General features: G+C 40.0%; 43 protein-coding genes (1 of these 43 running past the window's edge). 20 read left to right on the top strand and 23 right to left on the bottom strand.

Annotated features, from left to right (window positions below; genetic code table 11):
• Window positions 1-553, bottom strand: partial view of a FecR family protein gene (locus tag KFO40_RS14425; protein ID WP_004298329.1) — the 5' portion only. 440 nt of this gene lie to the left of the window's left edge; only the first 553 of its 993 coding nucleotides appear in the window; the start codon lies at window positions 551-553; its stop codon lies off the left edge, out of view.
• Between the two features lie 101 nt (window positions 554-654).
• On the bottom strand, window positions 655-1,251 hold the full coding sequence (locus KFO40_RS14420) for an RNA polymerase sigma-70 factor (RefSeq protein WP_004298328.1): 597 nt from the start codon (window positions 1,249-1,251) through the stop codon (window positions 655-657).
• A gap of 405 nt (window positions 1,252-1,656) precedes the next feature.
• On the opposite strand from KFO40_RS14420, the gene KFO40_RS14415 reads away from it, so the two are divergent.
• From KFO40_RS14415 to KFO40_RS14375, 9 genes are all read left to right on the top strand, one after another.
• Window positions 1,657-3,381 (top strand): hypothetical protein, encoded by a 1,725-nt coding sequence (locus KFO40_RS14415; RefSeq protein ID WP_138294005.1) that lies wholly within the window; start codon window positions 1,657-1,659, stop codon window positions 3,379-3,381.
• Between the two features lie 57 nt (window positions 3,382-3,438).
• Window positions 3,439-6,939 (top strand): TonB-dependent receptor, encoded by a 3,501-nt coding sequence (locus KFO40_RS14410; protein WP_211146503.1) that lies wholly within the window; start codon window positions 3,439-3,441, stop codon window positions 6,937-6,939.
• 20 nt (window positions 6,940-6,959) lie between these two features.
• On the top strand, window positions 6,960-8,792 hold the full coding sequence (locus KFO40_RS14405) for a RagB/SusD family nutrient uptake outer membrane protein (RefSeq protein ID WP_008776094.1): 1,833 nt from the start codon (window positions 6,960-6,962) through the stop codon (window positions 8,790-8,792).
• Between the two features lie 26 nt (window positions 8,793-8,818).
• Complete coding sequence (locus KFO40_RS14400; protein ID WP_004307466.1) at window positions 8,819-9,904, top strand: family 43 glycosylhydrolase; 1,086 nt, start codon at window positions 8,819-8,821, stop codon at window positions 9,902-9,904.
• A gap of 3 nt (window positions 9,905-9,907) precedes the next feature.
• Complete coding sequence (locus tag KFO40_RS14395) at window positions 9,908-10,984, top strand: metallophosphoesterase (RefSeq protein WP_008023982.1); 1,077 nt, start codon at window positions 9,908-9,910, stop codon at window positions 10,982-10,984.
• A gap of 39 nt (window positions 10,985-11,023) precedes the next feature.
• Entirely contained in the window at window positions 11,024-12,832 is a 1,809-nt protein-coding gene (locus tag KFO40_RS14390; RefSeq protein WP_211146502.1) for a glycoside hydrolase family 2 protein, read from the top strand.
• A gap of 282 nt (window positions 12,833-13,114) precedes the next feature.
• Window positions 13,115-14,317, top strand: coding sequence for a glycoside hydrolase family 88 protein (locus KFO40_RS14385; protein WP_004308000.1), 1,203 nt, complete (start codon window positions 13,115-13,117; stop codon window positions 14,315-14,317).
• A 151-nt stretch (window positions 14,318-14,468) separates the two neighbouring features.
• On the top strand, window positions 14,469-16,019 hold the full coding sequence (locus KFO40_RS14380) for a sulfatase (protein WP_004298319.1): 1,551 nt from the start codon (window positions 14,469-14,471) through the stop codon (window positions 16,017-16,019).
• 113 nt (window positions 16,020-16,132) lie between these two features.
• Window positions 16,133-18,994: a chondroitinase family polysaccharide lyase gene (locus tag KFO40_RS14375; protein ID WP_211146501.1), complete on the top strand. Its 2,862-nt coding sequence runs from the start codon at window positions 16,133-16,135 to the stop codon at window positions 18,992-18,994.
• Between the two features lie 139 nt (window positions 18,995-19,133).
• On the opposite strand, the gene cysS is transcribed toward KFO40_RS14375, so the two are convergent.
• From cysS to KFO40_RS14350, 5 genes are all read right to left on the bottom strand, one after another.
• Window positions 19,134-20,615, bottom strand: coding sequence for a cysteine--tRNA ligase (gene cysS / locus KFO40_RS14370; protein WP_211146500.1), 1,482 nt, complete (start codon window positions 20,613-20,615; stop codon window positions 19,134-19,136).
• A 230-nt stretch (window positions 20,616-20,845) separates the two neighbouring features.
• Window positions 20,846-21,658: a Cof-type HAD-IIB family hydrolase gene (locus tag KFO40_RS14365; RefSeq protein WP_004315541.1), complete on the bottom strand. Its 813-nt coding sequence runs from the start codon at window positions 21,656-21,658 to the stop codon at window positions 20,846-20,848.
• 332 nt (window positions 21,659-21,990) lie between these two features.
• A complete protein-coding gene (locus KFO40_RS14360; protein WP_008023999.1) occupies window positions 21,991-23,988 on the bottom strand; it encodes a PL29 family lyase N-terminal domain-containing protein in 1,998 nt (665 codons plus the stop codon).
• A 21-nt stretch (window positions 23,989-24,009) separates the two neighbouring features.
• A complete protein-coding gene (locus tag KFO40_RS14355) occupies window positions 24,010-26,616 on the bottom strand; it encodes a DUF4955 domain-containing protein (protein WP_055235782.1) in 2,607 nt (868 codons plus the stop codon).
• A 145-nt stretch (window positions 26,617-26,761) separates the two neighbouring features.
• Entirely contained in the window at window positions 26,762-29,602 is a 2,841-nt protein-coding gene (locus KFO40_RS14350) for a DEAD/DEAH box helicase (protein ID WP_008024003.1), read from the bottom strand.
• Window positions 29,603-29,655: 53 nt separating this feature from the next.
• Between KFO40_RS14350 and mnmA the strand changes: the two genes are divergently transcribed.
• Window positions 29,656-30,795, top strand: coding sequence for a tRNA 2-thiouridine(34) synthase MnmA (mnmA, locus tag KFO40_RS14345; RefSeq protein ID WP_118407452.1), 1,140 nt, complete (start codon window positions 29,656-29,658; stop codon window positions 30,793-30,795).
• A gap of 240 nt (window positions 30,796-31,035) precedes the next feature.
• On the opposite strand, the gene KFO40_RS14340 is transcribed toward mnmA, so the two are convergent.
• On the bottom strand, window positions 31,036-32,562 hold the full coding sequence (locus KFO40_RS14340; protein WP_117683796.1) for a GH3 auxin-responsive promoter family protein: 1,527 nt from the start codon (window positions 32,560-32,562) through the stop codon (window positions 31,036-31,038).
• A gap of 137 nt (window positions 32,563-32,699) precedes the next feature.
• Between KFO40_RS14340 and KFO40_RS14335 the strand changes: the two genes are divergently transcribed.
• Window positions 32,700-33,710 (top strand): ATP-dependent 6-phosphofructokinase, encoded by a 1,011-nt coding sequence (locus tag KFO40_RS14335; RefSeq protein WP_008024010.1) that lies wholly within the window; start codon window positions 32,700-32,702, stop codon window positions 33,708-33,710.
• Here KFO40_RS14335 and rnc read toward each other — a convergent pair.
• Genes rnc through KFO40_RS14320 form a run of 3 tightly spaced genes read right to left on the bottom strand, consistent with a single transcriptional unit; the run spans window position 33,652 to window position 36,199 of the window.
• A complete protein-coding gene (gene rnc, locus KFO40_RS14330) occupies window positions 33,652-34,719 on the bottom strand; it encodes a ribonuclease III (protein ID WP_211146499.1) in 1,068 nt (355 codons plus the stop codon). The two genes, KFO40_RS14335 and rnc, sit on opposite strands and share 59 nt — an antisense overlap.
• A complete protein-coding gene (fabF, locus tag KFO40_RS14325) occupies window positions 34,685-35,947 on the bottom strand; it encodes a beta-ketoacyl-ACP synthase II (RefSeq protein WP_008024013.1) in 1,263 nt (420 codons plus the stop codon). The genes rnc and fabF overlap by 35 nt, the downstream gene beginning before the upstream one ends.
• A gap of 15 nt (window positions 35,948-35,962) precedes the next feature.
• Window positions 35,963-36,199, bottom strand: a complete 237-nt coding sequence (locus tag KFO40_RS14320; protein WP_002558672.1) for an acyl carrier protein — start codon at window positions 36,197-36,199, stop codon at window positions 35,963-35,965.
• Window positions 36,200-36,297: 98 nt separating this feature from the next.
• Between KFO40_RS14320 and purN the strand changes: the two genes are divergently transcribed.
• Complete coding sequence (gene purN, locus KFO40_RS14315; RefSeq protein ID WP_055235781.1) at window positions 36,298-36,924, top strand: phosphoribosylglycinamide formyltransferase; 627 nt, start codon at window positions 36,298-36,300, stop codon at window positions 36,922-36,924.
• Between the two features lie 84 nt (window positions 36,925-37,008).
• Here purN and pdxB read toward each other — a convergent pair whose 3' ends face one another.
• Window positions 37,009-38,049 carry a 4-phosphoerythronate dehydrogenase PdxB gene (pdxB, locus tag KFO40_RS14310; RefSeq protein WP_055235780.1) on the bottom strand — a complete coding sequence of 347 codons (1,041 nt, stop codon included), beginning with the start codon at window positions 38,047-38,049 and terminating at the stop codon, window positions 37,009-37,011.
• A 117-nt stretch (window positions 38,050-38,166) separates the two neighbouring features.
• Between pdxB and KFO40_RS14305 the strand changes: the two genes are divergently transcribed.
• Genes KFO40_RS14305 through KFO40_RS14295 form a run of 3 tightly spaced genes read left to right on the top strand, consistent with a single transcriptional unit; the run spans window position 38,167 to window position 40,943 of the window.
• Window positions 38,167-38,772, top strand: coding sequence for a DUF4254 domain-containing protein (locus KFO40_RS14305; RefSeq protein ID WP_008024018.1), 606 nt, complete (start codon window positions 38,167-38,169; stop codon window positions 38,770-38,772).
• A gap of 3 nt (window positions 38,773-38,775) precedes the next feature.
• Window positions 38,776-39,807 (top strand): glycosyltransferase family 9 protein, encoded by a 1,032-nt coding sequence (locus KFO40_RS14300; protein WP_055235779.1) that lies wholly within the window; start codon window positions 38,776-38,778, stop codon window positions 39,805-39,807.
• 59 nt (window positions 39,808-39,866) lie between these two features.
• Window positions 39,867-40,943 carry a glycosyltransferase family 4 protein gene (locus KFO40_RS14295; protein ID WP_055235778.1) on the top strand — a complete coding sequence of 359 codons (1,077 nt, stop codon included), beginning with the start codon at window positions 39,867-39,869 and terminating at the stop codon, window positions 40,941-40,943.
• Here KFO40_RS14295 and KFO40_RS14290 read toward each other — a convergent pair.
• The gene (locus tag KFO40_RS14290; RefSeq protein WP_055235777.1) at window positions 40,926-41,984 is read right to left on the bottom strand and encodes a glycosyltransferase family 9 protein; all 1,059 of its coding nucleotides are present in this window, start codon (window positions 41,982-41,984) and stop codon (window positions 40,926-40,928) included. The genes KFO40_RS14295 and KFO40_RS14290 overlap by 18 nt on opposite strands.
• 231 nt (window positions 41,985-42,215) lie before the next feature.
• On the opposite strand from KFO40_RS14290, the gene KFO40_RS14285 reads away from it, so the two are divergent.
• Window positions 42,216-43,127, top strand: a complete 912-nt coding sequence (locus tag KFO40_RS14285; RefSeq protein ID WP_049701601.1) for a lipopolysaccharide kinase InaA family protein — start codon at window positions 42,216-42,218, stop codon at window positions 43,125-43,127.
• Here KFO40_RS14285 and KFO40_RS14280 read toward each other — a convergent pair whose 3' ends face one another.
• From KFO40_RS14280 to KFO40_RS14250, 7 genes are all read right to left on the bottom strand, one after another.
• Complete coding sequence (locus KFO40_RS14280) at window positions 43,128-43,940, bottom strand: FkbM family methyltransferase (RefSeq protein ID WP_138343107.1); 813 nt, start codon at window positions 43,938-43,940, stop codon at window positions 43,128-43,130. It lies immediately after the preceding gene.
• Window positions 43,937-45,070 (bottom strand): glycosyltransferase family 4 protein, encoded by a 1,134-nt coding sequence (locus tag KFO40_RS14275; protein ID WP_151936321.1) that lies wholly within the window; start codon window positions 45,068-45,070, stop codon window positions 43,937-43,939. Before KFO40_RS14275 ends, KFO40_RS14280 begins: the two co-directional genes overlap by 4 nt.
• Before the next feature lie 29 nt (window positions 45,071-45,099).
• Window positions 45,100-45,912: a phosphorylcholine transferase LicD gene (locus tag KFO40_RS14270; RefSeq protein ID WP_004315562.1), complete on the bottom strand. Its 813-nt coding sequence runs from the start codon at window positions 45,910-45,912 to the stop codon at window positions 45,100-45,102.
• A gap of 16 nt (window positions 45,913-45,928) precedes the next feature.
• Window positions 45,929-46,660, bottom strand: a complete 732-nt coding sequence (locus KFO40_RS14265) for an NTP transferase domain-containing protein (protein ID WP_151936322.1) — start codon at window positions 46,658-46,660, stop codon at window positions 45,929-45,931.
• Complete coding sequence (locus KFO40_RS14260; RefSeq protein ID WP_004315564.1) at window positions 46,657-47,706, bottom strand: pyridoxal phosphate-dependent aminotransferase; 1,050 nt, start codon at window positions 47,704-47,706, stop codon at window positions 46,657-46,659. The genes KFO40_RS14265 and KFO40_RS14260 overlap by 4 nt, the downstream gene beginning before the upstream one ends.
• A 1-nt stretch (window position 47,707) precedes the next feature.
• Window positions 47,708-48,517, bottom strand: a complete 810-nt coding sequence (locus tag KFO40_RS14255) for a glycosyltransferase family 2 protein (protein ID WP_149953124.1) — start codon at window positions 48,515-48,517, stop codon at window positions 47,708-47,710.
• 420 nt (window positions 48,518-48,937) lie between these two features.
• On the bottom strand, window positions 48,938-49,927 hold the full coding sequence (locus tag KFO40_RS14250; RefSeq protein ID WP_149953127.1) for a glycosyltransferase family 2 protein: 990 nt from the start codon (window positions 49,925-49,927) through the stop codon (window positions 48,938-48,940).
• A gap of 291 nt (window positions 49,928-50,218) precedes the next feature.
• Here KFO40_RS14250 and KFO40_RS14245 point away from each other — a divergent pair, with 291 nt between their 5' ends.
• The gene (locus tag KFO40_RS14245; RefSeq protein WP_149953130.1) at window positions 50,219-51,223 is read left to right on the top strand and encodes a glycosyltransferase; all 1,005 of its coding nucleotides are present in this window, start codon (window positions 50,219-50,221) and stop codon (window positions 51,221-51,223) included.
• Between the two features lie 17 nt (window positions 51,224-51,240).
• Here KFO40_RS14245 and KFO40_RS14240 read toward each other — a convergent pair whose 3' ends face one another.
• On the bottom strand, window positions 51,241-52,158 hold the full coding sequence (locus tag KFO40_RS14240; protein WP_004315569.1) for a glycosyltransferase family 2 protein: 918 nt from the start codon (window positions 52,156-52,158) through the stop codon (window positions 51,241-51,243).
• Between the two features lie 276 nt (window positions 52,159-52,434).
• On the opposite strand from KFO40_RS14240, the gene KFO40_RS14235 reads away from it, so the two are divergent.
• Genes KFO40_RS14235 through KFO40_RS14225 form a run of 3 tightly spaced genes read left to right on the top strand, consistent with a single transcriptional unit; the run spans window position 52,435 to window position 55,373 of the window.
• Window positions 52,435-53,415 (top strand): glycosyltransferase family 2 protein, encoded by a 981-nt coding sequence (locus tag KFO40_RS14235; RefSeq protein WP_008016446.1) that lies wholly within the window; start codon window positions 52,435-52,437, stop codon window positions 53,413-53,415.
• An 11-nt stretch (window positions 53,416-53,426) separates the two neighbouring features.
• Complete coding sequence (locus KFO40_RS14230; RefSeq protein WP_008016447.1) at window positions 53,427-54,401, top strand: glycosyltransferase family 2 protein; 975 nt, start codon at window positions 53,427-53,429, stop codon at window positions 54,399-54,401.
• A gap of 60 nt (window positions 54,402-54,461) precedes the next feature.
• On the top strand, window positions 54,462-55,373 hold the full coding sequence (locus KFO40_RS14225; protein WP_004315574.1) for an alpha-1,2-fucosyltransferase: 912 nt from the start codon (window positions 54,462-54,464) through the stop codon (window positions 55,371-55,373).
• 20 nt (window positions 55,374-55,393) lie between these two features.
• Here KFO40_RS14225 and KFO40_RS14220 read toward each other — a convergent pair whose 3' ends face one another.
• Together KFO40_RS14220 and KFO40_RS14215 are read right to left on the bottom strand one after the other, a co-directional pair.
• A complete protein-coding gene (locus KFO40_RS14220) occupies window positions 55,394-56,185 on the bottom strand; it encodes a family 6 glucosyltransferase (RefSeq protein ID WP_004315576.1) in 792 nt (263 codons plus the stop codon).
• A gap of 151 nt (window positions 56,186-56,336) precedes the next feature.
• On the bottom strand, window positions 56,337-57,335 hold the full coding sequence (locus tag KFO40_RS14215; RefSeq protein ID WP_008770442.1) for a glycosyltransferase: 999 nt from the start codon (window positions 57,333-57,335) through the stop codon (window positions 56,337-56,339).
• Between the last annotated feature and the right edge of the window lie 336 nt (window positions 57,336-57,671).

The raw sequence follows: 57,671 nt of genomic DNA, 5'->3' as shown, positions 1-57,671 counted from the left end.
GTGCAGAGTCTGTTTGTACAACAAATGGATGCTCTCCATGCGCTACCTCAAAATACCCTTCGCCTTCCAGTCGGACATTGCGATTCTTCCGACTAAAACTCTCGGAGTAAGAAAGCTTGGAATCTGCGTTTAACCACACTATAGAACCGTCAGGAAGCTTCATTTTTAATTTCGATTTTCTTGGAGCGTATACTTCGGAAATCAAAGAATCATCAGGTGTTGTAAAATTATAAATTATAAAAGGAGTGGTAAACAGTAATATAATGATTGCCGCTGCGTAACCTGCATACTTCACAAATAAGGCTCTTCTCATCTTTCCTGCCGGAGCACTCTTATGTTTGCGGATTCGTTTCGCAAATCTGTTATAGGCTTGTTCTTCGTGTACAGATACATTTTTATAGTCGGCAGACAGAAGCCAGATTCGTTTCTGCTGTTCAAAATATTTCTGATTCTCCGGATCGGAGTATATCCATTCGTTCAACTTATGCAAGTCCTCTTTGGTGATACTTCCCGAGAGGAAATCATATATCAGTCTGTCAAATTCTTCTTTCATACCATCTTAAACTTAATATCTATTGAAAATCATATACCTGCGCTATCATCAGGACAGTTTGTCAATAGAAGAAGTATAGTGAATTACTTTGCTTTTTAATATTAATTAAATATATTCGTAATAAACATTACAATCAGGGCAAGATAAGATTTTGCTGCTTCTTTCAGCTTATCCAGTGCACTTCGCATGTGATATTTCACTGTATGAATAGTGATTCCCATGATTTCGGCAATTTCTTCTTGTCTTTTGTTCTCAAAACGACTCAATAAAAATACCTTCCGGGTTTCCGGAGATAAGCCGTCAATCGTCTTCTGGATAATAGAATGTAGCTCTTTACCCTCTAAATGCTCAACCGGATTTTCGCCCAAGGACCATAAATCGCTGTAAATGACCAGGTCTTCTGACGAGCAGGCCGTTTCCCTTCTCACATATTCAAGCTGAAGATAATTGATACACTTATTGGCTACACTTCTGAAAAGGTAGTTCTTCAATGAGGTGTTAATTGTTATTTTAGAGCGGTTTTCCCATAGACTATACACCAAATCTTCTACTATAGATTCTGATAGATAAGAGTCTGTCAAATACCCTCTCGCTATCCGGCAAAGATCTGTATAGTAAGTTTTATAGATGTATCGGAATGCCTCCTCTTTACCCGATTTCAGGGCCTCGATAATCTCTGTTTCCAGGTTTTTTTCCATTATGTCTTTCAGAAATCGTATATTTGATTTATTAGTTAATATATTAAGGTGAATACTCACAGGTTCTGTTTCTCCGATGGATAATTCGGGGGCAAGGTATTGAAAAAATGTAAGATGACCAAACTCACTAATAAAAAGATGAGTTGAAGGGCTGAACGAATAAAAAAATCATTTCTCACTATACTTTTTATTAATCTGGCTGTCATATTAATGAATAGGCCAATAAAGCATATTTTAACCTGAATCTCTATGAATGGTAAAAAGAAGGATTGTAAAAGAGCATAGCGCGACACTCTTTTTTAAGTTATAAGGTATACAAACAGCTGTTTTAGTTTAGTCATGCAGGATAAAGATTGTTTTCAGGAATAACAGAAAATAAGCTATTTCTTATTTAAATAATATTGTATGAAGAAACTACATTTTCTATTAAGCACATTCCTTGTGTTTATATTCACGTCATGCGGAGAAGATGAACTGAAAGGTGTTGTCTTATCCGAAGATCCGGGGTACGTAAAAGAACCATTGGTAGCCATACAGGCAGAAGATGGCACAGGGAACTGGATAAATGGTCTTATTGACCAGAACAGTAGGGTCATAGCCTTAGATTTTCGCATTTTGGACGACCAAAGTGCGGTGAATGTGAAACTCAAACTGGCGGATGAATGGGCAAAGCCCATTGATCCGCTCACTACTGATGCTGTACTGGACTTGAGCAGCGGTATCACCCGTATTAAAGTGAATGATGGAGCAGATGATATCGAATATACCATTTTCAGCACTTCTACTCAGCTACTTCGAGGCGTAACGGCTACTTGTAACACAGAGCAGGTTAGTGCTAACTTTATTAATGGCATCGCTTCGTTACGTTTCAAACAAAACACTGTATTTGCAAACGTAGTGTTGATGCCGACTTTGGCAGATAACGCAGAAATCATCTCTACGGATCCCTCCAGTCAAAAAGATGAAAATGGGAACCTGATTGTTGACCTAAATAGCACACTTACTATTACTGTAAAAGACAATACGAACAACATGACTAAAAAATATCAGTTGAGTGCTGTAAATGGAATTATTGACGCAGGGGTAAACTGGAAAAATATTACTGCTGATTTAAAGAGTCAACACAGTAGTATTCGTATTCCTGATTTCATGATTGTCTATGAAAATAAAAACTTGCATGGAAGGAGCGGTAATACGGGATGGTTGATAACTATTCCTGCCGGTAGAATAAATATGAAGGTTAGCTGGGATATGAATAAAGACAATGTAACATGGGCTGAACCCACTGCTCAACATCGTACAACAGCTATCATGAATGATAATATGGATTATTCATTGTTTGTTCCGGGATTGTCCGGGCAATTCTGGGTACCGATATTTTATAGCCTCGGGTGGAATGATAGTGGGCTGCTATCCGCACCGCGTCTCGGATATAACCTATCTACTTCTTTGAAGTATTGTCCGGGAACTCTGGGAATTACAGCTGATGGAAAAGCGGAGATTTCGTATGCAGAAGTGATAGATAATAACTTGTATAAGTTTACCAGCGGCGGAGCCGGCAAACAAGCTGCCAATGGGGTACAGTGGTCCCCAACCAGTGCTGTCAGTGGATATTCCTATCCGTTGCAAAAAGGGCAGATCATGATTGCCGGAGAAAATGCAGAACTTTACAAGACATTTGCCACTAATGAAGGAAGAAATACTTCGACCCGTAACAGAGGAATGGATGGAGCATTGTCGGGAAGTAATTCATGGGCTGCTAATCCGGTAAGCATCTGGACTTTTGATGGTAAACCTGTAGGACGTCGGGCTGTCGGTATCACGGAAGAAGGAGACTTGGTCATTTTTGTAAGTAATCGTTTTACGAATTCTTATAACTCGGTAAAAGCAGCTTGGAATGTCTTTAGTGATGGCTCTTCTTTACGGGAAGTTGCTGTGGCATTGCAGGAAGTGGGTTGTACGGATGCCATTGTGTTTGGTGAGAACTATCATAGTCCTGTTGTTATTCGGGATGATAGTAGAGGGGTGCCTTTAGGAAAGGTAGCCGGTAGATACGACTGGGAAACGAACGGCAATGTTAAAAATGCGGATAATGAGGCTAGTTCGCAATCCTGGATAATGTTTAAATAAGAATATTGTAAAACAATGAGTTAGTAACAAAAGATATACACATAAAAACTTAAATCAATGAGTAAAATCATCAAATGCATGTTCTTCGTGCTATTAGCTGCAGTTCTTCCACTGTCGGTTCATGCACAACAGGTGACCTTACATTTGCAGGACGTAACGGTGCGCAAAGCGTTCCGGGAGTTGGAGGTCAAAGGAAATGTATCCTTAGTATATGAGAAAAATGATGTGGACCTGACCCGTAAGGTAACTGTAAAGGTAGATAATCAACCGATAAGCAAGGCACTGGATCAGATTCTGAAAGGGCAGGAGTTGATTTATAAAATAAAAGATAATCATATTATTATCACCCGGCCTGTCGTTCAGAAATCGGATAAGAAACGGCGTATCAATGGTGTCATCAGCGATGTCAATGATGAATTGTTAATTGGAGTATCGGTATTAATTCCCGGTACTAATATTGGCACGGTGAGTAATATGGAAGGGAAATTTGAACTGGAAATACCGGAGGACGCTAAGAAATTGCAAGTGTCTTATATCGGTTTTGACACGCAGGAAATTTCATTGTCGCCTGGCAAGACGACATTCAACATTGTAATGGGAGAGAATGTGAAAATGCTTTCAGAAGTAGTAGTGGTTGGTTATGGCACACAAAAGAAGGTGAACCTGACCGGTTCGGTTGCTACGGTAAATTTGGAAAAGGAATCACTTTCCCGTCCTTTGGTCAGTGCTTCGCAGGCGTTGAGCGGTATGACAGCCGGTTTGCAGGTGATGCAAAGCTCCGGGACTCCATATAATGAAGGCTTTTCTTTCAATATTCGGGGAGTAGGTACCCTGAACAGTTCTTCACCACTCGTGTTGGTGGATGGGATGGAACAAAGTCTGAATAATGTTGATCCCAATGATATTGCTTCTATTTCTATCTTGAAAGATGCGGCTTCGTGTGCTATCTATGGTAACCGGGGGGCAAATGGGGTTATTCTGGTTACTACCAAAACCGGACAAACAGGAAAGGTCAGCGTATCTTACAATGCTACTTTTTCACTGAATCAACCTACCAAACTGATAAAAACAGTATCTAACTACGCCAAGTATATGGAATTGATGAACGAAGCTGCTACTAATATAGGAGAATCTGCTCCTTTCAGCGACATTACCATCAATCAATGGCGTGAAGCTGAAAAAGATCCGAATGGCATTTCTGCCTCCGGCTATCCTAATTATGTAGCTTATCCCAATACGGATTGGTACGATGAGATATATAGTAATGACTGGATGATGAAACATTCGCTTTCCGTCACTGGACAGGAGGGACGTACCGGATATAATCTTTCTATATCTTATACCGACAATCCGGGATTAATCAAAGATACCGGATACCAACGCTATTTTCTGCGTGCCAATGTTTATTCGGATATTACTAAGTGGTTACGTATCGGTACTCGTGTATGGGGGTATCACACCGACCAGAAGAAAAGCGATACCGGTTCACTCACCAATATCAATACCCAAAAAATGATACCGGGCGTATATCCATATTATGATGGAAAATATGGTGCGCCGGAAGCGAACGAGGAAGATCCGCAATCTCACAATCCTCTGTGGGACATGGCGCAATCGGAAGGGCATATCAAGAACACGCAGTTCTTCACTACTTTCTATGCCAACGTGAAGTTTCTGAAACACTTCTCATACGATGTTAATCTGAACTATAAGGATTATCGTTATGAATCGATGTCCGTAAATACGGATTATGGGAAATATAGTTTTAGTACAGATCAGTGGATAGCTGCCCCCAAAGATCCTGCCGATTTGTATACCCGTATGGCGTATGTCCGTGAGAACCACTGGAAATTAACGCACTTGCTCAATTATAACCAGACTTTTTATAAGCATGATATTGGTATGTTATTGGGCTTTGAAGAAGAACGTTTTGTCAAACGGACTACCGACACTGCCAAACTTGGATTAATAGATTCGTCTGTGGGTGATTCAAGTTCTGCTACTACTCCTTCTTCCATAGGTGGTACAGGTGAGGAATTTACATCCCGTTCTTACTTCGGTCGTATTAACTATGCTTTCGACAGCCGTTATTTATTCGAGGTTAATATGCGTTATGACGGTTCCTCCCGTTTTGCTCCGGATAATCGCTGGGGGCTTTTTCCATCTTTCTCTGCCGGGTGGAGAATCAGTGAAGAGAGATTTATGAAAGGACTTCCTATCGACAATCTGAAATTACGTGCTTCGTGGGGTAAGTTAGGGAACAATGCGATTGGTAACTATGAATGGCAGGCTGTGTACAACTCGGCAAAGTACGCGTTTGGAGGTAGCCTTAATAATGGTTTGGCAATTACTTCTATTTCCAACAACCTGTTGGAGTGGGAAAGTACTGCCATTACGAATATTGGTATCGACTTTGCAACTTTAAGAAACCGTCTGACGTTTGAGGCTGAATTTTATAATAAAGTAACGGATGGAATCTTATATCGCCCTGATATGTATATGTCTCTCGGGACAGCCAGTGGCCCTCGTCAGAACATTGCGGAAGTGACTAACCGCGGTATTGAAATGACCCTGAATTGGCAAGACCGTATCGGTAAAGTAGAATATCGTGTATCCGGTAACTTTGCCTATAACCAGAACAAGGTCAGTAAATACAAAGGAGAGTTGCAGCGTGGCTGGGTGACAGATGAAAACGGGAACCGTATTTATCAAACCAATATCGGTGATGTCTCTACCGGAGGATCTACCCGTGTAATAGAAGGTAAAATGATTAATGAATACTATATGTTGCAACCATATAAAGGTAATGGAAACGGCTTTAACGCAGATGGAACAGTCAATATCAACGGTGGTCCGAGAGACGGAATGATCCGCACAGTAGACGACATGAAATGGCTGAATGCCATGGTAGGGGCAGGGTATAAGTTTTATCCGCGTCAGAACGTCAGTAAGAGTGGCATTTGGTATGGTGATTACATCTATGCAGACTTAAATGGCGACGGTGTATATGGTAATGACGCTGATAATGAGTTTCAGGGATGTTCCAATGTGCCCAAGTATAACTTCGGTCTGCAGGCAAGCGCTAATTGGAAAGGCTTCGATTTCTCCATGAACTGGTCCGGTGCGGCAGGTTTCAAGATTTACTACTATCGTTTGGCATTGAACAGCAGTGCTACCATCAAAGGATATGCTATCGGGGAAGCAATAGCAAACGATCACTATTTCTTTGATCCCAAAAATCCCAATGATCCGCGCACGAACTTGAGTTCAAAGAATCCTCGTTTGACAAATAACTCCGGTAACGACCAAAGTGGTATGACACAGTCATCAGTACATTTGCAAAAAGGGGATTATATTAAACTGAAGAACCTGACTATCGGATATACATTGCCTGCTGTCCTGTCGAAAAAAGTATATGCACAGAATATCCGTTTCTTTGCTTCCGGTGAAAATTTATTTACCATTACCGGGTATGAAGGAATGGACCCGGAAATGCGTACCGCAGTGGGATATTCTACTATGAGACAATATGCATTCGGTGTAAATATCACTTTCTAAACTTACTCTAAAACGATTTTATGATGAAAAACAAAATAAAAATATTTCGGAAATTAGTAAGATGTGCATCTATTGCCTTGCTGTCTTTCTCTATGGCTGGATGCGGTGCGGACTTTTTAGATACTACTCCTACCAATAACATAAGCGGTAGTAGTATCTGGACGAAAGCAACTTTGGCCGAACAGGCTGTTATCGGCGTATATAATGTCTTTCTGGATCAATATTGTCCTAACTCCGGCATTTTGGATTCGCACCGGATTCCATGGGATGCTTATTCTTCTGTGATGGATACAGACAAGAACTGGATTAAGCGAATGCCTAATTGTACAGGAGCAGCTACTCCCTCAAGTGGCCTGTTCAGTGATATTTATAAACGTTTTTATACTTTTATCTATCGTGCTAATGATGTGATAGATAATATTGGTCAGGTTCCTGATATGTCGACCGGAGAGAAGCAACGGGCTATCGCCGAATGTAAATTCTTGCGTGCATTTGCTTATATGCGCTTGAATATCTTGTATAAAGGAGTGCCGTTATATATGAATGCAATCACGAGTCCTGAAAACGGTAACAAAGCCCGTTCTTCAGAAGCGGATGTTTGGGCGGCTATACTCCAGGATCTGACAGATTGTGTGAATGAACCCAATCTACCGGGTAAATATAATTCGGGTGACTCTAACTATGGACGGGTAACCAAAGGAGCTGCTTATGCATTACGCGGACAAGTATATATGTGGCAGAAGAATTGGGAGGCGGCGGTTGATGATTTTAATTCTGTGGCTGACTGTGGCTTCGGGTTATATACTAAGGCCGGTGCTACCAGTTATAAGCAGTTGTTGAAAATAGCAAATGAACAATGTGAAGAAATGATATTCTCTGTGCAATGCATCAAGCAATATGGCTACTCCAATACAAGGAACATCACTTACGGCAACCGTTGTACAGCAGGTTCTATGTGGAATAACTATTTGCCTAATCCGCATTTTGTAGAATCTTTTGAGACGGCGACCGGAGAAAAGTTTAATTGGGATAACTACTTGCCGGGCTATAGTGCGATGAAAGAAAAAGAACGTGTGGTGTTTTTTCTACGCGATGGACTGTCTGCGGCGGAAAAGGAACGTATGGCTGCCTATGGGGCAGATATGAACAAATATCTGGATAGTGGCAATGAAGCACGTATCAAAAAAGCTTACGAGAGCCGTGATCCACGTCTGCAAATGGCTGTCATTACCCCTTACGCACAATACAATGGTGCTTCTTCTGGAATAGCTCATACTTATACATTGCGTTGGCCTTATCGTGGCTCCGACAGTGCAGAGCCTTTTGATATCCGTACTGATACAAACGATAAGTTTTACTATCTATGGAGAAAGTTTGTACCTGAAGGTCTGGAACAGACAGAACGTGATACTTATGGATTGGATATTCCATTAATACGCTATGCGGAAGTATTGCTCCTGAAAGCAGAAGCGCTAAATGAATGGGGAAGTACCCATGAAAGCGAAGCAATCAGATGTGTTAATGAAGTAAGACGTCGTGCAGGGCATGTCGAATTGAATAATGCAACTTATCCTGCTACGAAAGTTAACGGGCAGAGTGATTTGCGTGAACGTATCCGGAATGAGTATTACTGGGAAATCGGTGGCGAAGATTCCATGTATTTCCATGAATTGCGTTGGGGAACGTGGAAAGATAAGAAGTTTGATAATAATCGTAACGGTCTGATGCAGATGTGGGGTGAAACGACTTATACCTGGTACTGGTTGGGAGATCAGTGCTGGAGCTGGCCTATTCCTGCTAAAGAAATGGAAATGAACTCGAATTTGGAACAGAATGAAGGTTGGATAAATTAATCTTAGTTTTAACTAATAAAGTATATATGAAAAAATTATCTTTTTTAATTGCAACAGCATTGTGTATCATGGCATGTTCCGGTGGCTCTGACGAACAACCGGATGGGCCGGGTAACGGTAATGGAAATGGGGGTGGGGGGAGTACACCTAACCCTGTTTCATTCTCCAATCCTATAGTCGGCAAACAGTTGCCTGATCCGACAATAATTCATGCGGCAGACGGGAACTTTTATTTGTATGTTACCCAACAGGATAATATCTATATTCCGATTTACAAATCTACTAATATGACACAGTGGACTTATGCTGGGGCAGCCTTTCTGCAAAAACCGAACTGGCAGCCGGACACTCGCTTATGGGCTCCGGACATTAACTATATCAATGGCAAATATGTGCTCTATTATACTCTCGGGCACTGGGACTTGCCTAAGAATAGTTGTATCGGGGTGGCGGTCAGCGACTCTCCTGTAGGACCTTTTACGGATCACGGAAAACTTCTTGACTACAATTCTGGTACTATGCAGTGCATCGACCCTTGTTATTTTGAAGATAATGGTAAGAAGTATCTTTTCTGGGGAAGTTATAATAGTACTTCTAAAGGCTATGAAGGAGGTATCCGTTATGTAGAGTTAAGTGCTGACGGTCTATCCATTAAAGGGGCTGTTTCCGAAAAGATAGCGGGTCCTTCAATAGAAGGCATCATGGTTCATAAACGCGGGAATTATTATTATCTATTTGGCTCTACGGGTAGTTGTTGTGAAGAGGAAAGAAGTACGTACCGTGTAGTGGTGGGGCGTTCTAAAAATATCGAAGGTCCTTATGTGGGTAAAAACGGTACTGTGATGAAAGAAAATAGTAGTTATAATGAAGTAATTCTACAGGGTAATAACCTGTTTGCCGGAACCGGACACAATTCCGAAATTATCACGGATGACGAGGGTAATGACTGGTTCTTCTATCATGCCTGGCAGAAAGCGAAAATAGATAATGGTCGTCAATTGATGTGTGACCGCATACAATGGAGCAGTGATGGCTGGCCTTATATTACTAATGGCACACCGGCATCCGTATCTCGTGCACCTGTATTTAAAAACGAAGAAGAAAAAGAGTAATCTATGAAACTATTCAACTATTTATTGGCCGGGATATTGTGTGCTTCTGTCACTTGTCTCCCGGCGCAGCATCGGGCTGATCCCCAGAAATTGGTCAATCCGGAATCCTTTTCTATGATTTTGCTCGGTGATCCACAGGGATATACCAAGTATGATATTAACCAGCCGCTTTTTGATCTTTGTACCGCATGGATTGCGGACAATATAGAGTCGCTTAAAATTAAAGCTGTCCTTTGTACAGGCGATTTGGTGGAGCAGAATGATAATAATGTATTAAACCGTAAGATGCTGAACCAGACCAGTCGTGAAATGTGGGAGGCAGCATCGCAGGCTTTGAAAAGACTGGATAACAAAGTACCTTATATTATTGCCGCAGGCAATCATGATTATGGATACAAAGCCGCAGAAAACGGTCGTACTTATTTTCCTGATTATATTCCTTTTGAACGAAATTCTACCTGGCGGAATATCTGTGTCAGTGAATTTCCTAATCGTGAAGGCAGGGCGTCTTTAGAGAATTCGGCTTTTGAGTTTGATGAGCCGGGATGGGGAAAGATTTTGGTTATAGCAGTAGAGTTTGTGCCTCGTGATGAAGTTCTGCAATGGGCGAAAGATTTGGTAAACAAGCCGGAATACAAGAATCATAAGGTGATTTTTATCACTCATTCTTATCTTGATATAGGTAATAAGCGCGTTACGAAAGATGGGTATAAGATTTCTCCACAAAACTCGGGGCAGGCTATTTGGGAGAAACTTATTTATCCTTCTTCCAATATCCGTCTCGTACTTTGCGGACATGTGGGAAGAGGCACCGGTGAATATGAGAATAATGTGGCTTATCGGGTGGATAAGAACAGTGCCGGGAAAGATGTATCACAAATGACGTTTAATGTACAATATGTAGGAGGTGGTCCGGAAGGGAACGGAGGGGATGGTTGGCTTCGCATTCTGGAATTTATGCCGGATGGTAAAACGATCAAAGTACGTACTTATTCTCCCTTGTTTGGGATTTCAAAATTGACCAGGCATCTGGCACATCGTACGGCACCTTACGATCAGTTTGATATTATATTGGAATAACTTGACCTAGTAAAAATACTCTTAATAGAAATAATGTAGATGAGAAAAGTTGTATGTTCTTTAGTGATACTTATTAATAGTGTTTATCTATTTGCACAGTGGAAACCGGTTGGCGGTCGAATTATGACGGAATGGGCGGCGAAAATAGATGTTGAAAACGTGTTGCCCGAATATCCCCGCCCAATTATGGAACGTGCTGACTGGATAAATCTGAACGGATTGTGGAATTATGCTATTTCTCCGGTAGGTCAAGCTATGCCACAAAGTTATGATGGTCGGATTTTAGTTCCTTTTGCTGTAGAATCAAGCTTGTCCGGAGTGGGGAAAAGTCTTGGGGAGAAGAATGAACTTTGGTATCAGCGTCAATTCTCGGTTCCCTCCAAATGGAAAGGACATAGGATCTTATTGCATTTTGGGGCTGTTGACTGGAAAGCGGATGTTTGGGTAAATAAGGTAAAGGTGGGACAACATACAGGAGGATTTACTCCTTTTTCTTTTGATATCACGCCTGCCTTGCTGAATGGGGAAAATGAATTGATCGTGAAAGTGTGGGACCCGACTGATAAAGGTCCTCAGCCTAGAGGAAAACAGGTTAGTAAGCCGGGAGGTATCTGGTATACTCCTGTCAGTGGTATTTGGCAAACAGTTTGGCTAGAACCCGTGCCAATCCGGTCGATTGTCAATATCAAAACGACTCCTGATATTGACAGGAATAAGTTGACAGTAGAGGTTATGACAGATCATCAGATGCTTTCAGATAAATTGGAGGTGAAGGTATTAGAAGGAAAGCAGTTGGTGGCTGTAGGAAGTTCCGTAAATGGTATTCCGGTTGAAATTGCTATGCCGTCTGATGTAAAGTGGTGGTCACCGGATTCTCCGTTTTTATATGATATGGAAATTTGTCTGTATTCAGAAAATAAGTTGATCGATAAGGTTAAGAGCTATACTGCCATGCGTAAATATTCAACGAAACGCGATAAAAATGGAATTGTACGTCTACAATTGAATAATAAGGACTTGTTTCAATTTGGTCTTTTAGATCAGGGCTGGTGGCCGGATGGCTTGTATACGGCACCTTCGGATGAGGCTTTAGTATATGATATTCAAAAGACAAAAGATTTTGGATATAATATGATTCGCAAACATATAAAAGTAGAGCCTGCCCGTTGGTATACGTATTGTGATCGTTTAGGGGTTATTGTGTGGCAGGACATGCCGAGTGGCAATAAGAATCCCGAGTGGCAGAATCGGAAGTATTTTGAGGGAACAGAATTTAAACGGTCTGCTGAATCAGAGGCTATTTATCGTAAAGAATGGAAAGAAATTATCGACTGCCTTTACTCTTATCCTTGTATTGGCACATGGGTACCTTTCAATGAGGCTTGGGGGCAGTTTAAAACCCCTGAAATAGCAGAATGGACAAAGCAATATGATCCTTCCCGTTTAGTGAATCCTGCTAGTGGAGGTAATCATTATACCTGTGGTGATATGCTCGATTTGCATAATTATCCCGGTCCGGAGATGTATTTATATGACGCACAGCGTGCAACTGTACTCGGAGAGTATGGAGGAATTGGTTTAGTGCTGAAGGAGCATCTTTGGGAGCCGAATCGTAATTGGGGGTATGTTCAGTTTAGTACTTCCAAAGAAGCTACTGATGAGTATCTGAAGTATGCTAATATGCTGAAGGATATGATTGCACGTGGATTCTCGGCTGCTGTTTATACACAGACTACAGATGTTGAGATCGAAGTGAACGGATTGATGACATACGACCGCAAAGTAATAAAACTGGATGAACAGAAATTGAAGAGGGCAAATACGGAAATTTGTGAAAGTTTAAAGTAAGAAGCCGGATTAGCTATTTGGCTGAACAAAAAACTCATCTGTAGCCATTCGAATTATAGATATAGTTTGCAATATTATATAATTGAGAAAACAGAATTCAGATACTTTCTTTGTATCTGGACTCTGTTTTTTTTGAATATATAATTCTATCCATTCCTTCATTTTTCAGTGAAATGTACCAAAATTGTCCTTCATTTGGATTATTTAGGTCGGTCAATTCTATTTAAATGCACTACTTTTGCCATCAGGAAAATTAATCACTTAACAAATAATCCCTGTATTATGAAAACAATTCTTAGCGCATTAGGACTTTCCCTATTGATCTTTACGAGTTGCGGTGGACAAAAAAAGGTTGAAGTAGACTTTATTCAGGACAACATCGACAACGCTGTGGCACAGAACACAATCCAGACGGACATTATCGAGAAGTCCGGTAAAATCTTGAATCCGAGAACAATCAACGAAGATGGGAGTATCTCTTACATACCGATGGAAGACTGGTGCTCCGGATTCTTTCCCGGTAGTATATGGTTGACTTATAACCTGACGGGTGATAAGAAATGGTTGCCGCTGGCTGAGAAATACACAGAAGCTCTTGATTCTGTGAAATATCTGAAATGGCATCATGATGTAGGTTTCATGATTGGTTGCAGTTATCTGAACGGCTATCGCATGGCAGATAAGAAAGAGTACAAAGACGTCATTATAGAAGCTGCCAAATCATTGTCCACTCGTTTTCGTCCGAATGCAGGCGTTATCCAGTCATGGGATGCCGATAAAGGTTGGCAGGGAACACGGGGATGGAAATGTCCGGTGATTATTGATAATATGATGAATCTCGAACTCTTATTTGAAGCAACAGCTCTTTCCGGAGATTCTACTTTCTACAATATTGCAGTGAAACATGCTGATACAACAATGGCTCACCACTTCCGTCCGGACAACAGCTGCTACCATGTGGTAGATTACGATCCGGAGACAGGAGAAGTGCGTAAGAGACAAACTGCACAGGGATATGCGGATGAATCTTCTTGGGCCCGTGGACAAGCTTGGGCACTCTACGGATACACTACTTGCTATCGTTACACGAAAGACAAGAAATATCTCGACCAGGCACAAAAAGTCTATAACTTCATCTTTAATAATAAGAACCTGCCGGAAGACCTCGTACCATACTGGGATTATGATGCTCCGAATATTCCGAACGAACCGCGTGATGCTTCTGCAGCAGCTTGTACAGCCTCTGCCCTTTACGAACTGGATGGCTATCTGCCGGGCAACCACTACAAAGAAACGGCTGATAAGATAATGGAAAGTTTGGGCTCACCTGCTTATCGCGCAGAAGTTGGAACAAATGGAAACTTTATCCTGATGCATTCGGTTGGCAGTATTCCTCACGGTCAGGAAATTGACGTTCCTCTGAACTATGCTGACTATTATTTCTTGGAAGGACTGATGCGTAAAAGAGATTTGGAAAAGAAATAAGAAATAGACAATGAACGGTAAACAGTGAACGGTGAATGCTTAGCGGATTCTGACGGAACATGTTTACCGTTTATCATTCGCTACTTATTATCTATAACTTTCTATTGACCGTTTGTCATTTACCTGTTTTAATTATTTATCATAAACTATCATGAATAAACCTATAAACCTTCTTGTAGGAGGCTTGACGCTGTTTGCCGCACAAGGTTGCAAGGCTCCGAAGCAAGCGTCCCAACAAGCGGAGCATCCTAATATAATCTATGTATTTCCCGATCAATACCGTAACCAGGCGATGGGCTTCTGGAGGCAGGACGGATTCCGGGATAAAGTAAACTTTGAAGGAGACCCCGTGCATACTCCTAATCTGGATGCCTTTGCACGTGAATCTATGGTCTTGTCGTCTGCACAGAGTAACTGTCCGTTGAGCAGCCCTCATCGTGGAATGTTACTGACCGGTATGTATCCGAACAAAAGCGGTGTACCATTGAATTGCAATTCTACACGTCCGATCAGTTCCTTACGCGAGGATGCGGAATGTATCGGCGATGTGTTCAGCAAAGCAGGTTATGACTGTGCTTATTTTGGTAAACTTCACGCTGACTTCCCGACTCCGAACGATCCCGAACATCCGGGACAGTATGTGGAAGAAAAACGTCCGGCATGGGATGCCTATACACCGAAAGAACGCCGGCACGGCTTTAACTACTGGTATTCTTACGGAACATTTGACGAACACAAGAACCCGCATTATTGGGATACGGATGGTAAGAGACACGATCCGAAGGAATGGTCACCTTTACACGAATCAGGCAAAGTCATTTCTTATCTGAAAAATGACGGTAACGTACGTGATACCAAGAAACCTTTCTTCATAATGGTGGGCATGAATCCTCCTCACAGCCCGTATCGCTCCTTGAATGACTGTGAAGAGCAGGATTTTAATCTTTATAAAGATCAGCCTCTGGATAGTCTGTTGATTCGTCCGAATGTCGATTTGAAGATGAAGAAAGCGGAGTCTGCACGTTATTATTTCGCTTCCGTTACCGGAGTAGACCGTGCTTTCGGACAGATTTTGACGACATTGAAAGAATTGGGATTGGATAAGAATACAGTCGTAATCTTTGCTTCCGATCATGGTGAGACGATGTGTAGCCAGCGCACTGATGATCCGAAGAATTCCCCTTATTCTGAATCCATGAATATTCCGTTCCTGGTTCGTTTTCCCGGTAAGATTCAGCCGAGGGTAGATGATTTATTGCTCTCCGCTCCTGATATTATGCCTACGGTGCTTGGCTTGTGCGGACTGGGTGATTCTATTCCGGCGGAAGTGCAGGGACGTAATTTCGCTCCTCTTTTCTTCGATGAAAAGGCTGAAATTGTTCGTCCTACAGGTGCACTGTATATTCAGAATGTAGATGGTGATAAAGATGAAAATGGATTGGTGCAGACTTACTTCCCTTCTTCAAGAGGTATCAAGACGGCTCAATATACATTGGCGTTATATATCGACCGTGATACGAAGCAATTGAAGAAAAGCCTCTTATTCGATGATGTAAAAGATCCATATCAACTGCATAACCTGCCTTTGGAAGAAAATAAGGAGATTGTGGCACAACTTTGCGGTGAAATGGGAGCTATGTTGAAGGAAATTAATGATCCTTGGTATACGGAAAAGATTCTGTCGGATCGGATTCCTTATTAGCGATTAGTAATTTATAAAACGCTGATTAACTCAAATAAGTGCCAATTTTAGGAGTAAATCTCTGCGACAATAATAGGTGTTAATCCGCATCCGCGTTTAAATTGAAAATAGTAATGAAAAACAGTTGTTTTATAGTATTATTCCTTTTGGGAATCATTCCTTCAGCTTTCGCTCAACTCATCGGATTTGAAGAAGAAGTGCCCGAAGCATTTACAGTTTCCGGAAAGGGAGAAGTGAAAATCTCTTCTCTTTTTTACAAGGAGGGTGAAAGTAGTCTGGAATGGGACTTTCAGCCTGGTTCTACGCTGGACATTCAAATTGCTCCTTTATCGTTGAATGCGAGAAATGAGAAGCAATTCGGCATTACCTTGTGGATTTATAATGAGAAACCGCAGCAGGATTCTATTCGTTTTGAGTTTCTGAATAAGGCAGGAGAAGTCTCTTATTGGTTCTCTTATCGTTTACAGGCAGCAGGCTGGCGGGCTTGCTGGATCTCTTTTGAGTATATGCAGGGCGACAAGAAAGATAAGAAGATCGTAGCCTATCGGCTGGTTGCCCCGCAACGGAAGGGACGTATCTTTCTTGACCGTCTGATTTTTCCGGAAAAGAAAATGAATCTTCGTACCACTCCCGACCAACAGTTGCCTACCAATAATGGGCTGTCTAATCGTGACCTGTGGCATTGGTGTCTCGTGTGGAAATGGGAACAACAGTCGTATGATATTCCTCTGCCTTCTAAATTGACAAGCGAACAAAAGAAGGAGCTGAAGACTATCGAACAACGTTTGACTGACTTTCTGGAAGTGAAAAAGGCTCCGCAAGGACCGATTAATGCTGCCTATAAAACATTTGAGAAAGCGGCTATCAGTCCATCCATCGCTGGGACGGGATTTATAGGAACTCCTATTGTTGCTCCTGATGAACAGGACAAGAAGAAAGGAGAAATGTCATGGAACGATATTGAAACGATGCTTTCCGGCTTTGCCTATGATGCTTATTATAACCAGAACGAAACATCAAAGAAAAACTACTTTACCGTATTCGACTATGCTATCGATCAGGGATTTGCATACGGTAGCGGTATGGGTACCAATCATCATTATGGTTATCAGGTACGTAAGATATATACAACTGCCTGGCTGATGCGTGATGCTATCTATAAACATCCTCATCGGGATGCTTATCTCTCCACATTGCGTTTTTGGGCGGCTCTGCAAGAAACTCGTCAGCCATGTTCTCCAACACGTGATGAATTGTTGGATTCCTGGCATACGTTATTGATGGCGAAATTTATTTCCGCTATGATGTTTCCCGATGCAAGGGAACAGGCGCAAGCTTTGAGCGGCTTGTCACGTTGGCTATCTTCTTCTTTGCGTTATACTCCGGGAACGATCGGTGGTATAAAGGTAGACGGTACGACTTTCCATCATGGCGGTTTCTATCCGGGATATACCACTGGAGTACTTGCGACTGTAGGAGAATATATTGCATTTACCAATGGTACAAGTTTTGAACTGACCGAAGATGCGCGCAAACACATGAAATCAGCCTTTATTGCTATGCGCAATTATTGCAATTTCTATGAATGGGGCATCGGAATCAGTGGCCGTCATCCTTTTGGAGGGAAGATGGGAAGCGATGATATCGAAGCATTTGCCAATATCGCTTTATCCGGCGATTTGTCCGGTCAGGGAAATACGTTTGATCGTGGTCTGGCTGCCGACTATTTACGTCTGATACGCAATAGTGATACTCCGAATGCGCGTTTCTTCAAGAAGGAAGGTATTCAACCGGCACAGGCTCCACAGGGATTCTTCGTTTACAACTATGGTTCGGCAGGCATTTTCCGTCGTGCGGACTGGATGGTGACATTGAAAGGGTATACCACTGACGTATGGGGCTCTGAAATTTATACGAAAGATAACCGTTACGGACGTTATCAGAGTTATGGCTCCGTGCAGATTATGGGGAAAGGAAATCCCGTGTCACGTGCCGGAAGCGGTTTTGTGCAGGAGGGATGGGACTGGAACCGTTTGCCGGGCACAACTACCATTCATTTGCCTTTCAACTTGCTTGATAGCCCATTGAAAGGAACGACTATGGCACGCTCCAAAGAGAATTTCTCCGGAAGCAGTTCTTTAGATGGTAAAAATGGAATGTTCGCTATGAAATTGGCAGAACGGGATTATGAGAACTTCACACCAGACTTTGTGGCCCGTAAATCCGTTTTCTGTTTTGATAACCGGATGGTTTGCCTGGGAACAGGTATTGCGAACTCCAATGCGGATTATCCTACGGAAACGACTCTTTTCCAGACAAAATATAATGGTAAGGAGCCCAAAGTAGGAGAGGATAACTATTGGCTTCATGATGGTTATGACAATTATTATCATGTAGTGGACGGAACCGTTCGCGCACAGGTGGCAGAACAGGAATCACGGCATGAAAAGACGCGTGAAATAACCAAAGGAAAATTTTCTTCTGCCTGGATAGAACATGGCAAGGCGCCGAAAGAGGGGACTTATGAATATATGGTATTGATACAGCCTTCTGCTTCCGATCTCGACGAACTGCGCAAAACTCCTGCATACGAGGTGTTGCAACGCGATCAGACTGCTCACGTTGTTTATGATAAAAAGACAGGTATCACGGCGTATGCTGCTTTTGAAGCTTATCAGCCTGCCGCTGATAAAGTGTTCGTGGCTATTCCTGCGGAAACAATGGTGATGTATGCAAAGGAATCTGATAAGGGTATCCGTTTAAGCGTCTGTGATCCGAATCTGAATATAGAAGAGAAGACGTATACAACGAAAGAGCCCAGTCGTCCTATTACTAAGGAGATACGGCTTAAAGGACATTGGAGATTGACAAGCCCGATGGAAAATGTCCGGTTGGAACAGCAGGGAGACCAGACCGTACTGACGGTAACCTGTCAGCATGGACAGCCGGTTGAAATGCTCATGGAAAATAAATAATTAGTGAATAAGATAAGAGAAAACAAGAATTTAAAGAGAGGTATTAGTTATCATGTTTCTATGAAAAAAGAGAAGACCGGTTCGTGGTGAGCCGGTCTTCTTTGTATTTGCACGGTGCGTTGAGCACTTTCTTTTCTTATTACTTATTCAGCCTCCATTCGAAACCGTCTTTAGTATCTTTGATTTCAAATCCGAGTGCTGTCAGTGTGTTGCGGATTTCATCGGAAGTAGCCCAGTCTTTGTTGGCTTTCGCTTTCATACGTTGTTCCAGTAGCATATCTACTACCTTACCGTAGGCTGCTTCACGGCCATCAGAAGAACCTTTTTCTTCTTTCAATCCCATGATGTCGAAGCTGAACAGATGGAATGTTTCTTTCAACTCTTTCAGGTCTTCGGCGGATATGGTGGCATTGCCGGCAATGATATTGTTAATAATGCGGGCACCTTCGAAAAGCTGTGCGATGACAATCGGTGTATTCAAGTCGTCATTCATTGCTTCATAGCACTTAGCGCGCAGTTCTTTCACGTTGATTCCCTCTGAAGTTGCCGGTGCGGGAGTAATCTTATCCAATGCGTCAATGGCTTCCATCAGACGTTGCAGCCCTTTTTCGGATGCTTGCAGTGCTTCATTGCTAAAGTCTACCGTGCTGCGGTAATGAGCTTGCAGGATGAAGAAACGGATTGTCATTGGTGTGTAGGCTTGTGCCAGCAGCTTATGAGTACCGTTGAAGAATTCGTCCAAAGTGATGAAGTTGCCGAGTGATTTACCCATCTTGGTTCCGTTGATGGTAATCATGTTGTTGTGCATCCAGTAGTGAACCATGTCATCACCTTGTGAGGCTACCGATTGTGCGATTTCACATTCGTGGTGAGGGAAAATCAAGTCCATTCCTCCTCCGTGAATATCGAAGTGTTCGCCTAGGTATTTGCGTCCCATAGCGGTACATTCGGCGTGCCATCCGGGGAAACCGTCGCTCCATGGAGACGGCCAGCGCATGATATGTTCAGGTTGTGCCTTTTTCCAAAGGGCGAAGTCGGCGGGATTGCGTTTTTCGCTTTGTCCGTCGAGGTCACGGGTGGTATTCAATACGTCGTCCAAATTACGTCCGGAAAGTTTTCCGTAATGGTGATCTTTGTTGTATTTGGCTACATCGAAATAAACGGAGCCTTCGCTTTCATAGGCGTATCCGGCATCCAAAATCTTCTGTACCAGTTGGATTTGTTCAATGATATGTCCTGAAGCATGTGGTTCGATGCTCGGAGAAAGTACATTCAGTGCTTCCATTGCTTTATGATAGCGGTTCAGGAAATATTGAACAACCTCCATTGGTTCCAACTCTTCCAGACGTGCTTTCTTGGCAATCTTGTCTTCTCCGTCATCGGCATCATGTTCCAGATGACCTACATCGGTAATATTTCGTACGTAGCGTACTTTATATCCTAGGTGGGTGAGATAGCGGAATAACACATCGAAGGTTATAGACGGGCGGGCGTGTCCTAAATGGGCATCTCCGTAAACAGTCGGTCCGCACACATACATGCCTACATGAGGTGCATGAAGCGGTACGAACAACTTTTTCTTTCTATCTAAGGTGTTGTAAATGGTAAGTTGATGTTCCATAACATTTTATATTTGTTTTATTGGAACTGCAAAGTTAGTATAAAATCTGAATATGCGCTCTATCTTTGATGAGTTGATTTTAGCTCTTGAGCTGTTTTACTGGTAATATTATTAGTTTCCCGGTATGAAACTAAAAGTTTCACACCGGGGAACCAATGGTTTCATTACGGGAAACCAAAGGTTTCTCACCGAGAAACTAAAATTTTGTCGGCATGAAAGTAAATGTTTGGTTATTGTTGACTGCAAAACTTATCAATAGCTTCTGCTACACCGTCTTCTTCGTTGCTTAGAGTGATGTAATTTGCTGCTTTTTTTACAGGTTCTTGTGCATTTCCCATAGCAATTCCCAGTCCTGCAAACTTAATCATGGATAAGTCATTATAGCCATCTCCCATTGCTATGACTTCTTCTCGTGCTACTCCTATTTCTTTCAATAAGACAGCAAGAGAAAGAGCTTTGTCAATTCCTTGCGGAACTAATTCGAGGAAATAGGGTTCTGAACGGAAAACGTTAATATGTCCTTGTAGCCGGAGACTAAGTTCTGCTTCAAGCGGAATGAGTTTATCTGCGTCTCCCACGATGAGGCATTTGGCTACAGGAAGCGTGATCTCTGTGAGGAAGTCGTTTGTTTCCCGTACTGCCATTTTATTGAGAAAGGCCTCTTTCTGTACGTATGGGTCTTGAGAGTTTTCTGTTATTATATCTGCTCCGTCATAGGTTAATATACTTAGTTGGTGGGTACGGGCACATTCATAGAGCATCGGAACAACTTCATTAGGTAACACATTTTCATATACCATCTCTTTTGTTTCCCAATTGATAATTTCACCTCCGTTATAGGAGAGGATGAAACCTCCGAATTCATTCATCCGTAATTCGTTGGCTAATGGTACAATACCATAAGTAGGTCGTCCGGAAGCTAATACGAGTCGTATTCCTTGCTCTTGTATACGTATTAGAGTTTCCCTGTTGCGGGGAGTGATTTCTTTTTTAGAATTGGTGAGTGTGCCGTCAAGGTCGAGCACGATAAGTTTGTATTTCATGTAGCGTTGTTTTGGGTGCAAAGATAGATTAAAAAAGTTTTTCCGCAAGGTGGTGGGGGAAAAGATGTGGCTTTAGCTAAGCCAGCCATCGTTTGTTCAACTTGGCAGATGTTTTTGTAAAGTATTGAATATTAATAAAGGAGCTTCAGATCTGAGTCGTCGTGCTGTCATGCATCAGATGCAGGGACTTTCTTTTTGAACCAGACTCGTATTTTTCGGATGTAGTAGCTTCTCCTGTTTCTGATTTCTTGATTGATGATATGACATTTAGATAAATAAAAGCCGCATAACGAAAGTTATGCGGCTTTTATTATTAAACTGGTAAAAGAGTTTTATTCAATTGTTGCTCCATAACCAGCTACATCGCTAGCTAATGTAAATATACCATTTACATAATCATATTGAGTAATAGGAGCTGTTGCGTGCTTGGTTATGTTATTACCGCTTGTTGGTTCTTTAACTAAAGAACTTGTATGATAATAATTCCAATTTTTGGTTAAGCCATATACGATATTGTCGGTTACATCTATTTGAGGTGTGCAACTTTCTAAGAAAGAATAATAGTAGGAACCGAATTCTGCTTCCGGACTTACGTCAAAGATATTCTTGCTTATAGTCAATGATGTTCCTTTTTGATATCTGAAGAATATATTGCTACCTATCATGTTGACAAAAGTATTATTTATAATTTCGGCAGAAAGTACACCATCTGATAAAGGTATATTACCAGTAGCCCAGTTTAATATTTGCACGCCTTCTTGAGGTGTCTGGCTATACACTATATTGTTCTTGAAGTTGAAAGTTTTATAATCTCCTAAATTGAAGCCTTTATATATATTTATCAAGGCAATTTTGATAGCATTAACTTCAATACGAGTGTCTTGAACAGAGATGTTGTCTATACCAAAGTAAGTCTTTTGTGCTGCATCGTAATAAATTGGTTTCAAGACATTCGCAATCAGACAGTTGTCAATGCAGATGTCAGTAAAGTCTCCCTTGCTGATAACGCCTGCATTATTTATAAAATAACCAGCATTGCTACCTCCATTGAGATCACTTAAATCTATTTTTATATTCTTAAAAAGTAGCTTTCCTTTGCATGATTTCCAGCAATTAATAGGACGAAGTGTTACTTGCTCGTCATCATATCGACCGATGATAATAACATCATTGCTGATTGATTTTACTCCGGTTGTGGTAAAATTGTGTGCTGTACCTGTGAGGAACAGTATAACAGGTTTACTCATTGTAGCACTAAAGTAAGTGTCAAGTGCCACATCGGCATCTGTTGCATCCAATATTTGTATGTCAGCATCTGAATAAATTTGGTTGTTGATGGTGATGCCGCCGATAGTAATGTCTTTACCATGATCAAAATCGGCTTTATAATCCGTACGATTCTTAATACTAACCTGAATCTTTGCAATCATAGCATACTTTCCACTTGTTGCCAATATCGCAATATCAGTACTGTTATCAGCTGTTGCACGAGTCATCATCTTTGCGCTTGATGCAGGGGCAGTAACAATCAATACATTTTCTTTTCCAGCTTCCTTAGAGAATTTAGCACTCCATCCTTCTGGAGCAGTAATCATTGTATTTTTTACTCCTCTCATGGTCATGGTAAATTCTTTCGTTTCACCTGCAGAAAACTCTTGTATTTGTTCTAAATCTTCAGCCGCAAAACTACATTCAAAGTCGCTGATGATAGGGATACGTATGGTTGGAGCATCCTCACCCGCAAGTACTAAGACCAGTTCGTTGTTTTCTACTGTTACACTCTTGAAGTTTTTGTCTTCTGCCGGAGCGGAACCGTCACCAGTTGCGCTGACTTTGTCAGTAGTTCCTTCTTTGTATATATATTCATAGTTTTTTCCTTCATCATAGCTAACCTGCCAGTAGCCTTCACTATCTACATTAAATGTAGGAGTCTTGCCACTCTCTCCATTAGCTTTCACAGGTTGTCCGTTTACAGTCAGACGCTCCGGAGTTTCATTTTTGTTGTAAAGAACAGTCCAGTAGCCTTCTGAATCGATACCGATAATAGGGCATAACAGGTTATTATCGTTTTTCATATATAGATTTACTGTTTTTCCATTGCTCAAAGTGAGTGTGTAGGAATCAGACTTTTCCTCTATATTAGTAATAAATGTTCCTTCATTATAAAGTTCGCGAAGAGCTTCTGTGTTACTATTTATATCACGTACTTGTGTCTCGAGTGCGGTAACGCGCTTTTTCAGTGCGTCTACATCATCTTCCAAATCGTCAATGTTGGTACATGCTACCAGGCATACAGCCAATAACATGAACATACTCCATACTTTTTTCATGATTATATTGTTTTAAAGTTATTATTTTAAAGAGGATAGCCAGGAAGGAACATATCCCAAACGTTTACGTAATTGAGCCTCATAGAGTGAATATGGTTCCACAGCAGTTCCGTTACTTTCGAGTCGCTTCATTTGAGTAGCATCAAAATCTAAAGGACTTCCGTGGAAACCGACAATGATAGGAGGCATAAATTTCCACCAAAAGCCGTTACTATCCCACCAGGTAAATTTACCTTCTGTATCGATGTCCTGATCTGTTTGTACATTTGTTGCATAGAAATTCCATATTGTCAGATTCTCCATGTGATTTGGCATTTGAGCAGAGTCTCCTCCTTGTCTCCAATGCATGAAACCGCCAGTACAGCAGTCAATTAATGTTGCACGTGGCTGTGTGGCATGTGATTCAAAGCAAGAATCATCTCCCCATTTCACATTCCATATTACAGCACCCATGCTTTGCTTTGAAACACCGCAAGCGTGATATTGACCAACGTTTGTTTTATATTCCATCAATGTGCTTTCACCTTCTCCTTTTCTAAGTGTGTAGCCATTGCTGCTTTCAGTTACTTTTCCAATAAAGATACGGGAAGAAGCTTGCGAGCGGATAGAAGCATGTCCACGATTACCACCAATAGTGATGTCATAAGCAGAACAATTGGCAGAACTTGTGATTGACATGGCTTCACTAACACTTTCAAAATTAACCCGGCGCATCCATGAATTGGTCAGACGTACAAAATCGATAAGCTTAAAACCACCGTCATCTATGTCAGAGCCGTGATGAATAAACTTCTCTTTGGCATGTCCTTTAAATGTAAGGTCTTCTACGCCAACATTGGCATAATTGGCGAATTTATGTACATTCCATCCCCAATCTTTATTAATAGCATGCATGATGGGTTCTTTAAAGGTAATACTGTTACCACTAATCTTTTCAATCTGATGGTATTCGAATATTTGAATACCATTTGTTTTGATATTGGGAGTAATGCCTTGTTGTACCTTAATATCTTGCCATTGATAAGGCGATAGTTCGGAATTAATAACATCATTATCCGTGTTTCCCAACTTGGGGGTTCCCAGTACGAGACATACCCAACTGCCCGCACTTACTCCTGTTAAACTGGCCGTTATGGTTTTGCTGCCTATGGGAGCGTCTTCAGTGATAGCACCAATTGATTCTCCTAATCCTGTATTATGTTTGAACTCCATCATAACAGGAGCATTCCACATTTCCTCAGTAGGTTTGGGAGAATTATTTGCAGCAGTCATTTCGAGTGTTGTTTTGTTTCTTCCGGCTCCTTTTAAAACAATATCACTCATCGATATACGAATCCTGCGATCCTTAGAATCCTCATCTTGTAGAATATAATTCCCTTCTGGGAAGTAGATAATAGCTTTAGCGTTTTCCTTAATATATCGATCTGTCATATTATTGAGATCTTCTTGCTTTGTTTCTCTTGCTATTTTTTCCAGTACCTTCATGAAAGCTGCTCTGTCAGATTTGCCGTCGTTGGGGATAGCCCCATATTGGGGATCTGTAACATCGTATACTTTATATCCTTGTGCTATTAATGTTTCTATTTCAGGAGGAGCTATTTCACCATGTTTATATCCGGCGTATGAAAAGTCCAATAATACATTTTGTTGATCTGCGTTTACAAATTGTTGCCAGGCTTTTGCTCCGGTTTCATTGGAAAGTTGTTTCACTTCAATAGAAACAATACGGATATAATTCTTTGATGAAGTAAGTACAATCTTAATTGTTTCTTCTACGTCTTTTACAACAGTTGCTTGTGGTGTGATAGTTAATAAGTTCTCGGATAAAAGAACATCCCATCCTTTAGGAGCTTGTATTGCAGCTTGTTGCACGTCATTCTGTTCTACTTTATACTCTTTATGGCTTTCATTGGGGGCAAAAACTTGCACAGCTTGTTCACTTTCAGCGTCATTGAGACCATAAATGATCAGTCCGAAGCTGTCGTCTACTGGGAAAGTATATGTTTTTTCACCATCAGCCAGGGTGAATGAGAAAGTATGGTTTGCTTCATTATATTCTACCTTGCTGAATATGCTGGTTCCTCCCTGACTTCCACCTTCGGCCTTAGTTCCTAAGCTTGTATATGTTTGTCCATTATCGTAGCTCACTTGCCAATATCCACTGGAAGATACGCTGATTAATGGAGTTGCCACCACATTGCCTTCTCCATCACGGGGCCAGGCTGATATTTTCTCTCCATCGGCTCCTGGCAGATATTTGAAATCTGTATCATTACTTGTTTTATATATCCAGTAGCCTTCTTCGTCTACGGAAAATTCAGGGACAGACGCTTGTACTGCTTCACTCTCCATGACTTTAATGCTTGTTCCGTCACTAAGTTCCAGCAAATATCCTAAGCCATCTTTAGTCGGAGTAATTCCGATAATGATTTTGTTTTTTTGCATAAGGGCTTGCAGACTGGCAAATGAAGTATTCAGTCCTTCCGTTGCTTTTTCCAAAGCAGCGACACGGTCTTTCAGAGAATTGATGTCTGCTTCCAGGTCGTCTGTTTTTTGGCATGATTGCATGATTGCCAACATGCTGCAAATACCAAATAGTAATAGGTAGGTAATGCTCCTGTTTTTCATACATTTATTATTTCGGGTTATTTATAATTTTCACAGTGACAAAGATAACCGGATAAAATAAGAGTATATGGATAAAAAAATTCAGGAATACGATGAAATAATACATTTTACACACCTCTGTGATAGATTGAGGCTTTATGTATTATTAGAGCAGGTCTACCCATTGCTCATTGCTTAATATAGGCAATGACTCACTGTCGGCAACAAATGTTTCCGCCAGTTTTCGTTTCTCATCTTGCAGATGCAGAATCTTTTCCTCAATGCTGTTTTGTGTAATGAAGCGATAGGCAATCACCTGCTTATCCTGACCGATACGATGGGCACGGGCGATGGCTTGCGATTCGGCGGCAGGATTCCACCAGGGATCTATGATAAATACATAGTCGGCTTGTGTAAGATTGAGTCCCACACCCCCTGCTTTTAGTGAAATAAGGAATGCCTGAACATCTTTTTGCTCGGTGAAATGGGCGATTTCGGAAGGCCGGTTGTTGGTTGCTCCTGTTAATAGGGCATATTTCCAGCCTCGTTCTCGGAAAGCTTCAGCCAAGACCTCCAGATGTTTGACGAATGAAGAGAAAATTAGGACTTTGTGTCCTTCGCTTTGTAATGTATCGAATGTTTCGATTATCTGTGCGGTTTTTCCGGATGTTCCGGTATAATCAGGAAGAATGAGTTGCGGATGACAAGAGAGTTGTCGTAAACGCAAAATGCCATTTAGTACACTAAATGAATGGAGCCTGTTCGTACTTTGAGGGTGCTGGAGAAGTATGTTTCGCAGGCTGTTTTTCTCCTGTTCGTAACACGTGTTCTGCTCTTCAGTCATGTCGCAGTAGATTGTTTCTTCCGTAAGTTCAGGAAGTTCCGGAGCTACCTCTTTCTTGCTTCTGCGGAGGATGAATGGGGCAGTCAGTTGTTGCAACTGCACTCGTACGCGTTCGTTTCCCTGGCGAATCGGCATTATGAACTGCTTTTGGAAAGCACTTTCCGTGCCCAGTAAGTCCGGTTGTATAAAATGAAATTGAGCCCACAGGTCCTTTAATGAGTTTTCGATAGGAGTACCTGTTAGTGCGAGTCGGTGTTTGCTTTGCAGTTGAATTGCCGACCGGAAGGTGAGCGATTCGCTATTCTTGATATTCTGGCTTTCATCGAGCACGACATATTCGAAACGGTAGGAAGAGAGTATATCAATGTTATTTCTCATCATGCCATACGTAGTAAAGATCAAGTGAAAATGACCGAAGAATTTTTCCGGACGTTTCTTGTCTATAGCCACGGTGTTGTTGTATTCCATCATTGAGAGCCCTGTAAAGCGCTTGGCTTCCCGTCGCCAGTTGTGAAGTAGCGATGTGGGGACTACAATTAGGGTAGCGGGTTGTTTGGGAGCGGATGGCTTATATATGTACTGTAGCAGGGTAAGAGTCTGAAGAGTCTTCCCGAGTCCCATGTCATCTGCCAGGCATCCGCCAAATCCTTGTTTATGGAGGTGTACCATCCACGAGAATCCTTTCTGCTGATAGGGGCGTAACGTTGCTTTAAGCGTTCTTGGTACGGCAACGTTATGTATTTGCTGCTTCGCGGGGAATTTTTTCACTCCATCCTCACCCAAAGCTGTCTGTACGGCACCTATAAATGCATGTTTCAACCGAATTCCTTTTTCTGTTTGTACTCCCATCTCCAGTAAGTTCGCATATTTGCTGAACCACTCTTCAGGCAGGAGAATCATACGCCCGTCAGGTAGCAGATATTCCCGCTTTTCTTCGAGGATATGTTTGCGGAAACGTGAAAAAGGAATGCGCAGATTACCGATAACAACAGTGATGTGCAGTTCGAACCAGTCAACCTCATCGTCGCAGCTTTGCTCGATGCGTATCTCATCCAGACAATATAATGCATTCCCTACATTACTGGTAAGGTGAAAGGATTGCTGCAACATCTCCCGATGATTGTTGATCCATTCGACAATTGTCTTTTCCGGAGCTTTGGCGGATAGTTGGAAGTGTGTGGCATTGAGTTGTTGCAGACCGGCATTCGTTAAGAGTTGGACTGCTTGTTCTTCCACTGTAATATTACGCGGGAAAAAGCCGATTTCACCGGATGTTTTCCGATAAATGATTTTCTTCATTTCATTAGCACTATCTGGTGCAAATGTCTGGTCTCCATAGCGGAAGACAAGTTGCAATGCTTGTCCGTTGTATGTGGCATCTTCGAATGAGAGAACAGCTTCACAGGCACATTCTTCTTCAGTAATATTCAAACCGTGAGTCTCGATATCGTGATAACGTGCAATTGGAATAACGATGTTGTCTATGTATTTCTCAATCTGCAAAGCGTCTACGCTAATCGATCTTTTCTTTGTGAAAGGTAAGATACGTGCGCTTTCAATGTGCGGAAAGAAATATAACTCCATTCCCAATAATAGAGTGGCCGGCGAGGAGGTCAGTACAACTACCGGTTTTAACTCACTCAAAGAGAACGGTTGCCCTTCATAATAACACTGCAACTGATAACGGAACGTTTTACTGTCAACATGAAACGTTACGCGAATTTCTACGTCGTGAGGGTTGATATGATAAATATGATGGGCGTATAAGATTTTGCTACCGGCTTGTTTCTGATAAAAAGGCAGTCCATTTTCCCGTATCAACGCCAGCATCTCCAACAGCTTCTTTTCGATAAACGGGCGAATGTTATTTTTAATTCGTTCCGGATCTTCGGATAGCTTATGTAGAAAGCGTGATACTGTTTTTTCACGGGAGTAGAGGCCCATCAGATACTTTTCTGTATAGTATGAAGCGATATCGATAGCTTGTCTTTCCGCTTCGCTCATTATGCTCATAGCTTCCGGAGAGGCGTGAAACGCTTGCTCCACTAATTGCAAAGTGCCATCGTTCAGCCTTTCCGCAATATACGGAATCAGCAATATGCCGAGTATCGGATGCTCTGTGAAAACGATTATAACTTGTCCGTTAGTTGGTCTCTCTTTCATTCTCTTTTAGGCTTTAACTGACAAAGATACGGGAAAATACTTAATTTTGCAGCATGATAGAGGAAAACAAACGCGTATTGCTTGGAATGAGTGGCGGTACAGATAGCTCTGTTGCTGCTATGCGATTGCTGGAAGCCGGTTATGAAGTAATCGGGGTAACCTTCCGTTTTTATGAATTGAATGGTTCGACAGAATACTTGGAAGATGCCCGTAATTTGGCAGAACGTTTAGGAATACGGCATATAACATACGATGCCCGTGAAATATTTGCCCAGCAGATTATTGAATATTTTGTGCAGGAATACCTGGCAGGACGTACTCCGGTTCCCTGTACCTTGTGCAATAATTATCTGAAATGGCCTTTACTTGCTAAGATTGCCGATGAAATGGGAATTTTTTATATTGCTACCGGACACTATGCGCAGAATATACAACTAAATGAAACCTTTTATATAACATACGCCGCCGATTCGGATAAGGATCAAACCTTCTTCTTATGGGGATTGAAGCAGGATATTCTTAATAGGATGCTGTTGCCGATGGGCGATATTACGAAAGCTGAAGCCCGTGCCTGGGCTGCTGAACATGGTTTTCGAAAGGTGGCAACCAAAAAGGATAGTATTGGTGTCTGTTTTTGCCCGATGGATTATCGGACCTTTTTAAAAGACTGGTTGGTCAGAAATGGTCAGATGTTGGTCAGTAATAGTGAGGCATCAATCAACAATAGTCAGACATCGGGCAGCGATAAACAGACTTGGTCTGACAGAATCAGAAGAGGAAGATTTGTCGATGAAAAGGGGAATTTTATTGCCTGGCATGAGGGCTATCCCTTTTATACTATTGGGCAGAGACGCGGTTTGGGCATTCATCTGAATCGTCCTGTATTTGTGAAAGAGATTGATCCTGAAAATAATGAAGTAATGTTGGCTTCTCTTTCATCGTTGGAAAAAACAGAAATGTGGTTGAAAGATTGGAATCTTGTAAATCAGGAGCGTACTTTAGGACGCTCTGACATAATTGTGAAGATACGCTATCGCAAGCAGGAAAACCATGGTACGATTACCGTCACATCGGATCATTTACTGCACGTGCAGCTCCATGAACCATTAACAGCCATTGCTCCCGGACAGGCTGCTGCATTCTATGGAGACGGATTACTACTAGGAGGAGGAATCATAGTTAACGCCCGGTAATCTTATATATTGGGAAGATGAACGCTCTGACGCAAGTTTTTTAAAACAAAACTTAGCTTGCTAATCGACATAACTAAGGCACGGATTACACGAATAAACAAGGAAAGAGAATAAACTTATCCATGTAATTCGTGTAATCCGTGCCTGAAAGAAATCGGAGAGTTGTTTTGACGCTCTCTCCTTATACAAGTAACCTCTGTAATGGAAAAAAACTTGTAGTGGTTATGTTTTGGTTTTTGGTTATTCTTCCGGATGAGCGCTATTATTCAGCACCAGCATTGCTTCTATATATTCGCGTGTATTGCTTAATCTGGGTACTTTGTGTTGTCCTCCCAGTTTTCCTTTCTGTGCCAGCCAGTCATGGAACAATCCCTGACGGGCTACGATCACTTCCAATGGTTGCAAAGCGATATCTTTCCATCGTTTGGCTTCATAGTCAGAGTTAACCTCTTTCAGCGTAGCGTCAAGTATCGAAGCGAACTTTTCTACGGAATCCGGCATTTTGGCAAATTCTATTAGCCACTGGTGCCTGCATTTTGCGTTCTCATCCATAAACACCGGTGCTGCAGAATATTCGCAAATTTGTGCTCCGGTCTCGGCGCAAGCCTTTGCCAATCCTTTTTCAGCATTATCGACAATCAGCTCTTCACCAAATGCGTTGATGAAATGCTTCGTTCTTCCCGTGATGACAAACTTATAGGGATTCTTGCTGGTAAACTTCACTGTATCACCAATCATATATCTCCACAAACCACAGGAAGTAGAAATAACCATTGCATAGTTCTTGTTGAGCTCGACTTCTTCAAGACAATAAGCCCGTGGATTTTCTTTTCCCACTTCCTCCAATGGAACAAATTCGTAGAAAATTCCATAGTCGATCATTAATAACATGGCAGGATCGGAAAGGTCGTTCTGGGTTCCGAAATATCCTTCCGAAGCATTGTAGGTCTCTACATAATGCATTTTAGGTGTTGTAATCACCTGTTTATATTGCTCACGATACGGTGTGAAAGCCACTCCACCGTGGAAGAAGACTTCCAGATTGGGCCATACTTCTTCTAGTGCCTGCTTTCCTGTCTTTTCAAGAACACGTTTGATAAGTACCAACATCCACGACGGTACACCGGACAGACTTGTCACATTTACCGGAATAGTGCTGTTGGCGATTGCTTCTATCTTGGTTTCCCATTCGCTCATCAACGCAATTTTCTTGCTTGGTACACGAATGAAATTGATAAGCGGATTTACGTTTTGAATCAGAATAGCGGATAAATCTCCTACTAAACTATGATTGGAATTGAGGTTCGGGCTATGGCTTCCTCCTAGAATCAGTCCCTTGCCGGAGAAGAAATGGCTATCCGGATTGATGCGGAAATAAAGAGCTGCCGCGTCTTTTCCTCCTCTGTAATGAATATCTTCCAGCGCTTCCTTGCTGACGGGAAGGAATTTACTTTTATCATTAGTCGTTCCGGAGGATTTTGCAAACCAGCGTATCTCCGATGGCCAAAGCAGATTCTGTTCCCCAGCTCGCAAACGTTCTACATAAGGCTTAATTTCTTCGTATGTCTGGATAGGAACACGTTTACGGAAATCTTCATAGTTACGGATAGAGGAATAATCGTACTTTCTTCCCCATTCTGTTTGAGCGGCCTGGCGTGTTAAGCGGCTTAACACACGATGCTGTATCTCACTAGCCTGACTAGCATATAGGTCTATCTGTTTTAAACGGGAATCGAAAGTCTTACTAATAATTTTTGTAATATTCATTTCTGCTTTAACATAATAATGTTTAGTCGTGCAAAAGTAACTTATTTATCTTTTTTTTCTATCTTTACGACGGAAATAATCGTTAAAAATAGACGACTTTCATATAAATCCCGAGTTTTAGACTAAAAAATGCGACAATGAGAATTGGAATCTTAACATCCGGCGGGGACTGTCCCGGTATTAATGCCACGATTCGTGGCGTGTGCAAAACTGCCATCAATTATTACGGGATGGAAGTAGTAGGTATTCACAGCGGTTTTCAGGGCTTGCTGACTAAAGATGTCGAATCTATTACAGACAAGTCGCTCTCCGGTTTGCTCAATCTGGGTGGAACGATGTTAGGAACATCTCGTGAGAAGCCTTTCAAAAAAGGAGGCGTTGTCTCTGATGTTGACAAACCGTCTTTAATCCTTCAGAATATCCGGGAAATGGAACTCGACTGTGTCGTTTGTATCGGCGGAAATGGAACACAGAAGACTGCGGCGAAGTTTGCTGCGATGGGAGTGAATATCGTATCTGTTCCTAAAACCATTGATAATGATATTTGGGGTACAGATATTTCTTTCGGTTTCGACTCGGCAGTAAGTATTGCTACCGATGCCATCGACCGCCTGCATTCCACCGCAAGTTCTCACAAAAGGGTGATGGTGATTGAAGTGATGGGGCACAAAGCGGGTTGGATTGCTTTGTATTCCGGTATGGCAGGAGGGGGGGATGTGATTCTTGTCCCCGAAATTGCTTATGACATTAAAAATATTGGTAATACGATTCTAGAAAGACTGAAAAAGGGCAAGCCTTATTCTATTGTAGTGGTAGCAGAAGGTATTAGGACAGACGGGCGTAAACGGGCTGCTGAATATATTGCGCAGGAGATTGAATATGAAACTGGTATAGAAACTCGCGAAACAGTTCTAGGGTATATTCAGCGTGGTGGTTCGCCTACTCCTTTCGACCGCAATCTTTCTACCCGTATGGGCGGCCACGCGACAGAATTGATCGCCAAGGGTGAATTCGGGCGTATGGTAGCTTTAAAAGGGGACGATATTGCATCTATCCCTCTTGAAGAAGTTGCAGGAAAACTGAAATTAGTTACTGAAGATCACGATTTGGTGATTCAGGGGCGTCGCATGGGGATTTGCTTTGGCTAGTCTCCTCGGCTTCCATAGTAGGTTGTACCGTAGAAATTTCATTATCGGAGGTGTTTTCTTCTAAAACATTCTCCGGTTTTGTCTCGGGAATTACATTCAGTTCGGCTTCAAGTTCATTCTCAAATTCATTCTCAAGTTCAGTTGCCAATTCAGTTTCAGAGTTAGTTGCAAGTTCAACCTCCGGTTCTGTTGTAGTTGTTGAATGTTGTGCTTTGATCTCTTCGACAGTTGACATAAATACGGGTTCCTTTACTTTCTTTATAGCCATTTGGGCAGCATTCTGTTGAGACTCTTTCTTGGAATATCCCGTACCTGTTCCTGCCGGAAGTCCTTCAATGCGTACTTCGGTTTGGAAGACAGGGTTGCTGTCGTGATCGAGAAATTGCTCGATTAACTCAAAGGAAACCTCCATCTTATTTTTTTGGCTCCACTCAATAAGTTTGGATTTGAAGTTAACCTCTTTTCGGGATATTTTATCCAGGTCGATATAACGGTTGATGATCCGTTGCTCCATAAACTGTTTGCAGCGTTCATACCCCTGATCCAGATAAATAGCTCCGATAAATGCCTCAAAAGCATTTCCGTACATATAACTGTTGTGAGAAGAAGAGCGGGTGGAATACTTTATGAGTTTATCCAAGCCGATTTCAACGGCCAACTTATTCAAAGTCTCCCGTTGTACGATTTTAGAACGTGTGTTGGTCAGGAAACCTTCTCGTTTCCCTTCAAAACGTTTATAGACAATATCTCCTACGATGGCGTCGAGGATGGCGTCACCTAAAAACTCCAGCCGTTCATTGTTGAGGGGACGTCCCTTGTCGGAGCGGACAGAAGTTGATTTGTGCAGGAGAGCCTGCTCATAAAGTTGGATATTGCGCGGGTAGAACCCGAGTATCCGGTAAAAACAAAGATAAGACTCTCTATCCTTGCGGAACAAGAGCCTTATCTTATCTATTTCGTTACGTAACACGATATTACTCTGCGTATTTCTTGAAGATAACGCACGCATTGTGACCACCAAATCCAAATGTATTGGACAAGGCAACATTAACTTCGCGTTTCTGTGCTTTATTGAACGTGAAATTAAGGTTATAGTCGATATTCTCGTCGTTGTCACCTTCTTCGTGGTTGATAGTCGGAGGAACAATGCCGTTCTTGATAGCAAGGATACTTGCAATAGATTCTACCGCACCGGCAGCTCCCAGCAAGTGACCTGTCATTGATTTTGTTGAACTGATGTTCAACTCGAACGCATGATCACCGAATACTTCCTTGATTGCTTTTGCTTCTGAAATATCACCAACCGGAGTAGATGTACCGTGTACATTGATATAATCTACTTCTTTCGGATCCATTTCCGCATCTTCCAGTGCATTTTTCATCACCAATTTCGCTCCCAGACCTTCTGGATGAGAAGCTGTCAGGTGATGTGCATCTGCAGACATACCTACACCGGCAACTTCTGCATAGATTTTTGCACCGCGAGCTTTAGCGTGTTCCAGTTCTTCCAGGATCAGGCAACCGCCACCTTCGCCCATAACGAAACCATCACGGCTTGCGCTAAACGGACGTGAAGCTTTAGAAGCTTCGTCGTTGCGTGTTGACAGTGCGTGCATAGCGTTGAAACCGCCCACACCTGCCGGGAAGATAGCTGCTTCCGAACCACCGGATACAATTACGTTTGCTTTACCCAGACGAATCAGGTTGAAGGCATCTGCAATAGCGTTGGTTGAAGTAGCACATGCTGAACAAGTCGCGTAGTTAGGACCATGGAAACCATACATGATAGAAATCTGTCCGGCTGCAATATCCGAAATCATCTTTGGAATGAAGAACGGATTAAACTTCGGACCCATTTCCTGACGAGTGTAGTAGTTGCCTACCTCTTCTTCAAATGTATGTATACCACCAATACCGGCGCCGAAAATAACACCGATTTTGTTCAAGTCTTCTTTCTCGACATCAAGACCGGAATCACTCACCGCTTCTTTGGCAACAGCGATGGCATATTGAGTATACAGGTCCATCTTTCTTGCTTCTTTACGGTCTATGTATTTCGTTGCATCGAAGTCTTTCACTTCGCATGCGAATTGGGTCTTGAATAACGACGCATCAAAATGAGTAATAGGCCCTGCTCCACTAACCCCGTTCACAAGGTTTTCCCAAAATTCGGGAACGCTGTTGCCAACGGGAGTAATGGCGCCAAGGCCTGTTACTACCACTCTTTTTAATTCCATATTGATGAAATCGAATTACTTAGCGTGTTCTTCGATATAAGATACAGCATCACCTACAGTACCAATCTTTTCTGCTTGGTCATCAGGAATAGAGATACCGAATTCTTTTTCGAATTCCATGATAAGTTCTACAGTGTCAAGAGAATCTGCTCCCAGGTCGTTAGTGAAGCTTGCTTCGGTTGTAACTTCTGATTCTTCTACGCCTAATTTATCAACGATAATCGCTTTTACTCTTGATGCAATTTCAGACATAACTTTAAGTTTTTAATTAATAATTAGTTTTATTTCTTTAAATTTGCGGTGCAAAGGAATGAATATTTATCGTTTTGCGCAAATATTTGACTAAATAAATGCAAAGTTTTGCACATTTTTCACTGTTTTGTGCATCGAAATTGAGGGTTATGAAGAAAAACATCGCAATTTTTGCTTCCGGTTCCGGTTCAAATGCCGAGAATATTATCCGGTATTTCCAAAAAAACGATTCCGTTCAGGTTTCGTTGGTACTTTCTAATAAAAGTGATGCATACGTTTTGGAACGTGCGCATCGTTTGGGAGTGGCCTGTAACGTGTTTCCAAAGGAGGACTGGATAGCCGGAGATGAAATTTTGGCTATTTTGCAGGAGTACCGCATCGACTTTGTCGTACTGGCTGGCTTTCTGGTTCGTGTGCCTGACTTGCTTTTGCATGCTTATCCCGATAAAATTATAAATATACATCCTGCCCTTCTGCCGAAGTTCGGAGGCAAAGGAATGTATGGTGACCGGGTTCATGAAGCAGTAGTGGCTGCCGGTGAAAAGGAAAGCGGTATCACTATACATTATATAAATGAGCATTATGACGAAGGAAATGCAATCTTCCAGGCTACTTGTCCTGTTCTTCCGACAGATTCTCCGGATGATGTAGCCAAAAAAGTGCATGCCTTGGAATATGAACACTTCCCGCAAGTCATAGAACAAGTATTAAGAAATAAGTATTAATTAAGTATTACTCCATGCAGATAATCGTTTGACGGAATTTCATGAAGTTCTCGGTCGCTACGGTTAATACTTAATACTTATTTCTTAATACTTGATTAAATAAGCTGTCTCTTCTCGTCGCAAAGGATAATCCCCGCGTAAGGTTTCGAATTGTTCCGGTTGATTTTTCAATCGGGTGCTATCTTCGACTGGATTATATATTTGGAGGATTGCTTCTTCATGGTTTTTGGCATGTATAATAGGAGAGGCGGGTGCCGGTGCGTTTATTTTATAATCAGCTTCTATTTGGAAGAATTTGCAAATGGCATCCAGTGACATGCGTGTGGCGTTTGCTTTTCCATCGGCAGAGTAACCCGCAATGTGGGGAGTGCCAATAAATACTTTATCCAGTAACTCACGGTTAATTTCCGGTTCATGTTCCCATACATCAATGATGGCATCTAAAATGATCCGGCTGTCTAGGGCTTTTAAAAGAGCATTGGTGTCAATGACCTCTCCTCGGGAGGTATTAATGATAACCGGTTTTCGTTTGAGTGACTGGAAGAAGTTCTCATCTGCCAAGTGGAAGGTTTTATATTTCCCTTCCTTATATAAAGGTACGTGAAAGGTAATGATATCACATTCTTCTGCTATTTTACTTAGTGAAGCGAACTGCTCTGTTCCTTCTTTTTCCTCCCGTGGCAAATCATTCAGTAAAACGCGCATGCCAAAATCCCGGGCAACTTTAGCTACTTTACTCCCTACGTTTCCCACTCCTATGATTCCAATCGTCAGTTCGTTTAACTTTTTGTTTCTGCAAGATTTCCACACCAGAAGCGATGACTGTATATATTGGGCGACAGAAGCAGAATTGCATCCCGGAGCATTTGTCCATTCTATGCCTGCCTGTTTGCAATACTCTGTATCAATGTGATCGAAACCTATGGTTGCCGTTGCTATGAATTTTACCCGACTACCTTCCAATAAATCCCGGTTGCAATGTGTGCGGGTACGGACAATGAGTGCGTCTGCATCCCGTACGAGCTCCGGAGTGAAATCTTTCCCCGGTACACAAGCCACCTCATCGGCTATTCTCTGAACCGCTTCTTTTATAAATGGTATTTTATTGTCGATAATAATTTTCATATACAATTCATCTTTTATACCCACAAAGGTAACAAATAAAAAAGTAAGAAAGGGTTGCTTGTCTGAAAAATATTACATAGATTTGCCCTATTATATATCTATTAGCTAGTTAAGATTATGACATTTAGTAACCTTTGCAACGAGATTTTTTGGAAATCGACAACTGATTACCATGTAACGGATAGTGTGGATGCTCCGATGAACAATCCTTACGAGTTGAAAACTATTGAGTATTATTTATATCTAAAGAACTGGATTGATGCTGTGCAATGGCATTTTGAGGATATTATCCGTGACCCGCAGATTGATCCGGTAGAAGCATTGGCTTTGAAAAGAAGAATTGATAAATCAAATCAGGATCGTACAGACTTGGTGGAATTAATCGATAGTTACTTCTTAGACAAATACAAAGAAGTAAAACCTCTCTCTGACGCAACGATCAATACAGAAAGTCCTGCATGGGCTATTGACCGCTTGTCAATTCTTGCATTGAAAATTTACCACATGCAGCAGGAAGTGGAACGTACGGATACTACAGAGGAACACCGTCTTCAATGTCAGACTAAGCTGAATATCCTGCTGGAACAACGTAAAGACCTCTCTACGGCTATTGAGCAGTTATTAGCTGATATCGAAGCCGGGAGAAAATATATGAAGGTATATAAACAGATGAAGATGTATAATGACCCGGCATTGAATCCGGTGCTTTATGCAAAAAAATAACGAATGGCGCGTATTCTCATTATTCGTTTTTCAGCTCTTGGCGATGTAGCCATGACAATACCGGTAATACATTCGCTGGCTGTGCAATACCCGCAGCACGAAATAACAGTGTTAAGTCGTGCTGTATGGCAGCCGCTCTTTCAGGGGCTGCCTACGAATGTAGGTTTTGTCGGAGCTGACTTAACAGGTAAACACAAGGGGCTTTGGGGCTTGAATAGCCTCTATTCGGAGTTGAAGGCGATGCATTTTGATTACATTGCAGATTTTCATCATGTGCTTCGTTCCAAATATTTATGTCTGCGATTCCGTCTTGCCAATAAACCGGTAGCTTCCATATGTAAAGGAAGGGCCGGTAAAAAGAAACTGGTTCGTCGTCATGATAAGGTGATGGAGAATCAGAAGAGTTCTTTTCGCCGTTATGCCGATGTGCTTGAGAAGCTAGGTTTACCGGTTTTATTAAATTTCTCTTCTATTTATGGCGAAGGAAAAGGTAATTTTGCAGAGATAGAGCCAGTCACAGGACCTAAAGAAAATCAAAAATGGATTGGTATAGCTCCTTTTGCCAAACACAGAGGTAAGATTTATCCGTTAGAGTTGCAAGAGCAGGTTATAGCACATTTTGCGGCTAACCCACAAGTGAAAGTGTTTCTTTTTGGAGGCGGCAAAAATGAGCAGGAAGTGTTTGACGCATGGATTGCTAAATATCCTTCTGTTGTTTCAATGATCGGTAAACTGAATATGCGTACCGAGCTGAACCTGATGAGCCATTTGGATGTGATGCTTTCAATGGATTCTGCCAATATGCATTTGGCGTCCTTGGTCAATATTCCGGTTGTTTCTATTTGGGGGGCCACTCATCCTTATGCTGGTTTTATGGGCTGGAAGCAATTGCCGGTTAATACCGTGCAACTTGATTTGTCATGCCGTCCCTGCTCTGTATATGGACAGAAGCCTTGCTGGCGTGGTGATTATGCCTGTTTAAGAGATATAAAGCCGGAACAGGTTATTGCAAAAATAGAAGGGATTGTAGGTTGATATTCGCAGGAATTCAATTTAGTTGTTTTTGAGCCGAAAGAGCGTAGAATCAAATAATGATGGAAAAAGAGATACAACGAAAGAAAAAGGTACTGATAGATCTTACGAATTATGGTAGTCTAACAGCTGGTTTCGGACAGATTGCGGCCAACTATGCGGCCGCTTTTTCGTCTATGCCGATAGAGGATCTTCATTTTGTATATTTGTTGAGACAGAAATATATGCAGGAATTTGGCCCGAATGTGACTTCTGTTCCGGTACGTCGTATCAATAAGTTTTTCCCTTTTACTCTTCCTAAAGTAGATGTATGGCATGCGGTGAATCAGCAGCGGAAGTTGTTGCGTATTGCCGGTGGTACAAAGTTTATCTTTACTATACATGACTTTAATTTCTTAACGGAGAAAAAGCCTTGGAAGGCTAAAATGTATCTTCGTCGGATGCAGAATAAGGTCAATAAGGCAGCAGTAGTCACAACGATTTCTCATTATGTCGCAGATGTCATTCGTCAACATATAGATTTGAAGGGGAAAGAGATCCGGGTCATCTATAATGGGGTGGAGAGGATCGATATGTTGGAAGGAACCCAGCCGTCTTTTGCGACGGGACGTCCTTTCTTTTTTACGATTGGACAGATCCGTAGGAAAAAGAATTTCCATCTCCTGGTTGACGTAATGCGCCATTTCCCGGAATATGATTTGTATATTTGTGGAGATGCCCATTTCGCTTATGCTGAAGAAGTGCGTAATCTGATTCGTGAGAAGCAAGTCACTAATGTGTTTTTGACAGATGTAATCACTCAAAGTGAAAAGATATGGTTGTATCGGAGCTGTGAGGCGTTCCTGTTTCCTAGTGAAGGAGAGGGTTTTGGACTCCCTGTGGTGGAAGCTATGCAGTTTGGAAAGGCTGTATTTGCTGCTAATCGCACTAGTTTGCCGGAAGTTTGTAATGGACATGCCATCATGTGGGAACATTTGGATACAGAATCTATGGTGCAAAGTATCCGGGAACATTTGCCTGATTTCTATAAAGATGAGGAACGCTTGACCAGAATGAAAGAACATGCAGCTTCATTCAGTTACGAGAAGCATATACAAGCTTATCTTGATTTATATCGCGAGTTAGCTCAATTGTCTTAATGTCGAAGTTAATTGATCGTATACCTTTTCCGGGGTAATTGATGCGAAACGTTCTTCATAAGTTAATGTTGCTTGTTGTTCCGGCGGAAGAATATCGTCGGGACTAATACCTCGGGCAAGTACGGAATTTGCAGGTAACCACATTGATTTAGAGGCGCTTGGTGAATAAATAGCGAATGAAGGAATTTCGAGGGCTTGCGCAATGTGTCGGGCTCCTCCTTCGTTTCCGAAATAAAACGAGCAGTTGGCGCAAAGTGCTGCCAGTTGTCGTAATGAAGAGGCTTGTATATCAATCTTGATGCGTTCCGGACATCCCAATTCCTTGTAGATATTTCTTGCATCTTCTTCTTCATACCCCGGTGCATAGTTGAAGATCATTTGTATGTCCTTGTATTCTTCCAATATTCTTTTAAGTGTGGTTATCATAAACTCCGTATTCCATTTTTTATGGAGGAGCTTGGTGGTGACTCCTATTAGGAATACAGGGCGCGCGAAATCTATCCCCTCCTTTTCCATATAATATCGAAAGTCTTTTTTCTCCTGGTCAGTGAGGTATAACCTGAATTCTTTTGTATATTGAATAGGCCTGATTTTCTCTAATGGTGCTGCAAGCAATAGGTTGCGTTCTACCATATCACTTGTTAGGCTGTTGCTGTAAGTGTCTGTTCGATAATTTAATAGAAAACGTGTGTATCCCTTGATACGCCCTATCCGGAAAGGGGTTTTTAATGAAAAAAGAGAGAAAAAAAGAGTCCGGATCGTAGAACGCATATCGATGATGGCATCGTATTTGTTTTGGTGCGTCACTTGCCATACTTTTTTTATATAAGCAGTGAATGGTTTATTCTCATTCTTGTCAAATGTAATAACCTTATCTATGTCCGGGTGACCCTCATAGAGCGATGCTATATTTTTATTCAGCACAAAGTGTATTTCTGCATCGGGAAAACTTTTTTTCAGCGTACTGCACAATGCAACAGCCAGAATAGAGTCCCCTATTTGTCTAAATCGAATAATCAGAATTTTTTTGATTGGTTTCATGCTTGACTTCTTTATGCTTTTTATCGTGCAAACATAGCTAAAAAAAAGCATTTATGTCTAAATATAAATGAAAAGAAAAAAGAAAAAACGACTAAAGTTGTTCGCAACAGTACTTATATGTATAGAGAGTTAGCCAATCTTTGTGAGAAAAGAAAAAAATATAGTCGGAATATGCCTTAATTTCTTTATCTTTGCTCCATCTTTGTAATTAGTATTATATAGGAGAGTGTAATGAGAGTGATTGTAAATCCCAAGTACGCGCATCTGCAGAAGGAGATAGAAGAAATTCCAAGGTCCTTCCAGGAAAAAGGAGATGTGGTGTACGATGGGCGTAATGTTTTAAAACGAATTGGCTTAGGCAGCATTGATGTTGTGGTGAAGAGCTTTAAGAAGCCTCACATCATCAATCGTGTTGTATATTCGTTTTTCCGGCAATCAAAAGCAGAGCGTTCCTATATTTACTCTATGGAAATTCAACAACATGGCTTTGACACTCCGGAGCCAGTTGCTATGATCGAACAATTCCAGAGTGGCCTTCTTTCACATAGCTATTACATTTGTTGTTATGATGGTGGCGAAACAGTCCGTTCCCTGATGGATGGGAAAGTGGAAGGAAATGAAGATAAACTTTCTGCTTTTGCGCGCTACACGGCTGCTTTGCATCAGGCAGGTATCCTGCATTTGGACTATTCGCCCGGCAATATATTGATCCATCAGAATGATGCGAATGAATATAGTTTTTCCCTGGTCGACGTGAATCGCATGCAGTTGCTATCGGATATTGATTGTGATACTGTGTGCCGTAATATGTGTCGTTTATGCATCTCTCGTGAAGTGCTGACTTATATAATGACAGAATACGCTTCTTTGAGGGGATGGGATGTAGAATCTACTGTTAGTCTGGCTCTTCGTTATAGCGATCAGTTCTTTACTCATTATATTTATCGTCGTGCGGCACGAAAAGAAAAAGAAAGGCATATCGTATCCCTGATTTTATTCTTCCGTTTGTACCGTTCTGTGCGTAAGTTCTTTTCTTGGGAACCGCATATCTCACGTTTCTTATTGAAAAAAGAAAAGCACATTTATGATACATACTTGTGTAAGTATGACTATTGCGAATTGCTTTCTGCTGATTATCAATGATTAACTCTTACTTCCGCGCATGACTACACTGCGGATTTTATGCCTGAAAAAACCTTTCTGGTTGGTATATGTGCAGTTATTCTTATCCAAAAATGCAGAAATGACTGCTTCGTCATCATGTAGATGGTATGTGCAAATTGCAAAATCCAACTTCTGGCAATTCTGAAATAAGTTCTTGCATCCGGCCAATGCATGCCGTTCAGCTCCTTCGATATCCATTTTTAGAAACAGATGCTCATCCGTTTGATTGTTGAAGAAGTCATCCAGGGTTTGTTCTCTTGAAGAGTTATGGTCGCTTACATACTTTTGGACAATCGTAACTTTATCTTGCCATGGCTCAAAGGTCGCTCTGATGGCCTCTAGCCATTGTTCGTCCTGCTCAAACAAGTAAACATGTTTGGCTTCATCGATGATTTCCAATGAAGAATATCCTTCGGCGCAACCAACATCCACAAATACCTTTCCTGTCACTTCTTTAACGCTGTTGAAGTAATGGTGCGGTGAACGCCTGTCTTGTTCCATGCTCAAAGCCCTGTAATATTTTTGAATTTTCCTGGCCGGAGTGCTCTTTCTGAAATAGAGCCGTTTCTCTTCTTTTTGAACATAGTATAAACCTTTCTCCTCGTCTTTCTGTACGTCAACGGGCATATTTGCATATTCATCTTTGAATTCATACAGGTGTCTTGAATATCCATGTTCTTTAATATATTCATAGTATTTCAGATAAGGAGAGCCGGGCTTATATCCTTTCATGAAATAATATGGGAGAGTGCCATATATAAATTTCTTTATTGTGTGTTTAAGTATGTTCATCTCATTAATTTCTTGTAGATGTTTAAGATCTCTTCCGCTTGCTTTTCTTCAGAGAATCTTTTGGCAAATATTTGCCCTTTTTCAATCATTACTTTCTTTCTTTCAGGGTCAGAGTATATCTGTTTGAAAGCATTGGCCATTCCTTTGATATCATCGGGATGTATATAGATCGAGTCGGGACCTCCGGCTTCTTCCAGGCAAGAACCTGTTGCGGCTACTACCGGAATTCCGGAATATAAAGCTTCTATGATGGGGATGCCAAAGCCTTCAAAGCGTGAAGGATATACAAAAATTTCAGCTAGCTGATAAAAAGTCGGCAGATCATCAAAAGGAACATTGCTGACGATGTGCACTCTTTCTTCCAGCTTATTCTCCTTAATAAAACGTTCAATCTTATCAGTGTATTCTGTATGGCGTCCTACAATGACAAGATGAATTTGTTCAGGAAGCATCGTCAGTGCTTGTACCGCCGAAAGGGCATTCTTTCGTTCTTCAATACTTCCTACGTTGAGGATATAGTGCTCCGGTAGCTGATATTTAGCTCGAACTTCTCTTTTTTTCTCTTCTGTTACAGGGTGCGTGAATGAAGTATCACATCCCTGATAAACAACTTCTATCTTATCGGCAGGAATCCCGAAATACTCAATAATATCACGTTTGGTACATTCGCTGATAGCAATGATTCTATCCGCATTTTCGCAGGCTTTGCGGAATTTGTATGTGTATATATTCCTGTCGATCGAATGGTAGTATTGTGGGTATCGCAGAAATATCAGATCGTGGATCGTCACGATACTTTTTACCTCACTTTTATGGATATTCAGGGGCAATTCATTGCTAAGTCCGTGAAAAATATCAATTCTTTCTTTTTCCAATTGGCGGGTGACTCCCAACACTCGCCATAACGAGCTTAACTTTTTCCAGAAAGAAGTAGTGGGATAAGAAAGCTGTAGTTGCCGATATTGCTTCGTTAATTTGTTCAGCCTTTTATTTTCCCGTTTCTTGGGGGCATACAATACATATTCATTCTCCGGATAGAATTGGCATAGAATATCCACTATATAGCGGCTATAATTACCCAAACCGGTGAAATTCTGTACTGCACGTTTTCCGTCAAAACCTATTCTCATTTCTACTTCTTACCTTTATGTGATTATAGTTAGACTTCAAATTCCCGATAAGGTTTATTCAGGTCTAAATAATGGAAATTGTGTTGTCTTTGCCCACTTTGTTTAGGTATGGTCATGTAATCTCCGTATTTCTGTGACAGATAGGCATCATATTTCTGTACTCCCCATACTTCTTCATCTTCAAATAAGACTGGAGTAGGGATGCCCAGAATATCTTTAGACATGATTCCTTTCATTCCGTCATCATAATCACAGACCAATGCGGATTGGTCGAAATCATACTTTTTCATTACTTTCCTGATACTTTCCTGTGCTCCGGTAAGGGTAAAAAGCTTTCTGCATAATAGCGGTATCCATGAACTGGGACCTTTTCCATGCTTGTATGGATCGCGATGAATCAGATAAAGTACACGTTTGTAGAATTCGTACTTTGCAAAATGCATTCTTTGCGCCATGCGGCTCTCCGGAACTCCGTCCAGTGGGAATATATCAATATATACGCCTCCCAAATATTTGAGATGCATACGTTCAATTAGAGTGGTGTCGGCATCCTGTACTTTTGCGAATGGAAGAGGATATTCCTTGTCGTTTTCAGCACATACAGCTTCGTATGGTTTCGGCAACCATTCTTTGGCATTAGCCATTAATAAATCATAATCAGCTCTTGGCATACCGATATCCAGATCATCATCCCAAGGGATAAATCCTTTGTGGCGGACGGCTCCCAGCATGGTGCCTGCCATGATGTAATATCGCAGATTATGTTCTTTGCAAACTTTGTCAACAGCTAATAAATTCTTTAATATGCGAAGCTGTAGAGGGCGGATATCGTAATTTGCCATTTCTATCTGAATTTGATTAATAAAGACTGGCTGGAATCAGTTTCTGTGCCTGTTGAAAGTCCTCTACGGTGTCCAGTTCGGCCGAGAAGAACTCGGTGGTATCCATGACGTAAAAGCTATATCCTTGCGGAATCAGTCGCTCAAAAGCCCGTTCGTAGAATATATTGTCCAGTCCTTCAGTGGTAATCATAATGTCCAGTTCCCGAAATAGAGCTTTGGTGTATTCTGCTGACATCTTTTCGATACCGATAGACTCTCCGATAGCATCGGATATAGAACAGACTTTGCTGATTTCAACAACCTTTTGTGCGTCGTCTACGATGACTTTTATTTCTTCCGCTCCAAGCTCATGACGATTCAGTGCCAATATGTCGTTTTTATCCGAATGAAGCAGTTTTTCTACAATTTGAGGATCAAAAACAATGTCGCTGTCTAATAACAATATTTCTTCCCCGTCTGTATATGGTCGGGTAAGCCATAATGAATAGATATTGTTGGTTGATTCATATCTGTCATTATAGATGAAAGTAATATTTTGGACTGGATAACGTGTCTGCAGAAAATCAACGATTTGTTGCTGGCGATACCCCGTGACGATAATGAATTCGTCGAATCCATTTTGTATCAGAGCATCAAAAGCTCTTTCCAGTAGACATCGTTCTCCTATCTTGAGGAGGCATTTGGGCGTTGTATCGGTCAGCGGGCGTAAGCGTGATGCTATTCCTGCGGCTAATATTACTGCTTTCATTTGGATGCGATTTCTTTAATTGTGTCTATAACGATCCGGTTCTGCTCTGGGCGTCCCAATGTGATACGCAAATGAGTGTTGATATCCGGTTCATTCATAAACTTCACTTTATAACTTTGTTCGGCAAAAGCCTTTTGTAAAGCCTCTTTTAGCTCTATCGGGTATTTGATTAAAATGAAATTGGCAACCGATTCATATACTTTGAATCCGGGTAATACGCCAATTTCCTTTTCGTAACGCTCACGGTCTTCGTTCATCAGTTTGGCGATGTTGCGGTAGTGTGCGTCCGATTTAAGAGCTGCAATGGCGATATCTTCGGATATTCGGTTGTATCCCAGATATTTATTGCTGTATCTGCTGAATTTTTCCAATTCCTTACTCATAAATCCGAATCCCATACGTAAACCGGGCAATCCATAAAACTTGGATAAAGTACGGGAAATAATCAAATTCTGATATTTATTAACCAGTTTTTTGATATAACTGGTATCAGTTGAAACAAAAGAAGCGTATGCCTCGTCTATCAGTACCACTGTTTGGCTGGGTACTTCTGCAAGCAGTTCATCCAGTTCTTTCGGAGTTAAACCATTGCCGGTAGGGTTATTGGGAGAAGCCAGTAAAAGAATCTTCGGATTCTCTTTCTGAATCATATCTTTCAGCGTCTCAAAGTCATATTTAAAGGTGTTTCCGTCTTCGTAAAGAGGATATTGCAAAGTATGACCATTCACCTCATCTGCAATTGACTTATAATACCACCATGAGAACTTGGGAATCAACATCGTTTTGTTTCCATCTTCTTGAGTCAGGAAGTAATGAACGGCTTGCTTCAGGATATCTTCTCCGCCGTATCCCAATAAAACTTGAGTTTCATCTATATCGTATAGTTCGGACAAGAAAACGGATAATATACTTTTCTTTCCTTCATCATAAATGCGGGTATAAAAACAAAGTTTATTTATATCGAAGTTTTTTAAAGCCTCTACTACTTCTTTTGATGGACTGTAGTTAAATTCGTTTCGATCTAAAAAGTTCAAATTCTTTTCCATATTAGTTTTGTATGATTCCTTTATCGCACCAGGTTAGTTTCCTGACTTTCGTTTCGTTCAAAATACTGCGGTTGTTATTTAAATTATCCGTTCCATGTAGTTCGTGATGGAGGTGGAACACAATTCCCGCAAATTTGATGGTACGCTTGCGTACACCGTTATTGATGAGGCGGCATACTAATTCATGATCTTCGCTTCCCCATCCGGTAATAGCTTCATTATATCCATTAACTTTTAATAAGTCCTCTTTCCAGAAAGCCATATTACATCCTCTGGAATATGAAATATCCCATTGTCGATAATGTTGAAGTAGCGGACTCAACCAAGGTAAATGCACTCCGTTGATTGTGTTTTTAGTACCTTTGTCGTGAATGGAAATTATGCAGTTTTTTTCCGCTAACATTTTTTTTGTTAAACCTTCCCGGATTAATACACGGCTACCGGTTACGAAACTACCTTTTTGGGCAAAACGTGCATGATCTTTGACGAAATCTTTGTGTAAGACGATATCTCCGTCAATTTGTATAATATATTCTTTAGATGCTTTTGCAATAGCTTTGTTGCGGATGGAGGCTAGTCTGAAGCCTAGATCCTCATGCCAGACATGAATAATGGGAACTTCGGAGGAAGCAGCCAATTGATGAATTAGTTCTCTTGTGTCTTCCTTGGAACCATCATCTGCAATGATAATTTCATCCGGAAGGAGAGATTGACGTAGCACGCTTTTAACGCATATTTCTAATGCGTCGCTTCTATTATAGGTGGATATAATTAGCGATGTACTTATGTTGCTCGCCATTGGTTTATTCATATAATTATTACTAAGTTAGTTAAATAGTTAAGGGGGCTTGCACTAAAATTCTACAAATGTATACATTTTATTTGGTTGTGACAAGCGTTGAGAGCTTTTTCAAGGTAGCTGCATCAGATTTTATGATTCTTTTTTCTGTTCTGGAATTAATAAGTATACATACAAGTTCGTTATCTTTGTGTCCCAGGCGAGTCACCTTTTCATTATAACCATTGGATTTGTATAAATCTTCTTTCCAAAAGGCCGTATAACATTCTATTATATGTAAAATATCATTAGCAATACTTCTCTTGTAAATGACTAAGAATAAAAGGGGACTTCTCCCGTGTTCTTAGGAAATATAGAACTGAAAAATTTGTAAATGAAAATGATATTTTCTGAGAAACCTATAGTGTACTATTTGTTGATAGTTTTTCCCGTTTAAACTCTGCTCTTTTTGTATTTATGACTTTTAATTAGATATTGAATGTTAAAGGGCAGTTTTAGGAATAAAAAACGTTTTATAGATTTGAATGTTAGTCGAGTTTCTAAAATAGGAGGGAGACAGTTTTGAGAGAGTCTTGCTAATCCTTTTATTAAGTCAACCCTTTTAATGTTCGAGTACATCGCTGGTAGGTATCGATGATAAATTTCAAATAAATAATATAGGTTTATTTCTTTTTGAAGATGTTTACTAAGATTGTTGTCTGCTTGTATCAATCTCCTGATTTCACTAAAAACTATGGTAAGATCATTTAGATGCTTCAAAGTGTAGCCTTGTTCCATATTTGTAATAGAATCTTCTCTCTTGCAATTATAAAGATATGTTGTTTGGCTGGTTAAGGTAAATGATCTGGTATTTAAAGCGAGCATGGCATGCATTACTATGTCTTCGTGGTACACATGTTCCAAAAAATGAATATGAAATTCTCTTAAAAAAGAAAGATTATATAATTTATTCCATGTAGTTACCCATATATCATTTTTTTCTTCATAAAAGTATTGAGCCATACATAATTTACCTTTTCGTGTTATATTAGGGTAATTAGTAATTTTGAGTGAATTTTCATTCTCATCAATTTGATTGATTCCAGCTGCAACAAAGTCTACTTTTTCTTGTGAAATAATATTATATAAAGTCTCAATGCAATCAGGAACAATGGCGTCGTCGCTATCCATAAAGTATAGATATTTCCCTTGAGCAGATTCAATTGCTGTGTTTCTCGTTCCTCCCAAACCGAGATTTTTTTTATGTGTAATTATACGGATACAGTTACCTCTAGGATGTGTGTGTTTAAGTTGGTAGACTATATTCATGCTGTTATCATGCCCTAAATCGTCTACTATCAAAATCTCTAAGTTTTGATAGGTTTGGTTTAATGCGGATAATAAGGCGCGTTCAATGTATTGTTCTACATTATAAATAGGCATTGAGAGAGTTATTAGGCACATACTTTTCTTTAATCATTATAACAAAATAATATTAGGTGATTACAAAGTTACTTTAATATTTGTAATGATGAAAGTTATTTCGTTTTTTATTGATTTCTTATCTCGAGCTTGCCTTGTATAGAAAAGAATAATTTCATTAGAATAAAACTTTGGATTATTTTCATTACCTTTGTTCAGAATATTATGTTTGTCTAAATAATGGGACTGATGTAAATTCTGCAATTCCTCTATTGTTTAAGACTATTGTTCTTTAATTTAAATTTTAATAATATGGTATATATTATTTGTTATGATTGGCCTTCAACATCTGGAAATCATACAGGAATGAGGTATCTTTATGAATATATTCAAAAAAGAAATCCTGAATTATATAAAATGTATACTTTTAATATGGGTAGGCGTTTTTTGGATAAGGGAAAAAGGGGGAAGAAAATCTCTGTGTTTTTTACGGCACTTAAATTAGCAATGACATATAAATCAGGAGATAAATTTATTCTTACTGAATATTTACATAGAGATTCGTATCAAATATTGTTTGCAAAAATAATACGCTTTATACGTCCTAAAGCACCTGTATATGCTATGGTGCATCTTGTTCCTGAAAAATTGGAAAGGCGATATTCAAAAGCACAAATAAAGAAGAGTTCACGATTTGTTACAGAAATTGTAACATTGGGAAGTAGTTTGACATGCTATCTTAATAATTTAGGAATAGAGAATGTTTATACTTCATTTCATTATGTCGATAATAATTATTATACTCCTTCTGCAAACCTTTATAACAGAAGTGATGATGTCAAAGTGATAGTAATGGGTGCCTTGGCGCGTGACTTTGAACAGATCGCTTATATTGTTTCAAGACTTCCGCAAATTCATTTTTATATATGCAAAGGGCGAGAAAATATTGATTATTTGTTTTCAGGTTTAAAGAATGTAACATTGGTGGGGTATGTTCCGGAGGCGGAACTAAAGCATTATATGAATGATTCTGATATTTCATTAAATGTGATGAAGGATACTATTGGAAGTAATGTAATTTGTACTTCAATGGCAACAGGATTGGCGATGGTGGTTAGTGATGTTGGGTCTATACGGGACTATTGCGATGAGACCAATGCATGTTTTTGTTCTTCTCCCGATGATTTTATAGAGAAAATTATGATCTTAGCAAATGATCGAGAGTTGCTCAATTCGTTAAAAAAAATGTCTTTGAAAAAAGCACAGCAGTTTTCTATCGATAATTATTGTGCTAGCTTGTCATCTTTATTGAAATAATTGGAGAGTATAGTCGTTTACAGTTTCTTCCAAACATGATGAACTAAAACTTGCAAAGACACATTTAGTGTGAGTTTTCTTAGAGCATTGCATAAACGTAAAAGGTCGTGTAAGCTAAAGTCGTTCTTTAGCGAATGCTGTAAGAATTTATATATATAACGTTTGATCGCTTTTTTGAATTTTCTTTCATTAAGGTGAGAATGGTAGTTTATGCCAATCCATTCTATGAAAAGTATTGTTGCTCTAATCTTTTCTTTATTGAAATGAGTGGAGTTTGATATATTCTCTCCTTCGGCATTTCTCCAACTGACGGGATTGCCTGGTAAAGATATGATTCCTCCTGTAAAATCTGCAAATTTAGCCCATGTCGCATCATCGGTGCACCAAGCCAAAGGGAACTTTATAAATCCTCCCGTTTGTTCCCATACTGCTCGGCTAAATACATACTCACAGGCGGCAGAACTAATTTTTCCAGATAATTTGTCCAATAGGAATTCATATCCAGAAGTTAAATTGGTTTTAAAAGGAGGGTTTTTATACTTTAGTTTACCATGCTCGTCAACAACTTCTAAAGGGAAACGGAATATATATTTTCCTTCAGAATGTTTTTGTGCGGCTTGAATTATACGTGCTACTCCGTCAAAGGGCATTAAGTCGTCATCTGAAAAAAGCCATATAAGTTCTTCTTCTGACAATGATATGCATCGTTCCCAATGACCGGGTAGGTCTTTTTTGCCCATGTTTTGCTCAAAACGATGATATATAATGTCAAACTTGTTCTTGTAATGATCTACTATGGTCTTTAATGGGTAGGGACTTGCGTCATCACCAATGTATACGGTAAACTCGTGGCTGTTTTGTTTAGCGATAGAATCAAGTGTTTCTTGTAAAAAACGTGCTTTATAAGCTGGTATGATAATTGCTAATTTTTTCATTTTATTGCTATCAATTAGGTTTTGCAAATATACACATTCGGTTTGTTTAAATATTGTATTTGCAAACTTTTGTGATGGAAAACTATACTAGCAAGTTGCTGATTGCAAAATAATCCATAGAATTTTCTCTTTTGATTTTTCAGATTACATGTATGTATTGTTAATAATAACTAATTGCAAGCGTGAAATTCTGCTCTATTTGTAAACAATCTCTTTTTAGATACTTCCTATGGATATTATTCCTTACTTTTGCAAGTAGAAAATGAATATTCAAATATGGAATCTCAATACTCGGTTAGCGTTATCATCCCTGTTCATAATACAGCTCCGTATTTGCGACGTTGTATAGAGTCTGTACGTAATCAGACGTTGAAAGATATAGAAATTATATTAGTGGATAATTTGTCGACCGACGATTCTCCTTCTATTTGTAATGAATATGCTAATATTGATTCTAGAGTAAAAGTGCTGCATCTTGATGAGGCAGGTTTGTCCATAGCTCGTAATGCAGGAATTGAAATAGCGACTGCTCCATATATTGGGTTTATAGATAGCGATGATTATATTGAACCGACAATGTATGAAAACATGTTGTCAGCCATGCTACAGAACAAAGTTTATATGGTATATTGCAACTTTTGCTTTGAGTATGAAGATGGCCGTATAGAACAAATGTATCCTAATACAGATAATGTGTATGTACGTACTAGTCAAGATGTTCAGCGGGATATTATTTTTGAGAAGGTAAGTAGTTCAGCTTGTACCAAACTTTTTGATAAGATTTTTTTTGATTCTTATCGCTTTCCTATAGGTATGTTTTTTGAGGATCATGCGACTATTTATCGCTGGATAAGTATTTGTGATAAAATAGTTTGGATTGATGCTGCTTATTATCATTATATACAGAGAGGTGATAGTATTTGCCATACAATCAATTCTATAAAACGTTATCATTATTTCTTGGCTGAATATTCAAGATTGGAGTTTGCAAAGGAGCGGCGATTGTTTGAAGGTAGAGATTGGTGTGATGCCGTCAATGTGATTGTGGAAAATTGCTTTAATCATTTTCAAGAGTTTATGACGGATCCTAATCATCAATTGTATCCTGTTGAAATTAAAGATATGAGGAATAAGTTGAGTAGATGGCGTTTTTTATCAAGAAAAGAATTGTCTTCTAAATATTATAAACGATTACGTAAGATAACTTATTTTTGGTCGATTTATTATTGGACTCACTTTGCCAAGAAAAAGAATTAAAAAATGACATGATGGAAAAAGAATCCCCTTTAGTTTCGGTTATTATTCCTGTTTATAATGCGCACAATTCGATAGCTAAAACGTTGCAGAGTGTTATTAATCAAACGTATACTAATCTTGAAATTGTTGTAGTGAATGATGGAAGTACAGATGAAAGTTTAGATATAATAAAGACGTATGCGGTTGAAGATCCCCGGATTGTTGTATTTGATAAACAAAACGAGGGATTAGTGCAGGCGCGTAAATCGGGTATAGATATTGCTACTGGCAAATATATCCAATATTTAGATAGTGATGATATTATGCATGAGGATGCAATAACTAGACTGGTTAATAAAGCAGAGGAAACGCAAGCGGATATGGTAGTGGCCCCTTTTATGTTTTGCTATGATGGAGAGTCTCATAAATCAACTTTTTTTAATTTTGTAGAGTTGTCAGGCGTGGAGTTTTTGAAAAATATTCTTTTAAAAAAGGCTTATTGGTGTGTATGGTCAAAATTTCATCTTCGATCATTATATCAGAATGAGATAGAAAGACCGGATATATCATTTGGTGAAGATGTCGTTCTTTCCACACAATTATTGTTATACTTACAAAAAGTCGTTTCAGTTGATTATATAATCATTGACTATAATTTTACCAATACGTCAATGTCACATCCTGCGAATTTTGATGATAAAAAGTATGGAGACTTTGTGAATTATACAATATGGATTGAAAATTATATTGATAAAAAAGGGTTGGGGGAAGAGATGAAGGAAGCACTTGCTCATTTCCATCTTGAAAATGCTTTTAGAAGAATTTATTGGAAACGTTTTGCTGGTATTAGGAAGGATATGAAACGGCTTGTTAATGAAATGGAATCCTATCCTTGTTTAATAAATAACTTGTCAAAAAGAGAACGTAAGATTGTGAATGCTTATAGAGTATCAGGTTTCTGGGGAGATTTGAAACTTAGATATTATAATATGCGCCATAAACTGTAATGTGTTCAGATAAATTAAGACGTTGAGAGCGGTATAGTTGATAAAATAAGATATAAAGAAATGAGTATTATTAGAAAGTGGCAAAGAAGTTGTTACAAAAGAATGTTGAAGGCTCACTTAGTTACTCCTAAGGTTGTAGTGTTGATGGATGGTGGTATTTGTTCTCAAATGCTCCAATATTTGTTGGGAGAATTTTTTAGAAAGCGTGGATGTAAGGTTGTGTATGATCTATCCTTTTATAAGGAATGGGGAAGTGACATGGATTATAAATTTGCTCGCAATTTTGATTTGTTGAAAGTGTTTCCTTATTTGGGGTTAACAATTGCAACAGAGTTCGAAATCTCCTATTATAAGAGACATTTTTACTATGTTGGGAATAATACATCGGAATGGATAGATGATTTTTCATTTTTGGAAAAAAATCCCCCTATTTATCTAGGTGGATATTATCATTTGCCGATAAATATTTGGGTACCCGCATTTATGTCTACTTATAGAATCTCATCTGAAATATTTGATGAGGGTAGCAAAATGTTAATGTCAGAAATAAAACAGAATATCAATCCTGTAGCAGTGCATGTTCGACGGGGTGATTTAAGTGTTGAAGTTCGAGCGTATGGGAAGCCTGCTTCTTTGAGCTATTTTAAAAGGGCTGTTGATTATATGGAAAAAGAGACTGTTACGCCTTTTTTTTACTTCTTCTCAGATGAGCCGGAATGGGTGGCATCAGAACTTATTCCCTATCTTGAATTTGCAAATGAGAATTATAAGGTGGTGGATATAAATGGTTCAGATAAGGGGTATATGGATTTGTTTTTGATAGCTTATTGCAAACATCAGATAACAAGTAAAGGTACTTTGGGAAAGTATGGTGCTTTATTGAGAGATAGTTCAGATAAAATAGTGATTCTTTGTGATGATAAAGTTGAATATCAGTGGAAAGGAGTTTTCTATAATTCTATATTTCTATAATATAGAGGCAAATTGACCGACTAATCGGCTAATTTAATTTTTTGGCAGATTAGCTTAATCTTTACCCATAAAGAATTTTTTCTTCGCAAGAATTCGTGTCCGCCATATTCAGGCTTGTTTTTGTCTCGAATGAGAATAATTGGTTTAAAGGGAAGGGACCAGCCTTCGGGGTATAGATATGCGGGCGGCAATGTAATGGCTGGTGGATTATCTAAGAAATATTTATTGATAAGGGATTCATCGTGCCAAATTGGTATTATATGGTTTGCGGCATCCTTGTCAACCCATGAACAAATTGTTGTACAGAGCTGCAGATAGGATTCTGTACATCCACCCGAAAGGCCTCCTGCATAATAATATAGACCTTTCCCTTCTGGAATATAGGCGGTAGAAGCAACTCTTCGTTCGTATGTAAATTCTGAGTTGGGTTTATTGTAGAATCCAGGATGTATAGTTCCTAGTAATCCATTGCTATTCGAGGATGGTAGCATTTCTTTACCAATTGGACAGGTGAATAACAGATTAGCATTGAAGAAAAATAGATAGTCGGTTTCTCGCTCCAATTGTTCCTTGATGCGAAGGAATGTATGGAAACGTTTTAATGTATTGTCAGGCCATCCTAAATTCTTTTGTTTGATCCGGTGAATATGCTCATTATTTTCTTCGTCGTATAGTTGCGGACTATCAGTAAATACATAATACTCGATAATGAAAGATTGGTCTTGCATAAAATAACGTTCTGCGCTTAGATAAAAGTCTTTCCAAAAAATGTCATATTTGCCAGTACAGATATATAATATACCAATTCTCATTTTATTTATTGTTTTGATTCATATTATTGGCAAATATATAAAGATTTATTTTATATTATTTGTTTGAGGTGTTTTTATTTTCTGTGAATTACCGGTAGCAGGAGCTTTTAGACCTTCGGTTTTGTCTATTTGAGAGTGTTATTTATATTGATTATACTAAAAATAAAGCAGTAAGTAGTAGAATTGCTAATAGTATAGAGATACTTACGAATATTGAGTATAAACGTTTGTATTTTCTGTATTTGGGTTTATAGTTTGGTTTTTGTGCAAGGGCTATTAAAGGTTTTTTATATAGGTCAAGGATGTATTGTAAATGATAGCATAACCATTGGTCTTGCTTTTGACCTAGGTAATTAAAAAAGAGAATAAAATAGTATATATACCCTGCATAGCCTTGACTGTTATTGTCAAATATAGTCCGAAAGAATGATTCTCTGGTGTCAAATCCTGCTTCTTCGAGGTTGCTGCATGGTTTCATTCCATGAAAATGGATAAGCTTAGCATTCCCATTAATTCCCCAGTACGGTTTCCAGTTATATTCAATAGGTAAAATTTCCATGTCATTAAAACACAGCTCGTTTAAGTACCCTTGATCAAAAAGTCCTGAAGTAGATCTTTGTCTTTTTTTCATCATCTCTACAAATTGCTGATATTTGATTCTCATACCTTGGATATTCATGACTAATATTCCAGCATTGAAATAACTCATTCTTTTTGTATCGCGTTCAAATTCGGGAGCAGCAGCTAAATAAGCAGGATGAGGTAGATCTTTCAGTAATATATCATCATTAAAGATTATGTCCATATCGGTGTATAATACATATTCGTCTTCTTTTTCTATTATAGGAATCTCCATTCTCATGAATGTGCCGAATATTCGACTATATTCTATATCTTTTCCTAGTTCTGTTTCCATCCATTCGTGAGAATATATTTCCATTAGTTCCTTTTTATATGGTAATTCATGGATGATGATCTCAACTTTAAAATCTTTTAGTAAGTTGTAAACAGGATCGCCAATTTTACCATCATATAGGCAAATTAATCGAAGAGATGTGTTTTTACGAGCACTAATTAAGGTTACCTTTAACATGTTAAAGTAATCTTTTCTGTTGACAATAGAGTCTGTCAAACAAATATAGCATTTCATAATTTATAGAATATATAAAATAATTTATACTAATATATTTCGCAAAGCTATCATAACTGTAAGTTATACAATAGTCCTTGCCAAACTGTTAGAATTGTATTGTACCTTACAAAAATAAGCAAAAAAAACTTTTACTAAGACGTTTTGATAAATAATTGTGATATGTTAGGATTTTCTTTCCTGAAGAATTGAATTCGAAGAGTTAAAGGTGGATGATCTATATTTATCTGTTAGCTTTGGAAGTCTGGAGTTTTTCATTTTTTTTAATCTAAGTTTGTCCTTACAGGATTTTATCCTTAGTTTTGTGAACTATTTTTTTATGAATTAGATATATTC

Source organism: Bacteroides sp. 1001302B_160321_D4, assembly GCF_015667765.1.
GTDB lineage: Bacteria > Bacteroidota > Bacteroidia > Bacteroidales > Bacteroidaceae > Bacteroides > Bacteroides xylanisolvens.
Note: the sequence above shows the minus strand (reverse complement) of the source record. Positions and strands in the feature narration are given on the sequence as shown.

Bases quoted from the DNA above. Each gene is read 5' to 3' on its own strand.
- KFO40_RS14250 (WP_149953127.1), bottom strand. From the start codon at position 49,927: ATGCCTATTTATAATGTAGAACAATACATTGAACGCGCCTTATTATCC.
- KFO40_RS14320 (WP_002558672.1), bottom strand. From the start codon at position 36,199: ATGTCTGAAATTGCATCAAGAGTAAAAGCGATTATCGTTGATAAATTA.
- KFO40_RS14275 (WP_151936321.1), bottom strand. From the start codon at position 45,070: ATGAGAATAGGTTTTGACGGAAAACGTGCAGTACAGAATTTCACCGGT.
- KFO40_RS14295 (WP_055235778.1), top strand. From the start codon at position 39,867: ATGGAAAAAGAGATACAACGAAAGAAAAAGGTACTGATAGATCTTACG.
- KFO40_RS14265 (WP_151936322.1), bottom strand. From the start codon at position 46,660: ATGAAAGCAGTAATATTAGCCGCAGGAATAGCATCACGCTTACGCCCG.
- KFO40_RS14410 (WP_211146503.1), top strand. From the start codon at position 3,439: ATGAGTAAAATCATCAAATGCATGTTCTTCGTGCTATTAGCTGCAGTT.
- KFO40_RS14360 (WP_008023999.1), bottom strand. From the start codon at position 23,988: ATGAAAAAAGTATGGAGTATGTTCATGTTATTGGCTGTATGCCTGGTA.
- KFO40_RS14245 (WP_149953130.1), top strand. From the start codon at position 50,219: ATGGTATATATTATTTGTTATGATTGGCCTTCAACATCTGGAAATCAT.
- KFO40_RS14255 (WP_149953124.1), bottom strand. From the start codon at position 48,517: ATGAATAAACCAATGGCGAGCAACATAAGTACATCGCTAATTATATCC.
- KFO40_RS14290 (WP_055235777.1), bottom strand. From the start codon at position 41,984: ATGAAACCAATCAAAAAAATTCTGATTATTCGATTTAGACAAATAGGG.
- mnmA (WP_118407452.1), top strand. From the start codon at position 29,656: ATGATAGAGGAAAACAAACGCGTATTGCTTGGAATGAGTGGCGGTACA.
- KFO40_RS14390 (WP_211146502.1), top strand. From the start codon at position 11,024: ATGAGAAAAGTTGTATGTTCTTTAGTGATACTTATTAATAGTGTTTAT.
- KFO40_RS14350 (WP_008024003.1), bottom strand. From the start codon at position 29,602: ATGAAAGAGAGACCAACTAACGGACAAGTTATAATCGTTTTCACAGAG.
- KFO40_RS14355 (WP_055235782.1), bottom strand. From the start codon at position 26,616: ATGAAAAACAGGAGCATTACCTACCTATTACTATTTGGTATTTGCAGC.
- KFO40_RS14400 (WP_004307466.1), top strand. From the start codon at position 8,819: ATGAAAAAATTATCTTTTTTAATTGCAACAGCATTGTGTATCATGGCA.
- KFO40_RS14220 (WP_004315576.1), bottom strand. From the start codon at position 56,185: ATGAGAATTGGTATATTATATATCTGTACTGGCAAATATGACATTTTT.
- KFO40_RS14375 (WP_211146501.1), top strand. From the start codon at position 16,133: ATGAAAAACAGTTGTTTTATAGTATTATTCCTTTTGGGAATCATTCCT.
- KFO40_RS14280 (WP_138343107.1), bottom strand. From the start codon at position 43,940: ATGAACATACTTAAACACACAATAAAGAAATTTATATATGGCACTCTC.
- rnc (WP_211146499.1), bottom strand. From the start codon at position 34,719: ATGCGTGCGTTATCTTCAAGAAATACGCAGAGTAATATCGTGTTACGT.
- KFO40_RS14240 (WP_004315569.1), bottom strand. From the start codon at position 52,158: ATGAAAAAATTAGCAATTATCATACCAGCTTATAAAGCACGTTTTTTA.
- KFO40_RS14305 (WP_008024018.1), top strand. From the start codon at position 38,167: ATGACATTTAGTAACCTTTGCAACGAGATTTTTTGGAAATCGACAACT.
- pdxB (WP_055235780.1), bottom strand. From the start codon at position 38,049: ATGAAAATTATTATCGACAATAAAATACCATTTATAAAAGAAGCGGTT.
- KFO40_RS14235 (WP_008016446.1), top strand. From the start codon at position 52,435: ATGGAATCTCAATACTCGGTTAGCGTTATCATCCCTGTTCATAATACA.
- KFO40_RS14225 (WP_004315574.1), top strand. From the start codon at position 54,462: ATGAGTATTATTAGAAAGTGGCAAAGAAGTTGTTACAAAAGAATGTTG.
- KFO40_RS14260 (WP_004315564.1), bottom strand. From the start codon at position 47,706: ATGGAAAAGAATTTGAACTTTTTAGATCGAAACGAATTTAACTACAGT.
- KFO40_RS14380 (WP_004298319.1), top strand. From the start codon at position 14,469: ATGAATAAACCTATAAACCTTCTTGTAGGAGGCTTGACGCTGTTTGCC.
- KFO40_RS14230 (WP_008016447.1), top strand. From the start codon at position 53,427: ATGGAAAAAGAATCCCCTTTAGTTTCGGTTATTATTCCTGTTTATAAT.
- KFO40_RS14285 (WP_049701601.1), top strand. From the start codon at position 42,216: ATGAGAGTGATTGTAAATCCCAAGTACGCGCATCTGCAGAAGGAGATA.
- fabF (WP_008024013.1), bottom strand. From the start codon at position 35,947: ATGGAATTAAAAAGAGTGGTAGTAACAGGCCTTGGCGCCATTACTCCC.
- KFO40_RS14420 (WP_004298328.1), bottom strand. From the start codon at position 1,251: ATGGAAAAAAACCTGGAAACAGAGATTATCGAGGCCCTGAAATCGGGT.
- KFO40_RS14405 (WP_008776094.1), top strand. From the start codon at position 6,960: ATGATGAAAAACAAAATAAAAATATTTCGGAAATTAGTAAGATGTGCA.
- KFO40_RS14270 (WP_004315562.1), bottom strand. From the start codon at position 45,912: ATGGCAAATTACGATATCCGCCCTCTACAGCTTCGCATATTAAAGAAT.
- KFO40_RS14215 (WP_008770442.1), bottom strand. From the start codon at position 57,335: ATGAAATGCTATATTTGTTTGACAGACTCTATTGTCAACAGAAAAGAT.
- KFO40_RS14340 (WP_117683796.1), bottom strand. From the start codon at position 32,562: ATGAATATTACAAAAATTATTAGTAAGACTTTCGATTCCCGTTTAAAA.
- purN (WP_055235781.1), top strand. From the start codon at position 36,298: ATGCAAAGTTTTGCACATTTTTCACTGTTTTGTGCATCGAAATTGAGG.
- KFO40_RS14395 (WP_008023982.1), top strand. From the start codon at position 9,908: ATGAAACTATTCAACTATTTATTGGCCGGGATATTGTGTGCTTCTGTC.
- KFO40_RS14335 (WP_008024010.1), top strand. From the start codon at position 32,700: ATGAGAATTGGAATCTTAACATCCGGCGGGGACTGTCCCGGTATTAAT.
- cysS (WP_211146500.1), bottom strand. From the start codon at position 20,615: ATGGAACATCAACTTACCATTTACAACACCTTAGATAGAAAGAAAAAG.
- KFO40_RS14300 (WP_055235779.1), top strand. From the start codon at position 38,776: ATGGCGCGTATTCTCATTATTCGTTTTTCAGCTCTTGGCGATGTAGCC.
- KFO40_RS14365 (WP_004315541.1), bottom strand. From the start codon at position 21,658: ATGAAATACAAACTTATCGTGCTCGACCTTGACGGCACACTCACCAAT.
- KFO40_RS14415 (WP_138294005.1), top strand. From the start codon at position 1,657: ATGAAGAAACTACATTTTCTATTAAGCACATTCCTTGTGTTTATATTC.
- KFO40_RS14385 (WP_004308000.1), top strand. From the start codon at position 13,115: ATGAAAACAATTCTTAGCGCATTAGGACTTTCCCTATTGATCTTTACG.